The sequence below is a fragment of the Pseudomonas lactis genome (assembly GCF_001439845.1).
Taxonomy (GTDB): domain Bacteria; phylum Pseudomonadota; class Gammaproteobacteria; order Pseudomonadales; family Pseudomonadaceae; genus Aquipseudomonas; species Aquipseudomonas lactis.
The window spans coordinates 345,038-401,228 of the sequence record NZ_JYLO01000006.1; the positions used below are offsets into that span (position 1 = coordinate 345,038).

Consider the following 56,191-nt stretch of genomic DNA (forward strand, 5'->3'; position numbering starts at 1 on the left):
CGATTTCCTGATGCTGCAAGTGATCAATCGTAGCGAGCTGGAGCTGCGCCACTGCCTGAGCCAGGCGCGGGTGCGGCCCGAAGCGGTGTTCCGTGCGCTGGTGTCGCTGCTTGGGGAGCTATCAACCTTCACCACTGACAGCAAACGCGCGCAGTTGGATGTTCATTACCAACACGGTGATCAGGGCGCCAGTTTTCGCGCTCTGATGGCGCAGTTGCGCATGGCGCTGTCGGTGGTGCTGGAGCAACAGGCGATCGAGTTGACATTGCAGCCACGCCAATACGGCGTTCTGGTATGCCCGGTCAACGAGTTGAAACTGCTGGGCACCGCCACCTTCATCCTGGCAGCCACCGCGCAGTGTGAGGCGCATGAACTACGCCAGCGCCTGCCGGCACACCTGAAAGTCGCGCCGGTTGAGCGCATACGCGAGTTGGTCAACCTGCACTTGGCCGGTATCAAGGTCAAACCCTTGCCAGTGGCGCCGCGACAGATTCCGTTCCATGCCGGCAAGACCTATTTCATGCTCGATATGAGCCCCCGTGATATCGCGCAGATGGAGCAGTCGGGCGGTTTCGCTTTCCACGTAGGGGGTGAATTCACCGGGCTTGAACTCGACTTCTGGGCCATCAGGAACTGAATGCCATGGACAGTGAATACACCCAGGATGAAAAAACCGTCCTGCTCGACCGGGAGACTCATGAGCCTGCCCAGGGGCCGTTGACGGATTTCCCGTCGCCGCCGCGCTACGAACAGTTGGAAGACCGCATGATCTACGCGGGCCACAGGCTCGATACCCAGAGCTTTCAGGCAGGGCTCAACCCGCTGGTTGCCGCAGCCTGGGCGGTATTGTTTGAAGTTATAGGGCTCAGGGTCTGCTCCGGCCGTGAAAACCTGGGCACACTCAACGATCGGTTAGCGTTGGCGGTGACTCAGTTCGAAACCCGCGCCTTGCAGGGCGGCGTGGAGAACAGCCAGGTCATGTCGGCACGCTATGTGTTGTGCAGCGTGATCGATGAGGCGGTGGTGACGACCCCGTGGGGGGCGCAAAGCGAATGGTCGAAGATGAGCCTGTTGAGCCGCTTTCATAACGAAACCTTTGGCGGCGAAAAAGTGTTCCAGTTGCTGGAGCGCCTCACGCGCGACCCGGTGAAGCACCTGGCGATGCTGGAGTTGCTGTACCTGTGCCTGTCCCTGGGGTTCGAAGGCAAATACCGGGTGATGGAGCGGGGCGTGTCGCAACTTGAGGCGGTGCGCGATGCGTTGTATCGCCAGATCAGGCATGTACGTGGGGAACCGGCGGCGGTAGCGCTACTGCCTGCCCAGCCAAAGGCCGAACGGCGCAAGCTGGTGCGTGTCATCCCTGCCACTTGGTGGGTCGGCCTCACCTTGGTATGTGTGCTGGCGATGTACACAGGGTTTGCCTGGGTACTGAGCAACGAGCGTACGCACGCGCTGCAACCCCTTCAACTGTCGGCGTCGGATCTGCTCCGCACGCCTTTGTAAACGCTGGGAGCATTGAATGATCGCATTCTTCAAGGGGATGGGCACCGTGCTGGGCAGGATTTGGGTGTGGAGCCTGTTGCTGGTGCTGTCCTGTGCGGCAATGGTGTGGTTTTTGGGGCCGCTGCTGGCGGTGGATGACCACCGTATCTGGGCCGGGGCGACTGCGCGGCTGGTCACCATCAGCAGTGTGTTCTTGCTATGGGGACTGGCGATGGCGTTTGCGGGGCCCGGTTTTGCCGCCTGGCGCCAAAGGCCGGAGCGCGAGACGCGCCAGCAGCCGATGAGGGGGGTGGAGGACGAACGCCGACACCTGCGCAGTCGGTTCAAGAAAGCCGTGCACCTGCTCAAGACGTCCCGCCATTATGGAGAGCGTAACGCACGTTGGCGTCATGAGTTGCCTTGGTACCTGTTGATCGGTGAACCGGGCAGTGGCAAGACGCAGTTGCTGGCGGCAGCGGGCTTACCGCTGGCGCTGGATCACGCGCAAGCGCGGCCGATCGGTAGCAGTGCCCATTGCGACTGGTATTTCGGCGACGAAGGTGTCCTGATCGACACCCCGGGGCGCTACCTTACCCAGCCCGACCGTTCAGTGGACGCCGCAGGTTGGGCTACCTTGCTGCAACTGCTTAGGCGGCGTCGCCGAGTGCGCCCGCTCAGCGGTGTGGTGGTGACGTTATCGGCCGATACGCTGGCGAGCGCCACTGAATACGACCTGGATCATCATGCCCGCCGCGTACATTCGCGCTTGCAGGAGATCCAACAGACGCTGCATGTGGATGTGCCGATTTACCTGGTGTTGACCCACGCCGACCAGTTGCCGGGATTCGCTGAGTACTTCGACTCACCCCTTGGAGAAAGTGCCGACAGTGTGCTTGGGCAGCACCTGCATGCCTGCGCCGAGGGTACTGACACGACGCAGGTTCGTCAGGCGGTCGAGCGATTATTGCAACGCTTGAACAGTGAACTGATTGGGCGATTGCATCAGGAGCGCAATGTCGAGCGACGTGGGCAGATGCTGGAGTTTCCCCAGCAGGCAGCACGAATGGGGGAGCGCGTCAGCCTGTTCGTTGACATGGCGTTTTGCGCTCATCGCTACCAACCCATCAACGGTTTGCGAGGGTTCTTCTTGACCTGCGCCGATGGCAGGCACCCGCGCTTTGTGCAGGGCCTGTTCAGCCAGGTGATCTTCGCCGAGGCCGACCTTGCGGGTTTGCAGGCTCAGGAACAGCAACGTCTGCGTTGGCGCCAGGGCGCGCAGTCGATGGCTGCGGCGCTGGTTATTGGCGGTGTCGGCGGGCTATGGGGGCACAGTTACTCCGTCAACCACCAACGCTTGGCGCAATTGGCGGCGCTGACCTCACACCCGCCGCTCGCCCTTGCGGCCGGCGATGAAAGCACGGCGCTGTTGGCGCTGTTGGACGCGCGACTGGCGGCGACCCAGGTTTTTCCAGAGCCGGCAGATGTACGCCTGGTGGAGCGCACCGGACTGTATCAGGGCGAACTGAGCCGTCCCAGCGTCGATCAAGCCTATGATCACGCGCTGCAAAAGCCATTTCTGGCCTGGACAGCCGCCCAATTGGAAGAACAGGTAATTGCCAGTCTCGGGGACCGGGAGCGGCTGCTCGACGACCTGCGGGCCTACCTGATGCTCAATCTGCGCGAACGCCGTGACACGACCTGGCTGGCAGAACATATTGCGAGCCTTTGGTCGGTGCGATTTGCCGGGGATATGCCAACACAGAAGCGCCTCAATGTGCATCTTGCGAGGTTGCTGGAGCAACCCTTTGTGGTGTCACTCAACCAGGAACGGCTGGCCCAGGCCCGTGAAGCGCTGAGGGGCGAATCGTTGGCCGATGGGGTCTATCGTGTATTGCGCGAACAAGCGCGCGGCCTGGAACCGTTGCGGCTGGCCGAGGGTAAGGTGTTCGCCGCTATCGACCCGCCTGTGCCGGGGTTCTATACCAAACGCTATGTGCAGTACTTCGAGGCGCAGGGCCCGCGCTTGGTCAACGCCATCACCCAGGACAACTGGGTACTCGGGCAGGGCTCCGACCTGGGGCCTCAGGACTTGCGGCGCCTGATGGCTGAATTGCAGCAGCGCTATTTCAGCGAGTATGCCGATGCCTGGAGCGATGCGCTTGGCCGAGTCAGGCTGCAAGAGACCGACAACCTGCGCCAGGATGCCGAGCAACTGATGAACCTGACGTCAGCGCAATCGCCCTTGATTCGTCTGTTGCAACAGGTGCGTGAAAACACGCGCCTGTTGCCAGGCCATGGGCTGCTGGACAAAGTGGCCCAGCAGTCGGTAGACCTGGGCGAGATGGCCAAGTCGCGGTTGACGGCAGGGCAGACGGCTATTGTCGAGGCGCCGCGGCGCGCCTTGCAGCGCCGCTTTGAGCCTTTGCATCAATTGCTGGATGAGCAGCAAAACCCCGGCGTAGAGCTGACTCAGGCGTTGCGCCTGCTGGATGAAGTACACCTGCAACTGACGGCATTGAACCGTGACAGCGCACCCGAGCAGGCGGCTTTCCTGCGCGCCAGGCAGCGCATGGAGGGCCAGCAGGATGCATTGGGCAATCTGCGTGACGCCGCCGCGCGCCTGCCGCTGCCCGTTGCCGGCTGGCTCGAAGGTGTGGCCGATGACCGTTGGCGGCATCTGCTGGAGCAGGCCTATGTGCACGTCAACCAACGTTATCAGAGCGAGGTGCATAGCCTTTACGCCAAGGCGATCGGCCGACGTTACCCATTCAATGCGCACGCCAGCAGTGAGGTCGCCCTTCACGATTTTCAGGAGTTCTTCAAGCCACGCGGGGTAATGGCGCGCTTTTATGAGGGCTACCTGCGGCCTTTTATCAGCGTCGACGGCAGCCGCTACCGACTGCGTGGGCTGGATGGCCAGAGTTTGCCGGTTTCGCGTGCGCTGCTGGAGCAATTGATGAAAACTCAGGTCATCCGCCGCGGTTTTTTTACCGAAGACGCGGGGGAGTTATCTGTGCGATTCACCTTGGCGCCCTACAGCCTGGACCCATCGGTCAGCCGTGCGATCCTGCGGTTTGGCGACCAGCAATTGGAGTATCGCCACGGTCCGATCGTACCCATGGCGTTCCATTGGCCCACCGATGCAGACAATGGGCGCAGCAGCCTCGTTCTGGAGAGAGGCACGGAGCAGCGACCCTTGGGTATCGAAAAGAACACCGGGGCGTGGTCGTTGTTCCGGTTTCTGGATCTGCTGCAGAAAGAGCCCGCCAGTGGCCGAAATATACAGATCCTCAAGGCAGACCTCGCCGGCCTGCGTGCCAATTACCGGCTCACCAGCCAGCGTACACCTGGCCCGTTTGACATGGACTCATGGCGTACCTTTCGCCTGCCGGAGCAGCTGTGAACCCGATGGAGGCCCCGTGGCGCAGCGCCGGGCGCACGCAGCGAGGCCAGGCGCGGTTGCGCAATGAGGATGCGTTCCTGGACAACCCGCGCGCGGGTTGCTGGGCGGTGGCGGACGGCATGGGCGGGTATCGGCACGGGGATGTCGCCAGCCAGTGGGTGGTCAGCCAGTTGGCGTCAGTGTCGGCGGACGGCAACCTTGACCAACGTATTCAGGCGATTCGCCACAGGTTGCAGGACGTCAACCAAGGGGTGAGGCGCGCATGGACAGAGCCTGGCGCAAGCGGTGACGTGACGATGGGCAGCACCGTGGTTGCCCTGTTGCTGGAGAAGGGCCGGGCAGCCTGCCTATGGGCGGGGGACAGTCGTTGCTATCTATGGCGCGACCAGAGCCTTTATCAGTTGTCGAAGGACCACTCGCTGCTGCAGCGCCTTATGGACGAGCGGCAGTTGAGTGCGGCGCAAGCCCAGGCCTACCCGGGTGCCAGGGCCTTGACCCGGGCCGTTGGCGCGCGTTCGCGTTTGCACCTTGAAGTACTGGAACTGCGCACCCGCCCAGGGGACGTGTTTTTGTTGTGCAGTGATGGCTTGTATCAGGGCCTCAGCCACGTTGACCTGGGGCGGGCGTTGAGCATGGGCACGCCTCAACGGGCAGTGGAACGGCTATTTGCAGGGGCGTTGCGCAGGCCGGTACGTGATGACCTGACCGCGGTCGTGGTGCAGCCTTGAACTCGACAGCTTCATCTTCCCGTTTATTGGCTGGGCGTTATCACCTTGAACGTGTCTTGGGCAGCGGTGGTATGGGCAGGGTGTACCGCGCGCGCGACCTGTTGCACGAGCAGTTGGGCGAACCCTGTTCCAAGGTAGCGATCAAGCTACTCGACGAACCCATTTCCCAGTGCCCCGACGCCCATGTGTTGTTGTACCGCGAGTTTGCCTTGGCCCGCAGCCTTCGGCATGAGCGTGTGGTACGGGTGTTTTCGTTTGAGGTCGATACACACAGCCACGTCGCGTTTTTCACCATGGAGTTGCTACAAGGGGTGACGCTGGACCGCCTGCTGCTGGAGTGCCCCTATTGCTTGCCCTGGCGGGAGTTGCGCCCTATCGCCTTGCAGTTACTGGATGCGCTGGTTTACACCCACCAGCAAGATGTTCTGCACGGTGACGTCAAACCCGCCAATGTCATGGTGGGCGAGGAGGGCGTGCGCTTGTTCGATTTTGGCCTGGGCCATGCTCAAGCAGAGGCTGCCGTAGGGTTGCCGAGTGTCAGCCGCAGTCGTTTCAATGCCTGGACACCTGCCTACGCCGCCCCGGAACTGTTGGCCGGCGGTGCGCTGACCGCTGCCGCCGACCTTTACGGCGTGGCATGCATCCTGTACGAACTGGCCCACGGCAGTCGCGTTGGCAAGCGCGCCTTTACAGACCGGCTGCCCCGACCCGCGCAGTTGCCCAGGCATTGCTGGGCAGCGTTACAGGCCGCGTTGGCGATAGACCCGCAGCACCGAAGCATAACGGTCGCCGAGTTGCGTCACGTCATGGGGCGTAACCGAGCACGCTGGTGCATGTAGGGCAAAGGTCAAACGGCCAAGCCGTGCAACTGGCAGTACTGCGCCCAGTCCATGCCCGCCATTTGCGCGACTTCTTTATGCACTTCGCGGCGCTGAGCCTCGAAGGTTTCGGTGGAGTCGGCCGTCAGCTTGAGGGTCAATTCCCAGGCGAACAGCTTTAGCTGTTCAGCGTACGCTTCGAAAGCCTCATGCAGCCGTTCGGCGCGATACTGCGCCAGGGTTTCGCCCCTGGCCTGGGCTACCAGTGGGTTAAGGCTGTCCAGCTCGGCAGCGACCTGCGGTTGTTCGCGCAGGAATCTGTCCAGTGCGAGCTGGTGAGTGTCGTTAGGTGCCGACATAGGTAGACACCTTAATGAGAAGGGTGGGAGCTGCTATCGGACGTGCGTGCGTTGAGGTGATGGCGAGCACGCTTGCGCGACCTGCGCCGCATCCAGTTCTGCAACGGCGCGAGCAAGAAAAACATCAGGTAGGCGACCAGCACCAGGGCCAGGTCTACCCAGGTTTCAGCCACAGGCCCGGTAAACAACTCAATGACGTTCTTGATCACAAACAGCAACACCACGCTGCACAACCACAGCAGGATGGTGACAAATAGAGGACGCATGTTACTTGAGCGCTTGTCTTGCATAGTGAGGTTCTCTCCTTTGGCCTGTTGTCGTTCCAGGCAAGATTCCCTGAGTGCGTACCCATTATCAGACAGGTTGTAACATCGTATAACACGCACAAAACGTGCGGATGATACCGACTCAGACAGCCTTAGGGGATGATTCAAGTCAGAAAGTTCGATAAATCTGTAAGGATTTAGTCTAGCAACCCGGCATTCACTGGCAAAAAAGCCGGGCGGGGACGGGCATAAAGGCTTTCGCTTCGGCTATCAGGGCGTGTAGCGTTAGCGGGTGTTTCCGGCCCTGATCTTCAGCGGCAGTCGGTGACAGGCAGAGGACGGCCCATGGCGCACACCCTGTTCAAACTTTTCCTGACCCAGCGCCTGGCAGTCCTGGCCAGTACGGAGTCGTTGCGAGCGATTCGTGAAGGACTGCTGTGGATCCTGCCGTGCCTGTTGGTGTCCGCAGGTTTCCTGATTCTGTCCGAATGCGCCCAGGCGCTGGGTTTCGATCCGCAGGTGGTGAGTTTCCTGGCGGAGTTGCATAAACAGATCAGTTCGGTGATCCCACTGCTGGTCGCGGCCTCCATCGGTTATATGTTGGCGATTCAACACCGTCTGCCACAGCTGCCGGTCGCGTTTCTGTGCCTGGCCCATGTGGTGGTCGCCACCTTCGTGCTGCGTGAGTACCCACGTGCTTCGGCCACGTTCCTACTCTTTATTGCCATTGCTTCGCCCTTGATCAATGTGCCGGCCATCGCCTGGCTGCACCGCTTTCGCTGGACGCGCCTGGTCAACCAGGACCTGGTCGGCCATAACCTCAAGGGCACCATCAACATGGTGATACCCGGCGCACTCACGGCCTTGTCGTTGGTGGCGGTGTTGTCGTTGCTGCTGTTGATCCCCCATGTGGCGCAAATCCAGGGGCCGCAGGTGCTTGATGCGTTGCAGACGCCTTACGGCAGCGGGTTGTTTGTCACCCTGATGAATTCGCTGCTGTGGTTCTTCGGGATTCACGGCGTGTATGCCATGCAGCCGTTATTCGATGCATTGGACCAGGCGGTGGCGCTCAATGGCGCAGCGTTGGCGGCGGGGGAGCCGGTGCTGTACCTGCTCAACAACGGCTTGCTGGGCAGTTTTGCGTTTATCGGTGGCTCGGGCGCAACCTTATGCCTGTTATTGGCGATCCTGCTGTTTTCCAAGAGCCAGTCCATGCGCTTGCTGGCGGTGGCCAGTTTGCCGCTGTCATTATTCAATGTCAGCGAAGTGCTGTTGTTCGGTTTGCCGATCATCCTCAACCCGCGCCTGTTCATACCATTTCTATTGGTGCCGGCGTTCAACGCGATGGTGGCGTTGATGGTGGTGCAACTGGGCTGGGTCTCACCGGCGGTGGCCAGCGTGCCCTTTACCGCCCCGGTGCTGCTCAACGCGTACCTCAGCACCCATGGCGATGTGGCGGCGGTGGTGTTGCAGGTCGTTCTGCTGACGGCTGGTACGCTGGTGTATGCGCCCTACGTCAGGGCGATTCATCGCCAGTCCAGCGATGGCGGTACGGTGTACCTCAAATCCCTGGACATGACGTTTCGCGGCCTCGAAGAGAAAGGCCGCCTGCTGGAGTTCGACCCGGTGCTGGCAACTCACCAGACCTTGGCCCGCCAGGCCGCTGAGTTGAACCGTATCCAGCAGATCAGTGATTACGAGTTCTACCTTGAGTTTCAACCCCAGGTCTCCACCCGCACCGGTTTGTGCACCGGCTGCGAGGCGCTGATGCGCGCCCGGGACAGCCAGGGCACGGTGCATTCGCCCTGGGAGTTCCTGCAATGGCTGGCGCACGCCAGGCTGATGCCGGACGTGGATGTGTGGGTGGCGTCCCAGGCCGTGCGTCAGTATCAGAAATGGCTGAAGGTGGGTTTTGAACTGCCGATGACCATCAATATTTCCAGCGCCACGCTCAAGGACGCCGCCTATGGCGACCGTCTGGTGGAAATTCTTGCCCAGGCCCGAGGGCAGGTGTCAGTGGAAATTACCGAAGACGCGCTGGTCAGTGATATCCCGGCCACTCGCCAGACCATCCAGAAGCTGCAGGGCATGGGGGCCAAGGTCTATCTGGATGATTTTGGCACTGGGTTTTCTGCGCTGAGTTACTTGCATCAGTTTCCTGTGGATTTCATCAAGATTGACCGCAGTTTTGTGGTGGCCCAGCGTGACCCTAAAGGCGCCCAGGTGCTGACCGGTATGTTGCGCTTCTGCGAGGCCTTGGATTTGGGTGTGGTGGTAGAGGGGGTGGAGACGGCTGAGCAGTTGGCGTTCTTGAGTCATGGGCCTGAGTTGTTTATTCAGGGGTGGTATTTCAGCAAGGCGCTGCCTGGGGATCAGATGCCACGCTTTGTGCGCGAGCGCAGGGCGTTGGTGTGATGGCCGACGCTGACACCCCGCGGTCCAACTGTGGGAGCTGGCTTGCCTGCGATGACGGCCTGACGGGTGACGCCTATCTACCTGCCGCACTGCGATCAAACTGTGGGAGAGGGCTTGCTCGCGAAGGCGGCCTGGCAGGCGACACAGTTGGATTATGTACATATCCATTCCTGCGGTAACGGCCACTTAGGGTTCCGCCCTGACGGCGGCTCACTTTTGAAGAGCCGGAATGCCGGCCCAGACAAAAGTAAGCAAAACGCTCTTGCCCCACCACTCGGCACCTCGCCTAGGCTCGGTGTGCCCGAACACAGTCTTGAATCCGTGGGCCACGAATTCAAGCCTGCGTTCGGCCAGCGTGGTTTAACAGGGCGCCTAAGATCAAGATCAAAAGCAGATCAAGATCAAGAGCGGCTCGCTTCGCATCGTGGTTACCGTTGGTTGCCAAGCCTTTGAAAGAATTTTCCTACAGGTGTTGACCTTGCCACTACGGGAACCTTTAGGCTTTTTTCCGAGTATGCCCAACCACAAAAACAAGATTCAGGGGTTATCAATGGATACTGCTGCCCTGCAACAACGCTCGGATTCCGATCTCTTCACCACCGCCTCGCGGCTGATGACGAATGCCTTGGAACCTGGCGCCAATTACACCCAGGTCACCCGCGCGCTGGAAGCGCTGCTCGCACTGACTCGGCAAGGCCTGGCGGGAGACGCTGGCGCCTACGCGCATTACCAGTCAGCCTTGCTGCAATTGCACATTCCCGGTGACCCACGCACCGAACCGACCCGGCGCTGGATGGCCAGCGAGGTTTACCGCGTCGAAGATGAGTTCGCCGCCGACTTGCCGGGCTTCACCGCGTTGCCGGTGGAGGCGTTCCGTCAGCAGGTCGACGCTGAAATCGCTGCACGCAGCCGGGTCAACCACCCGATGTCGGTGCACCTGTTCCAAGGGACGCCGCCGGTGCAGGATGTGCGCTTCTTCCTGGAGCATCACTGGACCCGTTCCTACAACTTCTACAGCCTGCTGGCCGAACTGGCCTTTCGCTTCGAAGCCATCGAAGACGCCTCGGTGTTTTACCGCAACCTGTACGGTGAAGCAGGGGCTGAGACGCCGCAGCGTTCGCACCCGGCGATGCTCGCCCATCTGATGGAGTATTTCGATATTCCGCTGGCCATCGACTTCCCCGCGCTGCATCCGCTGGAAAAGGCCTACCTGAATAATCGCATTCGCTGTGTGCGCCACACGGATGTCGCCTGGGGCCTTGCACTGCTCTATGCGGTGGAGTCTGTCAGTTGCGTCAACCATCGGCGCATCTACGAGCTGTTGCAGCGCCTCGACGTTCCAGAGCAGCCCAGCGAATTCCACCGCTTGCATGGCACCCAGGATGAGATCGACACCGAGGAAATGTGGGCCCTGATTGCCAAGTTTGCCAGCGAGGAGGGCTTTCAGCGCACGTTCATGCGCGCACTCAAGCGCCACTTCGAAATCAACAAGGCCTACTTCGACAGCCTGTGGCAGCAGATGCAGGCCCAACGCCTGTCTGCCTGAACGACCTGCGATCCGAAAACAAAAATAATGGAGCACATGATGAGCCCACGTAATTTTTCCCTGCCGCAATTGCAAAATATTCACACGGCCGAAGCCCGTCTGTTGGCGGAAGCCTTGAAGCCGGACGCGACGTTCAATCGCATCGAAATTGCCGCCAATATGCTGCGCGCCCTGTGCGAGACCGGCCAACGCGGTGACGCCGCGAATGCGGCGCAGTGCCAGCAATTGCTGTACATCCTGTCGCTGAGCGATGACGTGGCCACCGCCTCGACCCGGCGTTGGCTGGCGAATGCCGTTTACAGCGTGCAAGAGCGTTTCATGCCGTCAGCCGACCTGGCATCGCCCTTGTCCGAGGCCGGTTTCCAGCAGCGCCTGGAAGAGCAGATTGCCGCGCAGTCGCGGGAAAACCATCCGATGTCGCAGTATGTGTTTGAAGGCAAAGCCTCTCGCGAGCAACTGCAGGTGTTTTTGCGCCACCAATGGTTCCGCACATACCGCCTGTACCGGGACGCCGCCGACCTGCTGGTCAACCTGACTGACGTAGACGAGGCGGCCGCCTTGGCGCGTTATCTCTACGGTGAGTTGGGCGAAGAGGATGAGCAGCGTTCCCACCCGAAGCTGCTGGCCAAGTTGCTTGCCGCCGTGGGCCTGAATGCCGATTTCGAGGCGCTCTCGACGATGCCCGAGGAAATCGCCTACCTCAACAACCGCGCCCGCTGTTTCCGCAACCCCGATGTCGGCTGGGGCCTGGCGGTGTTCTACATCACTGAACTGGTGGTGCCGGGCAACCACGGCAAGTTGTACAACGCCCTGCGCAATGCGGGCTTGAGCCAGGACGACGCGGAGTATTACGAAGTGCATATCAGCCTGGTGCCGCCACGGGCCAAGCGTGAATGGGCACTGATCTCACGGCGTATTCCTGACCTCGGGTTCCAGAACGCGTTCCTGACGTCTTTGGCCGAGCACTTCCGGCTGGAGCGGGCTTACTACGATGCAGTCTGGGAACACGTGCAACGCGTGAAGTAGCCCTCCTTAGGACAACGCGAGTAACTCGACATGCCAAGTCATATCACTGAATCCCGTATCCACGGGGGGCGCTTACTCGTCCCCGGAATTTGCCGCGATCTTCTCTGATGCCAATCAGGTGCAGAAGTGGCTTGATGTTGAAACGGCGCTGGCGGCGACCCAGGCGCAGATGGGCCTCATCCCCCACGAGGCCGCCCGGGAGATTGCCCGGGTAGCCAGCGTGGAACTGCTGGACCTCGACGCGTTGGGGCGCGAGGGCCTGGAAACCGGGCACATCCTGGTGCCGACCCTGCGCGCCTTGCAGGGGTTATGTGCCGATGGGCTGGGTGAATACGTGCATTACGGCGTCACCACCCAGGACATCCTCGACACCGGCCTCATCCTGCAAATCCGCGATGCCTGGGGCCTGGTGGTGCAGCGCCTGCGCGGCATCCGTGGGCATTTGCTCACGCTCGCCTTGCGCCACAAGCACACGCCGATGGTCGCCAGGACTCATGGGCAGCACGCACTGCCCACCACGTTTGGCTACAAGGTGGCGGTGTGGGTCGATGAGATCGATCGGCACCTTGAACGCTTTGACGAAGCCTATGCGCGGGTGATGGTCGGTAACCTGACCGGCGCCGTGGGCACCCTGGCCGGGCTTGGCCCGCAGGGTTTGGATGTGCAGCGCCGCACCCTGGAAAGCCTGGGCCTGGCGGCGCCATTGAGCAGTTGGCACAGCGCCCGCGACCGCATTCTGGAGGCGGCGTGGTTGCTGGTGCAGGCGTCGGCAACGTTGGGCCGTGTCGCCAATGAGATCTACCACCTGCAGCGCACCGAGATCGATGAAGTGCGCGAAGGCCGACGGGCAGGGCAGGTGGGGAGCAGCACCATGCCCCACAAGCAAAACCCGTCGACGGTGGACCTGATCAGTGCGCTGTCGCGGCTGGTGCGCGCTCAGATGGTTGCGCTGACCGACGCCGCGTTCCAGTTGCACGAGCGTGACGGTACCACCTGGCGCATCGAATGGGCGGCCTTGCCGGAGCTGTTCATTTACGCCGGTGCCTTGCTCGCCCGTATGGACGGCTTGCTGCTGGCTGGGCTGGAGGTGCGTGAAGCGCGCATGCGTAGCAACCTGGACGTGCTGGGCGGGCTGATCCTGTCGGAGCGGGTGATGCTCGCGCTGGCGCCTCGGTGTGGCAAGCAGACAGCCCATCACCTGGTGCACGACATCGCCCTGCAGGCCCAAGACACAGGCGTCTGCTTTCGCGACGCGCTGCTTGGTGACTCGCGGCTGCAGGGTTGTTTCAGCCCGCAAACGCTCGATGACCTGCTTGACCCGACGACCTACACGGGGCTTGCCGCCGAGATGGTCGATTTGGTGGCAACTAAAGCACTGCCTCGCGCTTGCGGCCATGGCCTTGAAGCGACGCAGGCTACCCCAGGCAATACCAGTCAGTCCCAATACGCGATGGAGGGTATGTGATGGATGCGCAAACATTGGAAGTGACCGCCCGTGCATCTTGCACCGCACGGTCGGACCACCCAGGCTTTGATCATGACGGCGAGCAATGCCGCCACGAACACAGCCACATTCTCGATTCGAAAACCCACGGTTCAGGCTATGCCGGCCCGCAGAGCCGCAAGATTTTCTGCAGTCATTGTCGCCTGCAACGTTGGCTGGACGTGGAAGCGGCGCTGGCGATGGCCCAGGCCGATGTCAACATCATCCCGCGCGAGGCGGCCCTGGAGATCGAAAAGGCCGCGTTGCTGTCGGGCATCAATGTGCGCCAACTGGCCGAGGGCGTGGCAGCCACTGGGCATTCGCTGATGCCATTGCTCAGCGCCCTGCAAAAAAACTGCAGCCCCAGTGCCCGTGAGTACGTGCATTACGGCGCTACCACCCAAGACATCCAGGACACCGCCCAGTCCCTGGAAATGCGCGATGTGCTTGATGCAATGGACCAGGCCCTGGAGACCTTGCTGGGCAAGTTGTCGACCCTGGCCGATGCGCACCGTGACTCGCTGATGGTCGCCAGGACCCACTCGATTCCCGCCTTGCCGACCACCTTCGGGCTGAAGGTCGCCGGCTGGATCGATGAGCTGTTGCGCCACCGTCAGCGCCTGGCCGAGGCGCGCCAGCGGGTGCTGGTGGTGCAGTTGTTCGGCGGGGTCGGCACCATGGCGGCGTTCGGCCCGGATGCCATGCCGATGCTAGAGCGTTTTGCCCAGCGCTTGTCGCTGCAAGTCCCCCTCACGGGCTGGCATGTGTCCCGTGACCGCGTTGCCGAGTTCGTCAGCACCCTGGCCATGGTCACCGCCTCGTTGGCCCGCGTTGCCGATGAAATCCGTACGCTCAATCGCTGGGAAATCGCTGAAGTGGAAGTGGGCTGGAGCGACCAACAGATCGGCAGCAGCACCATGCCGCACAAACGCAACCCCGAAGGTTGCGAGCAGGTGGTGGTGTTGGCGCGGCTGGCCAAGGCCCAGGTCATGCTCGCGCTGGACGCGATGATTCTTGAGCATGAGCGTGATTACCGCGGCACGCGGTTGGAGTGGTGCGCGGTCGCGGACGTTTCCCACTATGCGCTGATGGCGCTCTCGATTCTGACCGAGACCATCGACGGGCTCACCGTGAATGTGCAGAAGATGGAATGCACCGCCCAGGCCTATGGCGATGCCATCTGCACCGAAGCGGTGGTGTTCGAAATGGCGCGCAAGCTGGGCAAGAGCAGCGCTTACCAGATCATCTTCGAAGTGTCCCAGGCCAGCCAGCGCAATCACGTGTCGATCCGCGAGGCAATCGAGGCCGATGCGCGGGTGCTTGCGGTCATGAATGACGGCGCCCTGGCCCGGCTGTTCGAACCCCGGACGCACCTGGGCATGTCCGAACGCATTGTTGACAACGTGCTGGCCAAGCTCGCCGGCCACTGATCATTGATCTCTGAACAGACTTGCAAATTCATCAAGGAGCGACAGATGTCCAACGTTATGGAAGTTGATAAAGCCAAGGTCCAGCAATTTTCGGCGCGCATCATGGAGGATTACGGCAACACGCTGCGCGGCGCCATGCTCTACATTGGCGACCAGCTCGGCTTGTTCAAGGCATTGGCTGACGGCCAGGCGGTGACCCTGGAAGAGTTAGCGCACAAGACCGGCTACAACGCACGTTACTTGCGCGAATGGCTGGGCAGCATGGCCACTGGCAATTACGTGACCTACGACGCGCAAACCCGCCGCTACCAGATGCCGGCTGAATTTGTGCCAGTGCTGGCCGATGAAGACTCGCCGTATTTCGCCGGTGGCATTATCCAGCTGAGCGTGCCGTTCGTGAGCATGGCGCCCAAGGTCATTGAAGCCTTCCGCCACGGCGGGGGTTGCGCCGAAGAGGCGTTCCCGCTGGAAACCTGGAAAGGCATGGAGCGCATGACCATGCCCTGGTACAAGCACTACCTGGTCCAGCACTGGATCCCGTCCCTGGACGGCGTCGAAGAGAAGCTCAAGACCGGCGGCAGTGTGCTGGATTTCGGCTGTGGCGCGGGCTTGGCGGCGATCACCATGGCCAAGGCCTACCCCGAGGCGCGCATTGTCGGCTGCGACTTCCACCTGCCTTCCATCGAGTTGGCGCGGGCCAACGCCGAGGCGGCTGGTGTGGGTGACCGGGTGCAATTCGAGGTGAACGACTCCGATGCCTTGCGCGGTCAGCAATTCGACTTCGTGACCACCTTTGTGGTGATCCACGATGCCACCGACCCTCAACAGATGCTCAAGGATTTGCGCGCCGCCACGGCCGAAGACGGTACCTACCTGATGGTGGAACTCAACCTGTCCGAAGAGCTGCACGAAAACATGAACCTGTTCGGGCGTGTCATGTACCCGCAGAGCACCCTCTATTGCATGACCTGTTCGCTGTCCCATGGCGGCGCCGGGCTGGGGGCGTTCATGGGCGAGAAGCGTGCCCGTCAGATGGCGCAAGCCGCCGGGTTCAGCCGCTTCCGTAAAGTGCCCTCGGAGTGGCCGCCAATGCCGGCGCTGTTCGAACTCAAGCCTTGATATGAGCCATCCGGCCATTGCGTTGCGCATTAAGGCAATTTAATGGCCCCTTTGTAACAAAATCCTCGCCAAAATCACTTTTATTTTCAGGTGGTTAGGTGAGGATGCAAATGCGCTCTGTGGGAATGATGCTGATTGCCTGCTCCCTGGCCGGCGGCGCGACTGTCGCGCAGGCCAGGGAATTGCGCGAAGGTGACAAGTACATGTGCAGTTGGGGCGCAGGCACGGCCGCCAGGGCCCAGGAACTCAAGTTATCCGGCGTTTCGCTGTACGCCGCCCGGCAGAAGATCCAGACCCTCAAGTTCAGCAAATCGTGGATGCGCATGATGGCCATGGGCATCACCGAGCAGACCTATGACAGTCGCTCACGGCTCAAGCCCGAGGCGATTCGTCAAAGCTTTTACCAGGATTGCCTGCGCTACAAGGTGGCGCGCAAGTAATCGTAGCCCCGCACCAGCCGTGGGGCCTTTACAAATCCACGACAAACCCTGTGTGAGTATTTGCATACAATTGCGCACTTCTTCATGGAGGCCGATATGCAAGTGCTGATTCGAACGGCGACACCCGATGACGTCGACACGCTGTGCGCGATTCGCACCGCGGTGGTGCAAAACCACCTGAGCCTTGAACAGATGGCTGACCTGGGGATTACCCCACAGGTATTGAGCGACACGTTGCGCGCAGCCCCTTGCGGCTGGATCGCGGAAGTGGACGGCCAGGCGGCGGGGTTTTCCATGGTCGATCTGGATGAAGGCGAAGTATTCGCGATGTTCGTGCTGCCATCGCACGAGAAGCTTGGCCTGGGTCGCCAACTGATGGCAGTGGCCGAGGCGGCCCTGTTTGCGCGCCACGACACGCTGTACCTGGTGACTGATGGGCGGGATGAAATCCGGGCCAACGGGTTCTATCAGCGCCTGGGCTGGTCCGTCGTGGGCCCGGTCGATGGTGATGACGTTCGTTATGAAAAGAGCAGGGCGCCATAAGGCCATGAATGCCCCAGAGCCTCCATCGTCCAACGGCTTGCGCTACCTCGCGGTGGGTGTGCTGGGCATCGCCGTGCTGCTGGGGTTCTATTTCATTCAACTCAACGCCAAGGTCGACCGCCAGCGCGAAGAGGCGGCTGAACGCCTGACGCTGTGTCGTCATCTGGAGGCCGTGGTGGGCGCCACTGCTTCCAGTCGTGAGGCCCTTCAAGAAACATGCAAGCAGTTAAGTGAACAGTTACTTGAAAGCGCTACGCCCGATTAATAACCATTTTTTATACAGGGGCTTACTGTCGTTACTTGCACCAAAAAGTAGCACGACTACTGCTTTCCACCTTAAAAAACATGTGGTTATTGAATGACTTACGAGGCTTTCAATCCGACGAAAGGATTAAAATAATCTTGTTACATGTTTTTACAATCGCTACTATAGCCGGGCGTTCACCTCCCACGGTTTATGCATTTTTAAATCCCAAGTTTCCATCAGCTACTTGGGATTTTTTTTGCCCGCGATTTAATCTCGGTCTGTCGTTCATGGCGGGTGACGCCCTACAAAGTGAGGGCTGGCTAACACTTTTGCGTTAATTGTCCGGCGGCCGGCAAAACCTTATCTATGCTGCTTGCATCACCTCAATCGGGTAGAACCCAGGGACGGGGGGCTGATCATGATTTCCATCACCGAATTCAACCGCATCATGGCCTCAGGCTTCCTGCCGCTGGCGTGTGAGTGCTGCCTTAACAGCGACGGCTCGCTGCGCATCAGCGTGTTCGAGCCTGCGTCCGGTCGTGTCGACTTGCTGTTGACCCGTGTATCGCCCGAGGGCCTGGACAGCATCCGTGCCATCTCCAACCTGATTGGTGAGTTGCGTACCGAGATAAAGGCCGGGCGCCGTGGGTTTGCTGCGGTGGGTTCTGTCCAGGGCGTCAGAGGCGCCGCAGGAAGGATTTGACGATGTGGCGCGTGGCGTCTGTGGTGTCCAGCTCATCCAGGGCGTTGTAGGCATACCACTGGCAATCGACAATCTCGTTGCACGGCCGTGCCTCGTCGATATTGACTACCGATGCCTCAAACACGTGGTGGACGGTGTCGCGGGCCTTGAGCTCCTGCAGGTACAGCAAGCCGTCCACGTTTAACCCGGTTTCTTCTTCCAGCTCGCGTTCCGCCGCGCCTACCGGGCGCTCGTCTGCTTCCACTTTCCCGCCGGGCAATGCCCATTTTGATCTGGCCTTGCGCACGAAGAGAATATGCCCCTCATGTTCGCAAATGACGGTTGCCCTAATTTTCATCGAATGTGCTCCCGCGCCGAACGAATGTCATAAAAGTGTAATGCAATTGTCATGCTAAGTGGTTATGGCGCGCCAGGGCCGGTATGTGGATACTGCCCGATTGACGAATACGACCGAGGACATTAGATGAAGACCATACGCTGGGGCATGATCGGCTGTGGCAGTGTCACTGAGTTAAAGAGTGGACCGGCTTTCTATAAAGCGCCAGGTTCGGCCTTGGTCGCCGTGATGGGGCGGCGTGCCGAGGCGGTGCGCGATTATGCGGCGCGCCATGGCATTGCCCGCAGCTATACCGACGCCCAGGCCTTGATCAACGACCCCGAGGTGGAGGCGGTCTACATCGCCACTCCACCCGACAGCCATCTTGAATACGCCTTGAGGGTGGCGGCGGCGGGCAAGCATTGCTGCGTCGAAAAGCCGATGTCGCTGAATGCTGAACAGAGCGCGTTGATGCAGCGCACATTTGAGCGCGCCGGGCTGCACCTGTTTGTTTCTTATTACCGGCGTTCATTGCCACGCTTCCAGCAAGTGCGCACCTGGCTGCAGGAAGGCCGTATCGGTGAGCTGCGCCATCTGAGCTGGACTTTGTGCAAACCCGCTGCCGTAACAGACACCGACGCCACCAATTGGCGCACCGACCCGGCCATTGCCGGTGGCGGCTACTTTGCCGACCTGGCCAGCCATGGGTTTGACCTGTTCCAGTACCTGGCTGGCGATATCGTTGAGGTCTCAGGCTTTTCGGCGCGACAGGCCGGACGCTATGCGGCAGAAGATGCAGTGACGGCCTGTTGGACATTCGCCAGCGGTGCGTTGGGCATGGGCTGCTGGAACTTTGTGGCGGACCGTCGCGAAGACCGTGTCGAACTGATCGGCAGTCGCGGCCGTATTCAGTTTTCGGTGTTCGAGGACCAGCCGTTGCGTCTTGAAGGCGAGACCACCGAAGTGTTGGAAGTGCCGTGTCACACCCATATTCAATGGCACCATGTCTTGAACATGAATGCGCATATTCGTGGCGAGGCCGAGCATCCGTCGCTGGCCATCGAAGCGCTGAAGACCGATATCATCCTGGATAAGGTGCTACACCGTTACTCCCAGCATCCCTAGTCGTGGCGATAGCGTAAGGCTTCACTCTTTTAAAGGAATACCGGGATGAAATACTGGATGGTGTTGTGGCTGCTGATCGCCACCGCGACAACGGCGGCGCCACGCAGCCAAGGGCAGTCGGGCGAGTTTGATTTCTATGTGCTGTCGCTATCGTGGTCACCCACGTTTTGCCTGACGCACCCAGGCAATGAGCAATGCTCGGGCAAGGGCTACGGCTTTGTGCTGCACGGTTTGTGGCCGCAATACGCGCGGGGAGGGTGGCCGGCGTCCTGTACGCCGCAGACGCACTTGAGCGAGGCAGAAATGGACAAGGGCGCGGTGCTGTTTCCCACCCGTGCACTGCTCAAGCATGAGTGGGCCAAGCATGGCACCTGCAGTGGGCTGCCGCCGTTGGAGTATCTGGAGAAGACCGATGTGGCGCTTGGTGCGGTGGTGATCCCGCAGCAACTGCAGCCGTTCAACACACCGCCGTCTTTGCAGGCCAAAGAGATCGAGGCGCTGTTTCGCGAGAGCAACCCACGCATGGGCAACCACGGGATGGCGGTGATCTGCAAGGGCCAGGTGCTGTCGGAAGTGCGGGTGTGCCTGACCAAGGATCTGGCGTTTGCAGGTTGCCCGCGCAGTGTGAAAAGCCAATGCCGTGGAGGCGATATTCGTATTCCCACGCAGCGCTGAGCCGCGCAGGCGCCTAGAACTCGCCGGAATACTTCACCGCAGCTGCCGCGCGCGAGGGGACATTCAGGCTGCGCAACAATGACGACACATGGATACGCACGGTAAACGGCGAGATATTCAGGACCTTGGCAATTTCCTTGTTGGTCTTGCCCTGGGCAATCAGGCGCAGCACTTCCTGCTGACGTGGGGTGAGGGTGTGGGTGTCGAGGGGCAGCAGGCCTGAAGGGGCGAACTTGACCAGCACTTCGCCCTCGCGGATCGCCAGCAGGGCCTGGCCGATCTCGTCCGGGGCGATGTTCTTGCCGATAAAACCGTCGGCGCCCAGGGCCATGACCTGTTCGATCAGCGCGGGGTCGTCGACCATCGACACCAGGACCAAGGTGGTGCGTTTGAGTTGCTGGCGCAGTTCGGCCAGTTGGCTGATGCAGGTCAGGCCGGGAAAGCGCAAATCGAGAATCAAGGTATCGACCTCGCCCGCTTCGCACAGCAACGCATTCACCGTGGCCAGGTCGCCGGCCTCCTGCACCACCGCGCCCGGTAGCAGGCGCTGCACGGTGCGCGTCATGCCTTCGCGAAACATGGGGTGGTCGTCGGCGATGATGATTCGGCCAGTCATTGTGTGCTCCTTCCTGGGGCAAGGTTGTATCCAGGCATGCTAATTTACCACCGGGCCTGTAGGAGCGAGCTTGCTCGCGAAGAACTCACAGGCGCTGCGTTCATTCAGGCAACACGCGTTATCGTTAACGTTTTTCGCGAGCAAGCTCGCTCCTACAGATGATAGGTCAGGGATATGACGATGAGTCTTGAGACCAACTCTGAACTCGATCAGGCTAACCTGCGCATTGTGGTGGCCACCATCGCCATTGTGTATATAAGCTTACTGGGTTTCCTACCTGGGCAATCGCTGGACACCTACCTGCCGGTGATCCTCTATATCTTCGTGTTCCTGCTGGCGTCCATCGTGCTTCGCCAGGTGATCGCACGCTGGCCCGGGCATTACCCGGCGCGGCGGATCTTCGGCATGATCCACGATTACACCGGTACTTCGTTCGGCCTGGTGGTGGGTGGTGAAGCGGCGTTGCCGCTGTATGCGGTGATGGTCTGGGTGAACTTGGGCAATGGCATGCGCTACGGTTCGCGCTACCTGGCGATTGCCACGGCGCTGGCGTTGCTGGCGCTGTTGATCGTGTACCAGCTTACGCCGCTGTGGCAGGCGCAGCCGTTCATGGTGCTGATGCTGATGATCACCAGCACGGTGATCCCGGTGTATGCGCATATTCTGCTGGAGCGCACGCGCAAGGCCTCCGAGCAAGCCATCGCCGCCAACCTGGAAAAATCCCGCTTTCTCGCCCAGGCCAGTCATGACCTGCGCCAGCCGATCCACTCCATTGGCCTGTTCACCGCCTGCCTGCGCGAAGCCCGCTTGGGAGATGACGAACAGCGCTTGGTGGACAATATCGACCGTTCGCTGCTTAACGTGTCGCAATTGTTCCGTTCGATTCTCGACCTCTACACCCTCGACAACGGTCGCCTGTTGCCCAAGTACCAAGTGATCCACCTGGGCGACTTTCTCGCCGACCTGGTGCGCCAGAACGCCGAGGCCGCACGCTGGGCGGGGGTGGAGTTGCGCTTGCGCCCCTGCGCTCATTGGGTGTTGGTCGATCCGGGCATGCTGGCGACCATGGTGCAGAACCTGCTCTCCAATTGCTTCAAATACGGCGCGCAGCGACCGGTGCTGATCGGCGTGCGTGTGCGCGATAACGGCTTGGTAGTAGAGGTACACGACCAGGGGAGGGGGATTGCCAGGGAGCATCTTTCAAAAGTCTTCGAAGAGTTTTATCGCGTGCGTCAACTGCGTGACAAGGACGTTGAAGGCGTGGGCCTGGGGCTGTCCATCGTCAAGCGCCTGGGGCAATTGATGGGGTTGCAGGTGAGCCTGCGCTCGCGCGTTGGCCATGGCACTTCTGTCAGCTTGCATGGCTTGGCCCTGGCGGCCGCGCCGCGCCAACCGGCGTTGCGCGACGATGCACGCCAAGCCGGCCTGCTCACCGGCCTTAAGGTGTGCCTGGTGGAAGATGACTACAACGTGCTGCTCGCCACCCAGGCCCTGCTCGAGCGCTGGGGGTGCCAAGTGCAGGCCGAGTCCACGGGGCAGGGTTTGGTCAGCGACTGCGACATCATCGTCGCCGACTATGATCTGGGCAACCACGCCACCGGTATCGAATGCATCGACCAGCTACGCGAGCAACGTGGCTGGGCGGTGCCAGCGCTGATCCTCACCGGGCACGACGTGGAGAAAATCCAGGCCGCGTTGCATGACCGTCAGATCGCTATCCTGTCCAAACCGGTACGCCCTGCGGAACTGCGCGGCACCCTGCGTGAGCTCAGCCAGGAAAAAATTACTGCATGAATGGTGTTAATCCATTGCCTTTGGCACCCTTGGGCATGCAGTAGGCCGCTGGCTTCATCAGGCCGAAGCTGGCAATCGCGAACGCGCCGCCGCTGGCACCACTGGGCACGGAACAGTTGTACTCGCCGGAGGCCGTGTTAGCCACGTAGTAGGTGGTCATGGAGTCGCTGCGCACATTGGAGATACGTTTTACCGGCTCGCCCAGATTGGTTTCCGACAGCTTCTTGAGATGGTCTTCGGTAGGCTTGATATTGCTGCAACCGGCGACGCCGATGATCAGGGCGCCCAGCAGGGCAAGGCGAGTGACAGGGGAGAGGAGTTTCATGGTGCTTCTTCCTTGGGGTTGTTTTGGTTTTTCCAACGCGCAACGAACCCGCGCGCACTGAATGCGCGGTGTGGGTGAGAACGTTGGAAGTGCCGCGGAATATAGCGCCGCCGTGAGGTAGGGTCGATTAGCACAAATGGGCTAATGGCAGTTTGAGGTCATGGAGGGAGCTTGCGATGCTGGAGATAAAGCGCGCCACGCCGGACGACGCCGAGCGTGCGTTTGAGATTCGTCGCGAGGCCATTCTAGGCCAATGTATTGGCGCTTATAGCGCTGAAAAAATGGCGCTCTGGACTCGAGGTCGCGCCAGTGATGGTTACGGCGCGCTGATGGAAAAACAGTTCTACATGGGATGGTTCAATGGCGAACCTGTTGCCACTGGCATGCTGGATCTTGCCAACCATGAACTCGGCGCCTTGTTTGTATTGCCCGTATTCAGCGGGCGAGGGTTTGGCAAGGCGATGCTTGCTCACTTGGAGCACGTGGCGCAGCAGCAGGCGATTGAGCAGGTGGTGCTGGATGCGACACTGAACGCGGTGAGTTTTTATAGCGCGTGCGGGTATGTGGGCGATGAGCAGGCAGTGTATCGCTCTCCGTCCGGGTTGGTGCTGGCGTGTGTACCGATGGTCAAGCAGTTGCGGGTTATGAATCGCGCTTGAATGCAGCGCGCAATTGCTCGATCACAAGCTCTATTCCTGGCCCTTGTATCTGCGGCGGGGTGGGGCTCTCGCCAAATTCGCGCCATACGAACAGGGTCAGTTCAGCACCATCGGTCACGGGCTCGAGGGGGTGGGTGCCGAAAGCGTTCAGCGAGCGATAGCGCTCGTCCCGCCAGAAGGCTTGCTCTACCCAGTCATAAACGGGAATGCAATGAAAGTGCAGTGGGAAGCCGGGCATATGGCCGTAGCGGCTGATATACAACCATTTCGGCTGGAGTTGGGTTTGCATCACCCGCTGGATGTTGGCGAGCAGGCCGCCCAGTTCTGCCAGTGCGGCTTCAGGCATGTCGGGGAGGGCGTCAATCGGCGCCCTGGCGCTCAGCATCAGGTAACCCGGCAGCTTCGAGGTCAGGTGGTGGTTGAGTTGCCAGTGTTCGGTCTGGTGAAGGATGAAGGCTGGGTTGATTGGCATGTGCACGCGTCCCTGTGGGTTGGAGCGCCAGCATAGCGCGCTGAACCCGTGGCGAGGGAGCTTGCTCCCGTAACGGCCCGCCAGCCGCCCCATATCCACCTGACGCACCACGATCCAACTGTGGGAGCTGGCTTGCCTGCGAAGACGGCCTGGCAGTCAACACAGTTGGATTGTGTACATATCCATTCCTGCGGTAACGGCCACCTAGGGTTCCGCCCTGACGGCGGCTCACTTTGCAAGAGCGGCAAAGTAAGCAAAACGCTCTTGCCCCACCACTCGGCACCTCGCCTAGGCTCGGTGTGCCCGAACGCAGGCTTGAATCCGTGGGCCGCCGCCACGCGCCATCCATGGCGCGGGGCGGCTAACCCGGCGTCCTGCCGGGTTACCCACGAATTCAAGCCTGCGTTCGGCCAGCGTGGTTTAACGGGGCGCCTAAGATCAAGATCACAAGCAGATCAAGAGCAAGAGCGGCTCGCTTCGCATCGTGGTGACGTGGGAGAAAAAGCGGCCTACTCAATGCATCTTGCTATGGTCCATGCCATCCAAGCCACGCGCCGTTGCCTTCACTTCGACAGCCTGCTTTTCACCCTTGGTATCTTGCACCGTCAGGGTCAGCGGCACCTCGTCGCCTTCCTTGATCTGGGCGGTCAGGCCCATCAGCATCACGTGGTAGCCGTTCGGGTCGAGCTTGACGGCTTTTCCTGCTGGCAGGGCCACCGCATCCACCGGGCCCATGCGCATCACGTCGTCCTTCATGCTCATCTCATGAATCTGCACGTCCTTGGCCACTGGCGAAGCGACGCTCAGCAGTTTGCTGTCGCTGTCGGCGGTGAGGGTCATGAAGGCACCGCTGGATGGCTGACCCGGTACGGAGGCGCGAACCCAGGCGTCGGTCACTTGTACTTGGGCGCTGGCGTGGGCGGCGAGGCCCAGCAGGGTGAGGCCGAGGGTGAGACGCTTGAGGTGTTGAACGGCAGTCATTAGCAGACCTCCATGACGGTGAGCAGGTCTTCTGCGCACTCTTGAGCGGTAAGGGATGCCTGCAAGCCAAGGCGCAGGTTGCCACGGGTGTCGAACACGAAACTGGTGGCGGTGTGGGAGAGGGTGTAGGTGTCGCCGGCGGGGATCTTTTCATAAAAGATCCCGAACTCCTTGGCGGCCACGGCGATTTCTTCCGGGGTGCCGTAGAGCGCTTCGAAACTGGGGTCGAAGGCCTTGACGTAATTGTTGAGAATCTCGGGAGTGTCGCGCTCGGGGTCCAGGGTGATAAACACCACCTGCATGATCTTGCCATCGCGGCCCATCAGTTTCTTGGCTTGGGCGGCGCGGGCCAGGGCGGTCGGGCAGACCGCCGGGCACTGGGTGAAGCCGAAGAACACCACCGGCATGAGGCCGCGGTACGAGCTCAAGGTGACGGTTTCGCCGTCGGTGTTCTTGAGCTTGAAGGTGCGACCCATGATCTTGTCACTGAGGTCCTTGCCGTACTTGAAGTTCAGCTTGGGGCTGTAGTCACAGCCGCCCAGCAGGCTGCCCAGGCCCAACAGGCCCATGCCGGTCAGCACTTTGCGGCGGGTGAATAACGTACTCATCAACTGTGCATCCTGTGAAACGCCTGCAAGGCAGTAGAGCTGCCCCACCAGGCTTTGAAAAGGAGTAACGAGAAGGGTGCAGAGTCTAACAACCCTGGCCCGTGCGCGTAATCTGCGACGTTCTGCCACAGGGGTGCGGCCCATTTCGTCCTTTTGTGGCTTCGGTGGTAGAGTCGCCGCCATGAAATTGCGCCACTCTGACCGCTCACTGATCGCCTGGGCCCTGTACTTCTGCGTGCTGATGAACCTGTTCGCCTGCGGTTTGGGGCATGGCCAGATGATGGGCCAGCAGCTCAACGGCATCGGCGGGCTGTTCTGTTCGGTGGACGGCGGCCAGTCGCCCATTTCCGACAAAGGGTTGGCGAACCCGTCTTCCAGCAACATCTCGAACTACTTTGCCTGCCCGGTGTGTAACGCGGTTACCGTCGCCCTGGTGTTCCTCATCGGCCTGGCCTGGCTGCTCGGTCTTACGCAAACCCCACGTGTCGCCCATGAGCGGCGCAACAAAGCGCCTCCGCGTTATTCCTGGCCTTCGGCCAACCCTCGCGCTTCTCCCGCATCCTGACGTGTGCCTTGGGCTTCCTGTCACCAGGAGGCATTCTCTCGTCACGATGGTGAGTACGTTTTATGAACCCTCAATTGCCTGCCGGCGCCAGCCGCCTGGTCAGCAAGGCGTCGCGGCGCCTGCGTGCGCAGCCGGCGCTGCCTGACTACCCGAGCAATTCGCGCTGTTTCGTGCACCTGGATGCACGCCTGCTGCCTCACTGGCATACCTTGTTCGACATCTGCCCGGCGCTGCTCAGGCTCGACCCACCGGAGGGCTTGAACCTGTTTCGCGCCTTCATGACCTGGGCCTATCGCAACCAACCGCCGCTGGACTGGACCTACCATCTGAACGTATGCCGCTGGTTACTGAGTTCGGCGTATCGCACGCAGATCGATGAGGAACCGATCGAAGCCTTCATGGCCGCCGCGGCTGCGCGTTGGGTGCTGACGGACGACAGCGCGGCGGCGGGCATCGTCCTGAGCTGGGGGGATTCGACGCTGTTCGATTGCAAAGGCAGCGTTTCGATAGCCGCACAGCAGCAAGCATTGCCGGTACCCGCATGGGATTTCGCCTGGTGCCCCTTGAATGCGCAAGGCGCGTTCGGCGGCTGGCGGCCGGTGCCCTGATGCACCGCGTCCGGTAAGCCTCACGACACCCTCGGAAGCGCCGCACACGGCGCAGCGTGCGCGGCCCGCAGGCTGGCATCGAGCTGATGACTAGGCTCTAGGCTTCTTTGGTTTTTCAGGTCATCAGCTTATGTCTTCTTTGCATCACAACACGCCCACGCTGACGGTGGTCGACCCGCGAGGGTTGACCGTGCGCAGCGTGGCGTACCATCGCAATACCGCGCAGCAATCACCCAGCGCGCAGGTCACGCGGCAGGTGTTCGACGCTCGCGGCCTGTTGCAGCAACAGTGGGACCCCAGGCTGTTTGAGTTGCACGCTGCCGATCCCGACGTGCCGCCCAATCTGTCTCATCGTTATAGCTTGGGCGGGCAAGTGCTGAGCACCGACAGCGTGGATGCGGGCCGTCGGACGCGCTTGCTCGGCAGTGGCGGCCAGGTCGTGCAACAGTGGGACAGTCGAGGCACGCGCCAGCGGTTCGAATACGACCCGTTGCTGCGCCCCGTCGCGGTATTCGAGCGCGCGCAGGAGGCTGCAGCTGAACGCTGTGTCGAGCGCATGAGTTACGCGGGCATGACTTCCACGGAGGCGGCGCGCAATCGCTGTGGGCGCCTGATTCGTCACGATGACTCGGCAGGCACGTTGCTCGTTGAGCGCTACGACGTGCAAGGCAACCTCACCGAGCAAACCCGGCGCCTGTGCAAGTCGCACACCACGCCCGATTGGCCGCTGCCCGTGAGTGAGCGGGATGCGCAGTTGCAAGCCCAGACCTTCATCACCACCTGGCAGCACGATGCGCTGGGGCAACGCCTGGAGCAGGTCGACGCGCGCGGCAATCGCCAGCAATCTCAATACGGTGTCGACGGCCAGTTGACGAAAAGCGAGATCCTGTTCAAAAGCGGAGCGCGCAAGACCCTGGTGGATCAACGCAGCGTCAACGCCTCGGGCCAGGTGTTGAGCGAACGCTTGGGTAATGGCGTGCTCAGCGTTGCCGAGTATTCGGACACTGATGGACGTTTGACACGCTTGAGCGCCCACCTCAAGGATTCGGCAGGCAAGCGACTACAAGACCTCTTCTACAGCTACGACCGGGTCGGCAATGTGTTGCGCATCCGCGATGCGGCGCAGCCGACCCGCTGGGCCAGCAACGCGCAGGTGGAGGCAGTAAGCACATTCGAGTACGACAGCCTGTCGCGCTTGATCAAAGCCACCGGCCGTGAAAACGCGCGCAATACCGGCACATTCGCATTGCCGGGGCGAGTCACGTTCGGCGCCACAGACGACAACCTCTGGGGCAACTACACACGCCATTATGCCTACGACTCGGCTGCTAACCTGACGCAGATGCGCCATGTGCCCAGCATCGGCAGCGGTTATACCCAACGGATGCAGGTGGGCGAACACAGTAATCACAGCGTGATGGCCCGCGAGGGCGCAAAGGCGCCGGGCCTGGGCGATGGCTTTGACCAGGGCGGCAATCTTATGGCTTTGACGCCTGGGCAGGCGTTGACCTGGAATGGGCGCAACCAGTTGGTCCGCGTCGCGCAGGTGCTGCGTGACAATGGCGAACATGACGATGAAGTGTATCTGTACGACGGCGCCGGCCAGCGAGTCATCAAGCGTCGCGTGGCACATGGCAAGACGCAGACTCACACCCATGAAGTGCTTTATCTGCCAGGGCTGGAGCTGCATCGCCACGGGCCGGATGGCGAGTGGTTGAATGTGTTGCTCGCTCAGGGTGGGCGCCATTCGGTCAGAGGGTTACAGTGGGAACGGCAGCGTCCCGAGGCAATGCCGGATGAGCAACTGCGCTTCAGCCTCGACGACCATTTGGGCAGCAGTACCCTGGAGTTGGACGAGAAAGCCGCTCTTTTGAGTCAGGAGAGTTATTACCCGTTCGGCGCAACAGCCTGGTGGGCAGCAAAAAATGCATTGGAAGCGGGCTACAAAACCCGGCGTTATTCGGGCAAGGAGCGCGACGCCAGTGGGTTGTATTACTACGGTTTCAGGTACTACGCACCGTGGTTGTTACGGTGGATCAGCGCAGACCCGGCAGGGGATGTGGATGAGTTGAACCTGTATGCGATGGTGGGGAACAACCCCATGGGTTATGTAGACGACGACGGCTTGCAGCGGCATCCCATCATCGATATTGCCACTCTTATCGTTACGCTGGTGTTGGCAGGGTATGCGGCGCAGATGGACGCACGCCAGCGCGTTCAGTTGGCTGTCCTGGGTTTTGCGCTGGGCATTCTGGGCGTGACGGCGCTTGGCTATCGTCAGTACAGAGAGCAAGTCAGCCTGCGTGCTCGACGCAAAGCGTTTTATCAGCAAGCCTCCCAGGAGTATGCACAGACTCTGGGGGGCGTACATGGCGCCAGTGAAGAGGAAGTCGCTGAGCTGGCGGACTTTTATCTGCAACACCGGCTGTCTACTCCTGACACTGAAAGTCTCGCTTATGGGTTGACCCCAGGCGCACGTGGCGGGCTATATGGCTACATTGGCCCAACCAAGCACAAGGACAGGGCCGACATAGCCTCCCACACGGAAAACAATCCCCATTTTACCTTGGCCAGATTGGGTTTTTTAGGCATGGAGCTTCGCGCCCCGGCACGCAAGGTGGGCGCCAGCCCGCTTCCAGCGGCTGGGCTGACCCACACCGAAGTACAACCGCAAACCAGGGTCACGAGCGTGGGCCGCCGAGGCTCCGCTTCTGAGGAGCCCGCCGCGCAACCGGTAAGCCCAGGACCTTCCTCCGGGCTGGAGCCTGAGCGGCTGGTGATTGACGTTGAGTCTGTTCTCAATGAATTACGCGGCCCTGGCGGTGGGATTCTCAGGAACGTGATCAACCGCCTGGAAGCCCGCACCCTGGACTTTCATACCGGGCATGCCATGGCGGGCGGGCAGAATGTCCGTAGTTTTGACTTGCCGGGCTATCGCGGGCAGCGCGGTCGTGGCGCCTATCGAGTGATGATCCAGCACACCAGTGGGCTCAATTATCGGGCGGTCAGGGTGATGAACCCTCACCGCCGTTAATGCGCGCAACGTCAGTCGCAGGAGCTCGGGCTGTGTAACGGCCCGGCTCTGTTGTCAGGTTGGCGCGCGAGTGTCGTTCTCGTCCTCAGCGATGCTGTACCAGGCCCAGTAAGTCTGACGCCGTGTGTCGCCATTGGCAGTGAGCACGCGCACCGGGCGTCCCAAGGCGTCATAAAAGTGTTGCTCGCTGGGGCGCGCGGTATTGAAGGCCGCATCGTCGATATAGCCGGCACGGTCGGCGAAGTAAGGTCGCCAGGTCCGCGCCAGGCCACCCTGGTTGTCGTACTCCACCCGGCCACTGATCCGCCAACGGTTCGCTGAGTCTGTTTGCTCGGCGCCTGCGCGCAATAGACCGCTGTTTTCGACCTGAAAGGCTGGTCCCGGCGCAGCTTTTTCCTGGGTTTGCCGCACTCGGCCAAAACCGTCGTTGAAGGCCAGGGCGACATGGATCTGCCGTTCCTGCGAGGTTCCTTGCCAGCGGTCGGCATGCAGCACCACGGCATGCACGGGCACTTGCCTGGTCGCCCGAATCAGGCGTTTGAGGGTTTGATGATGGGCCTGCGGGTCGGTCAGGCTGTTGAGCCGCACCCAGGCCGAGGCGCGAATATGCCCGCTGGGCAGCAGGTAAGCGCTGCTGACCCAGGCTGCCTGGAGACTGGCGGACGGGATTTGTCCCATCCAACTGAACACATCGTAGACGCACGCACTCTGGGCGTTGAGCAAGGCTGTCTGCGGATCGGCCAGCGCCTGCGCCGGCCCGTAGTCGAGCGCGCGGGTGAAGGACTGGCGAGTGTCATGGCCGACAGGTTTGCTCTGCTCTTCGCCCTTGAGGCCGGTCGCCAGCAAATGCCCGTGGGCATCGTAGTGTGCATACCGCTGGGTACGCTGCGCATCGGTCACCAGCACCGGCAAGCCCAGACGATAGTCGTACTGTGCCTGGGTCGAGCAGCCGTCGGCCGATTGCACCTTGATAACGTGCAGCCCATAGGCATCGTATTCAGTGTGCGTGAACCCGTGGCTCAGACTCGCCTGATGACGACGAGGCCGGTAGAAGGTGTCGGCTTGGCCATACCGGGTGTAACCCTGGCCGAGCGACCACAGGGTGATGGCCTCGTCACGCCCGGCGGCGGGCGACAGGAACGCGGTCAGGGGCCGATAGTGCTGTTCGGTCAGCGTGGCAGTGATAGCGCTGTCCTGATACACATCCAGGGCCTGTTGATCGAGTTCGGCTGTTTCGACGTAAGCGAGCAGGGCCTGAAAGTTCGCGGTTCCGGGCGGTAAGGGGGCAGTGTGTTCGGCCAGGCAATAATGCTGCCTCCACAGCCCGCCCAGTTGGCGTTGGGCATCCGGCCCCAGCGGGTTGGACGAGCCCTCGGCGACAAAGTGCTCATAGCTGATGGTGCTACCCGATAACGCCTCTTTGCTCAGCACCAGCGCGTTATTGCGTTGCTGGTAGGGCAGCCGCAAGCGCCAGCGCTGCGCGGCATCCAAGTGGATGAACTCGGCGCAGGTTTCGCTCAGGTAATAAGCCTGCTGCGCCGGGTCGTGTGCGTCGCGCCACCACTGCTGCTCGTGGGCCAGCGCCGCTGGCGCAGAGTCGCCGGCAGTCTTGCGGCGGGCATAATCGACCACCACTTGCTGCAAATTACTCGCGTAGCGGTCCCAGCGCAGATTCAGGGTGTGCTGGCAGCAAGGGTCATCCTTTTGGCGCTCGTAACGACAGGTCATCGATTCCACCAGCAACGGCAGCAGAACGGCCGGCTCGCCGGCCTTGGGCGAAGGCTTCACTTGGCGCACCAGATAGCGCTGTTGCTGCACTGAGTATGGCACTGCCTGCTGCGGCACATCGGCGGCGGCATACACCTCTTCGCGCAGTAGGCTACCCGCCAGCGCACGCTGCATGGCGCGCAAGGTCGAGGCACCGGGTGTGGCGATCAGCGTGTCGCGTGTGTGGCCGGCTTCCAGTTGGCTCAGCTGGGACGGGCCGAGCGTGGGGGCCTGCGGGTCAGCCGCGTAAAACGCTTCGCGCGGTGGGGCCAGCGTGTTGAACCAGCGCTTGGTCAACACGCCTGACGGTGCGTGGGTATTAGGTGGCTGAGCGGTTTGCAGCACCAGGCCGAAGCCGATGAACTGGCGCTCGTCACGGTCATAGCTGGCTTCGCGGTAACAAAAGTATTGGGTCGAGTGGTTGCCACTGACCAGGTCCTTTTGCCGTTGCCGTTTGACCACTGGCAGGGGGAACGCAAGGCTACTGTCCTGGGCCATTCCCAGTGTCTGCCAGTGGTGTTTCTCATCGAGCCATTCCTGGGCGCTGCTGCGGTAGCGTAATTGGGTGGCCGCTCCCATGTTGTTCAGGGTGGCTGTTAACAGATACGGTTTGACGCTGACAAAGTCATAGCGCCAATGCTGCGGTCGGATGTGCGGCACACTCAGGATCAGACTGGAACAGCCCAGGCCTTGAAGGTCGGCGAAGCTGACCTGGCACGTAGCGTCATGGCGCATCCCCTCGGGCCAGCGCAGCGTCATCGGTGCCGATGTCAACCCGTTGCCGGCGCGGTTCATGTAGACCTGTAAGTGGTCGGGTGCCAGGTAAATCAGGTCCACGGCGCCTGATCCATCCAGGTCGGCGAGGCGAATGTTGGCGGCATCGAAGGTGGCAGGGTCGAACGCCAGTGGGGCGAATACAAACCCCTTGCCGAAGCGACCACGCCCGAGGTTGGGCCAGCACTTGAGTTCGTTATGGCGAATGCGTACCAGGTGTTGTTGACCGCTGCCGAGCGGGTCGCAAAAAGCGATCAGCTCTGTCGGCGTATGGCTGAGGGTTGGTAGCCCGTCATCGTCGGGCCCATGGCGCACGTCCTGGCCAGGATCAAAGCCTCCGTCCTGGCGCTGCGCATACAGGCGCACGCTGCGGCTGCCGATCAGGGCCAGGTCCAGCCTGCCGCTGCCCATCAGGTCGGCCAGTTGCCCGTGGGGGTGGAAAAACTCCTGGGGCATCGCCGCAAAAGGCACAAACCCCGACCATTGCCGCTGCGAGTCGAGGCTGAAAAAACCGCTCAGCCCCGGTTGCGCCACCACCCATTCCAGATGCCCATCGCCGTTAAGATCCGCCAGCGCCTGGCGCGTGGCCTGGGTGCTATCAGCGAGGGGAATGCGTGGCAACGCCTGCCAGGGCCCATACGCCAGCGCATTGCTGTCAGCTGGGCCGGGGGCCCTCAGCGGCTCGCGGTAGTACCAGCTTTTATCGGTGCGGTGCAGGATGCCCGGCAAGCCGTCGCGGTACAGGTCGACCAGCTGGTAATGCTGCCCGTCGTTGATGCCCGCCATGGCGTCGAACGTTTGGTAGTGCGCGGTTTCCAGTGTCGGCCCGAAGACGCTGTAGGCCAGTTCCAAGGGCGGCCAGGCACTGGCGGTGCCTTGGGCGTCATAGGCCTGGTTGTGCACGGCGAACAGGCAACTGCCGATGGCGTGGCGATCGGTGTACTCCAGCAACATGCGCCGCGTCAGCACCGGCTCGGAGCCCAGGCTCGGCTCGTCGGGGAAGTAATGAAACATCAGCACTTGTTGGCACAGCCGCCGGGTGCCGAGCTCAAAGCCATAGGCATAACTGCTGATCGGGTCGTTGCGGACCGGCCAGGCGTGTTGTTCGGCATAGGTCGGCACTTGGCTCAGGCCAGTGTGGCGTTCGCCATAATCCAGCAGCAGTTCGAAGTGCCATTGCTTGTCAGCGAGGGCGTCCGCGCGCCACAGCGCCAGGTGCTCAAGGGGCTTGAGGTTGCCATAGCACACCCGCGCCAGATAACGCTGGGCGCGATAGTCCCTGGCGGCGCTTGGCGGCTGGTCGTCGCGTTTGTAGTGGTAATAGATCTGCTCACCCAGCGGGTTGAAGCTTTCCTGCAACAGCCATTGGGCTACACGTGGGCTGTTGTTCGGGTCCGCACAGCGCGCGATCTGCGTCTTGCCGAACAGGTGCACGCAGCCGTCCGCACCCTGAACCAGCCAGAATCCGGCCTTGTCGCTGGGGGTGGACCAATGCTCGATACGGTCGAAGTGCGCTTCTATCACCGGAAAATAGCGCACCACCCGGTGGGGTTCATCCAGGGCCAGGCCGTTATAGTGGTCCCAGGTTGTGGCCCGAATTGCGCCGTCGGCATCACGCTCAGGGATCATGTCGATGCCTTGGGGGCTGGTGAAACGGTCGTCATCATCGTAGGCCGGTACGCCTTTGCGGGTATCACGGCTGATGGCGCCTGCCGACACCCCCCAGCCGAGTCCGAAGGGCCCATTGCCCTGGGAACTGCGATAACCCAGGCTCAATGCAGGCGTGAAGCCACGGCCCGGCGAAACCGGCAAGGGCACCTCCAGGCACGCTTCGCCCCGTGTGCCCACCGCGCCCCATTGCGCGCTGGGGCCCTGGATGGCGCCACCGCCCTTGGGCAGCGCAGGAATCTTCGGTTCCAGGAGGTCGGGCGGCTGCACGCTCATCGTTGACCTCCGGTGTTTTTAGCGGTGTAGCGCAGGTGCACGATGATATCGGTGAGGGATTCGAGCAGGGCGTTTTGCCGGGTGTGGTTGGGAAAGGTCAGTTGCCAGGTGGAGATGGCCCCGGTGTATTCGAACGGCAGGTAACGCTCGTCACTGTCGAAGTTCAAGGTGAACAATCCGCTGTCGTTGAGCCCGCTGGACAGGGCGATTTGCTGCTTGGCGCGCAGGTCTTTTTTTACCGCAGCTTCGGTGTGTTTGGCCGCAGGGGTGAGGTGCGTGGTGTTGGTGGTCTGGGTGAGGATGGCCTTGATATCTTCATAAGGCCCCAGCGTGGCAGGCAGGGACACGCTGAGGTGCTTGATGCGCCGCAGATAGTGGCCGGGGTAATCGTCGTCGAACAGCTTGAGGGTCAGTTCAAAGGTCATGGTGCCAGTTTTCACCAGGTCAGCTTTAAGCGTGGCCCAGGGCTTGTCGCGCGTCGCCACAGGGTCTTTGCTGTGCAGATGGCGCAACGACACGGTTTTAGTGATCTCCAGCAAACGCTCGTTGTGGGTGAGGTAGGCGCTGCTCATGCTCAGCAGGTTGTGCTTGAGCGCTTCGCCGGCACTCAAACCTCGGTATTGATGGGTCCAGGGCTGGGTTTGAATGAAGTGCTTGTCCCACTGCGCGCGCTCTTCCTGCCAGCAGGCTTCGGCCGCCAGGCACAGTGACAGCGTCGAGTCATAGGCCTGGTAGTAGAAGGTCGACAACTGGCCGTTGAGCCATTGATACAACTGGGCGTTGGTGAAGCGTTTGCCGAGCTGGTCGTACAGGGTTCGTGCTTGGGTGAAGCTGGCCTGGGCCAGGCCCAGTTGCAAGCGGGTATGGGCTTCCTGCTCGGTGTAAGCCTGCAGTTGGGCGTCGACCTGGGCCAGTTCAAGGCGTGCCTGCTCCAGCGTATGGGCCCACTCGGTGGCGCGCCGGGCGAACAGGTCGGCGCGGTCCAGGTGGGCTGCGTTGGCGCGTTTTTCATTGGCAATGCCTTGGGACGCCGCGTGCAGCGCGTGAAAAGCGCCCTCGTAGCGCACGCCGCCGTTGGAGGTGCCGAAAATGTTCGGTATCAGCATGGCCAGGCCCGCGCCGGCTTGTGCCACGGCGGCGGCGGTGTCCCAGCGCGCACTGTCCTGGTACTCCTGGGTGGCCTGCGCTTCGGCCGGGCTGATGCCACGTTTGAGTTGCTGTTCAAAGAAGGCTACCCGCGCTTGGACAATGCTGCGCCCTGCCAACAGCGCCTCTTTGTTCCTCGCATCGAACTGCACGGCCTGGGCCTGTTGCTCGACGGCCAGCCTGGCCAAGTCCCAGGCTTGCTGTTGCTGGGTTTCCAGGTACTGGGCCTGCTCCTTGCGTTCGAACAATGACAACAAGGTCGTCCCCAATTGGATAAGGTTGTCGACTGCCTGCAACGCGTGCCCCAGCAGTACCTGGAAGCGATAGTGCGCGGCCTGGGCGGTGCGCAGCGACGGACGCAGGCTGACGCCGGCAGATCCTTGCTGGTAGGCAGCGAGCAGCGTTTGCGGCGACAGCGTGGCGGTGTACAGCGGCAGGCTCAAGGGCTTGCCGGTCAGGTCCAGATGATGGCGCAGGTTGTGCAGGCGAGATTCGATTTTGTCCCAACGCAGCAGCAAGTCAGGGCTTAGGGACCGACACAGCCGCGAGGTGTTCGCAGGCGCTGCCTTGCTGTCGAGGGTGGAAGGGTTTTGCAGTTTGTCCAGGGTCGTGGTTGCCCAAGGATCTACCGGGTTGAGTGGCGGTCTTGGCCCGAGCAAACCCTTGGCGCGGATGTACCACAATTTGGCTTCGGCCAGGCTGTCACGGGTCAGTTGCCGGTAGGCCGCATCCCCGCGATTGAGCAGAATGTCGACGTACAACAGATACAGCGCCTGGCGAAAATGTACTGCACTGCTTTTCGCCAATGGATGGGACAAGGAAGAGGCGCGGTGCCCTTGTGGCGTGCTGGCAAGCAGCGCGGGCAGGCGCCAAACGTCAGATGGGTGGACGGGATCGAACACGTAGCGTATCCACGTTTCGGCCTCGGCGTATTGCTGTTCCTGGTTCAGGCGTTGCGCCAACAGCCAGGGCAGGTAGAGAAACAACTCCCAGTAATACACGCCATAGGGGCCCTGGAAGTCCAGTGAGCTGGTGTCTTTTTCGTCCGGCAATGGCGGCTCGCGCCAGGCATCCGGCGCCAAGGCGAACAGCTGCTGCAAACCTGCGCCAGCGGTTTTTGCCAGGAGCCCCGCCACGCAGGTGTTGGTGCGTATGGGCGCTCGTTTGTTTTCAGGCTTATCAAGAGACTCGATGGTGGACCCGTTGAAGTCGATGAACTCTGCCGTGCCATAGGGCGGGGTAGCGAGTCGCCGGATAAACGGAGCCAGTGGAATGATCGGGGTGCTGTTATTGGGCGGCAGGGTGAAGGTCGCGGTTTTCAACGCGTAGCCCAGGATGATGGGGTCGGGGTAGTGCACATCGCTCTCCAGCAGCAATACGCCGTGAATCAGCGTCAATGAGGAAACCGTCGTGCTAGTGAGATCCTCGTGGTAGGGGTGCAAGGTCTTGGGGGAGAGTTCTATCTGCGCTTCAAGTGTGTGCGTCTCGGACAGTTCGGTGAAGGTGTCGCGCAGGGTGCGCCGGGAGGCGTCTGCCAGGCCGACGAGTACCGTGTTATTGCGGTGGGGGCTTTCTGGTAAGGCGCTTTGTCCCTGCTTCGGATACATCAATACGGGTTTGTACAGGCGTTGTTTCTGTTGAACCTGGACCTTGTCTAGCAACAGATCGTAGGCGTAGCTGCTGGACTCCGCCTGGTGGTTGTAGAACGACAGGGTAGCGGTGTAGGTCGCGTCCGGGGTGTTGAAAAAATAGTCGAAGGCTTCCTCGCTGATGCGTTTGTCGCGCAGATTGAATGTCGTGCTTTTCGGGTTTTCTTCATCTTTTCCAATCTGCGGCAGGGTAAAGGTCGCCGGCTGATTCGCTGCATTTTTTATGAATTGGGCATAGCTGACCCCGGTCTCATTGCACTTGAGGGTCAAGTCGATACGCACGTTGGAGAAGGTTGCCAGCTTGGCGCCCTCCAGAAATATTTCAGCGGTGGGGCCTAAAGCCAGCGTCGCGTTTTGCGCAGGCCCGCTGGTGCTGAGTGTGATGGTCAAATTGACCAGTGCATCTGCCTTGCTGAACCTGACAGTGCGGTGCGGCTCGAAGCGTTTTTCCAGGCGGGTGGTGACCTCCAGCACTGACGTCGTGCGGTCGAATCGGATATCGCTCTCAGCCGAAAGACTGCGGATATGCTGCTGATGGTCTTCGTAATTCCAGCCATTGGTGGTGTGATGGGGCGTTTGGTTGTCCAGGGTATCGACTTTGACCTGGACCGTTTCGGGCGCCCTGAATTGAAATCTTGACCTGTTGTGGTGCCCGAACAGGGCCAGGTAGCGCCCGGCCAGTTCCGACTCTTTATGCCAGGAGAACATCCGCCGCGTGCTGCCCAGGGTTTCAAGCCAATGAACGTTGAAGTGTTGATCCAGCCGCACCGCTTGAAAGAAATGCCGATGCAGGCCGTTGTGCGAGGAGGCCGTTTGATGGTTCGGCTGTGCGCTCAGGCCCAGGAACAGTGACGGCGGTTGGCTTTTTGAATCGAGTACGGCGATGGACGCCGTGGCGCTCATCAGGTCTTCCGAGCTCAATTCGTCCAGGCCCTGTGCCAGGCTGTACTCCTGAATGCAGGCCTGCGGCACGCTCCAACTGTCATCCAGTTTTTTATAGGAAAAGTACAAGCGCAACTGTAGATAGGTGGTCTTTATCCGGGTTTCCAGCCGTTGCTGGTATTCCTTCTCCGATTCGACATCGCCTCGTCCAATCGGGGTGATATCTCTCGACGACGATGTGGGGTTGATGCATTGAGCCCACACCACGAAGAGGCGCCCATTGAACACCACCGGACGAATCGTCTGCTCGGGGACGTTGTCGTCAATCGACAGCGGCAGCATTTGCCAACCGGACCAGGCTGCCGGGGTGGCCGCGTCGCCCGAGGCCATCTTCAGCGTGCGCCAGTAATAGGTGTTTTCCGAGCTGGACTTGCCGGTGAAGTAATAAGTACTGCTGGCGAAGCTGTCTTTATCACCGTCTATATAGCCATTGAGGGTCTTGATGTTGGCGAGCGTTTCGAAGCCGCTTAAGTAACCGTGGACGGCGGTGTGCAGCGGTGCAGGCTCGATACGAAATTGATTGAGCTGGTTTTCCAGTTGCCTGAAGTTGTCGCTTTTATCATGACGCAAGGTGGGGCTCAGAAAGCTTGCCGGGTAGTGCTGGAGTTGCTGGTGCGCACGCCACAGCGAATAGGACTGCAACTGGTCCTGCCACTCGGTCTGTTCGTCAACGCTCATGCCCTGTCCGTCGTAGCCAGGCTCCAGGCCCAGGTAAATGCCGTTGATGTACTGCTGCACGCTGGCAATTGCACTGGCGATACGGGTGGTGGGTACCGTATGGCTGACTTGAGGGTCGAGCAGCCAGTAGGCATAGACATCGTCGACGGTCTTGACGGTGTCGGCTACAGCCGTGTCTTCAGGCAATACGCTGTTGAGGTAGAACCCCAGCATCGCATCGCGCAGGTGTTCGTTGAGGTGTTGCGTGAGGGTGTCAGACATGGTCATTCCTTGAACCGGTCGAAATACAACGGGGTTATGGCGCTGCGGCGAACAATGCGGAGCCGACGTGTTGCCAGTCTTCGTTCATCAAGGTGGCATGCAAGTCGGTCGCCTTGAGCAAGGCCCTGGCAGAGAGGCCGGTGAGCCTGACGGCTTCATGGCAACGCAGGAGCCAGTCCAGGTCGGCCAGGGTCTTCACCTGCTTGGCAGGCAGGTATTCAACGAGCAGGTTGATTTCATCGACATCCCACTGCAGCAACGCGGCCAGTTGCGCGGTGCATGCTCCATCGTCAGTCAAGGTGGAGCCTTCATCGGAGGATGAATTGGCGCACTGCAAGTAGGCGAGCACGCTGTCCTGTGCCAGCCCGTAGGTGTTGAGGCAATGGGCAAAGCGTTGCAGCAGGTACAGCGTGTTCAGCGTCAGCTTGAGCAACGAGGCCGGTGTGTGGTCCGGGCTCAGCCAGTGCGGATGGAGCACAAACGCCTGCAGGGCCTCACGGCTCACCGCCAGCCCCAATGACGCTTCGGCATCCGGCAGGCTCAGCAGCACATTTTTGTGCAGCTCCGTAGTGGATTCGGCAGTGGCAGTGCGGGCAATCTGGCGGACCACGAGTTTGCGCCATTGCAGGTGCGCTGCCGGGTCGCCGGCAAGGTGCACCGGGTCACTGAGCAGCGTGTCGATTTTCTCTTTCAACGGCTGCATTTGTCGGTAGAACGCGCCCAGCTTCTTGGCCACTGCTTGTTTGGCGTCGTTGTGCAGAACCGCGTTGTGTTCTGGGTCCAGGCTCAGGGGGTGGGCTTCGATAAGCTGCACCAGCCCATTGGGCAGCTCTTTGGGCGGCGCAGGCTTGAGCAGCGGTTGGCTGTGCAGCAGCCCTTGTACGATGAGGGCATGCCAGGCAATGGGCGCGGCCTTGGTATCGGCCTCGGGCTGGGGCAATGACAGGTCAGCGAGGTCTTCTTGCGCCAGCAGGCCATGTCGGGTCAGCTCGACCATGTCATCGAGTTGCGTGATGTACGCCTGCACTGGGGGCGGCGGGGATTGGGCGTCCAGGAGCAATTGACGGCGAAGCTGATCAACCGTTTGCCCAGTGTCATTGAGCCAGGTGACCAGCCAGTCCATTTGCATCAGCACATCGAGCAGGTCGGCGGGTGCATTCACGCCCGAGCGACGCAGGCTCGGGTTGACCAGTTGGCCGGTGTAATCCTTACCGCCCAGCAGCGCCGCCACATGGTAGCTGTCGAGCACTGACAGCCCGAACAACTGCGCGATCCGGGCTTGGCGATACAGCGCGCTATAAAATGTAAGCCTCGGGCAAGCAGCGGGCAGATGCAGGCGGGCCTGCTTGATCAGCCAGTGCAACGAGGCCGGGGTGTCGCTCAGGTGCAGGCCGGTGCAGAGCTGGTGGCGGAGCGTTGTGGGGATTTCCTCCCTCAAGGCCAGGGTCGGCCTGTCCAGCGTCAATGCCTGGCCAGGCAACGGGCCGGGGTTGAACAGCTGGTCGTACAGCGACAGGCGAGTACCGGGTGCCCACACCGGTATCTCATCCAGCACGGCGGCAAAGGCTTGCAATGACAGGCTGTAGCGGCGTTCCAGATAGCGATAGACGCCCAGTGCGCGCAGGGTATTGTCGTTGGCGGGCCGCGCCGGGTCGCCCTCGTGTTCACGCCGCACCACGCTCGTCGACAGGGCGTCGAGTGCGTCGAAGGGCAATTGCGTCCAGCGTTGCAGGCGGATCATTCGGTGCAGGCGCTGGTAACGTTCCCATGAGGTATTGAGCAGGCGCGCACCACCCTTGTCCTGTGTAGTGATCGACAGGGACGACTGGGTCGCGCCGGCCTCGGTGATCGGCCCGTTCACGTACGCGGCACCGTTGTGCAGGCGCAGCTTGGCCGGCGGCGTTGGCAGGGCGCTTGCCAGAACATTGCTCGACAGCACCGGCACATACTTGCCGCAGGCCAGTAGCGCTTCGGTCTGATCGGCGGTGAGTCCGGTTTTCTGCAACCAGTGGGACAACTCCTCAAGGGGCTGCTCCTGGGTACCATAGTGCTGGGTAAAAAAATCTTCTGCCTGTACGTCTCCCGTTCTTATTAACAAAGGCTCCGTCAATAACACCTGCTGGGCAGGGCTCAGCCCGGACAGCAAACGTTGCGCTTCATAGGCCTCGTGCCTGACCACGCCGTAAGTGTTTTGCGCACGCTGGCTGGTGGGCAGCTTGAGGCTGATGCGGTAACTGAGTTCGCCCAGCTGTGGCTTGCCGCCGGACAAACCGAGCCAGCACTGGCGATGCGCACGTTCGAACGGCAGCACGAAGGGGAACCGTTGCTTGCCAAGCACCTCATCAAGGGAACGGCCGCGGTATTCACGGCGGGTTTGTTTGAGGTGAGCGTCGATCTGGCGCGACAGGGTTTCGTTGATCATCGAGAGTTGAGGAATCACAGCGCTGAGGCTACGTTCGTCCAGGGGCAGTGTCTTGAGTTCGGGGCGACGCTGGTCGAGGGTGACCTTGGGCTGTTTGCCTTTACCGCTTTTTTCCAGCGCTTGGGCAAACAGGTATAACGCCTTCAGGTAGGCGATCGGGGAGTCGATTGCCGCCATGGAAGAGGCCGAACACAGCAGGTGCCAGTCCTCTTTGAACAGGTGGGTATAGGTGGGGGAACGCGCGTCCATTGTGATGAATCTCCTGAAAGCCCGCGGCCACTGCCGAGGGCCATGGCACGCTAGCATGGGGCGCCAGGCCGGCTCGGTCGGCCGGATCGCTGAGTGAGCGAGGAGAAATCATCGGTGTAGATCGATAGCGCGACAGTGCCTGTGGGTCACTGTCGCGCGAACCTTGCGGCGAGGAGGTAGCCGTTACGCGGCCAGCGGTTTTTTCGCCATGGCTTTTTTGTGCGCGGCCTTCATCGCTTCCATCTCGGCCCCCAGCTCTTCGAGCAGCGCTTTACCCAGCAGTTTCTTGGCCTGAGGGAACATCTCGGTTTCTTCTTCTTCGATATGGTGCTCAAGCAACTCCTTGACCACTTTGACGCGACCGGAAAACTCGGTGGACGAGGGGTCGGTTTTTTTCAAGTCCGGCAGTACCAGCGAGTCGACGGTGCGGTGCTCTTCCTTGGCTTCGTGGTACATGATGTCCTGTTCCTTGCCCCCGGCTTTTCTGAACGCGGGGTAGAGGATCTCTTCTTCGAGTTGGGTATGCAGGGTGATCTCCATTTCGAGTTTGGCCAACAACTCGGTACGCTTTTTTACCCCGCGTTCAGTGGATTCGCTTAACTGGGTCAGCAGGGTCTTGACGCGTTCATGGTCGGCTTTGAGCAGGTCGATGGCGTTCATAGGTAACCTCACGGGGGGGATGCAGGCGTGTCGAAGTGCACGCCTCGTGGTGAGGAAGGTTGCATCAGGCGTACCAACTTTTTATTGTTAAAAATTATCTTATAAGTCAGTCGGTTGTATTTTTTCTGTGTGCTTGGAGGTCGTGCAGCTTGCATGGTCGGGCCGGGTTGAGATTGCACAACGCACAACTGGTTGCTGACGCTCCAGCGCAACGGGCGGCCATAAAGTGTGGCCAGGAAAATTCTAATGGAACCCTTGGGGCATCTGCTTGACCTAACGCTTAGACTTCAGGAGGTGAATCATGCAAATTGAATATATCTGGATCGTATTGGCGGTGGTTCTGCTGCTCTTGGAACTCTGGGCGATCAATATCGTTTTGCGCAGCACTGGCGGATGGGAGACCAAGGGGTTGTGGGTGGTGGTGCTGGTGTTCGTGCCGCTGCTGGGGTTGATTGCGTGGGCAATGTTCGGGCCCAAGCGTGAGATGGCACAGCAGCGTAAAAGCTGAAGCGGTGAGTGATAAAAAACAGGCGCCCATCGGGCGCCTGTTTTCATTGCGGTCAACCGATCAGCCGCCGACGGCCTTGGCAATCGCCTCATTGAACGCCGGTAGATCGTCCGGCGTGCGCGAGGTGATCAAGGTCCAGCCATTGGCCTGGCACTCTTTAACCTCGGCATCCACCACGCCGGCAGCGCCGGCGTTTTCAAGGTCGATGCGCACGCTTTTATAGGCAGTCAGGGTTTTGCCCTTGACCACGCCAGCGTCGATCAGGGTCCATGGCCCGTGACAGATTGCCGCGATGGTCTTGCCGGCCTGCACGAACTCATTGATCAAGCGCAACGCGGCGGCATCCTGGCGCAGCGTATCGGCATTGACCGTGCCGCCCGGGATGACCAGCGCATCGAAGTCGGCGCTGACAACATCCGACAGTTGCACGTCGGATTCCACGGTCTGGTCTTTTTCCGTGTCGCCGACAAATGTCTGGGTAGTGCCCCCTTTGCTGGAGGCGTGCGTCACGGTCGCGCCGTAGCCACGCAGCGTCTCCAGCGGCTTGAGCAGTTCGTCGCGCTCGATACCGGTGTTGGAGGTGATGACGAGGATGTGCTTGCCGTTGAGTTGCGAGCTCATGGTCGAGTGTCTCCTGGGGTCATGGATCGATTAATGGGCGTATTTGGTTTGCAGTTCCTTGGCCATTTTCAGGTGGGCTTCAAGGGTGGGCAGGGTCTTGGTGGCAAAGGCTTTCAGCTCGGGATTGTCCGAGGAGGCCGCTTCTTTCTTGAACAGTTCGACGGTTTTTTCATGGGCCGCCACCTGGTTGTTGGCGTAGGCCTTGTCGAAGGATTCATCGCGCATTTCCAGGATGGCTTTTTTCGCCTTGTCGGTGAGCGCAGCGTCATCGGGTACTTCGATATCGAGTTTTTTCGCCAGGGCCATCAGTTCCTGATTGGCTTTGGTGTGGTCGGTGACCATATGCTCGGCGAAGGTTTTTACGTCCGCCGAGCTGCTTTTTTCCAGGGCCAGCTTGCCCGCTTCCACCTCGGTGATACCGCCCTGTGCGGCGTTGTCGACAAAGTCGTTGGAGGTCGCCGCCATTGCGGTGGACATCGAGCCAGCAATCAGCATGAAGGTAAGGCCCATCGGTTTCATCAGTCGAGTTTTCATGGGGTCTCTCCTTGGAAATGGCGGGATGCCGTTACCTGACTGTTGAATCGAGAGGTGGGTAAAAGGTTTAAATTTTTTTGCGCTTTTTTGCCCAGTGGTGAGGCGAGGCAATTGACTTGAACCAATCCGGATTCGCAGGGTTCTGCTGCACAGGGCCGTCATCTCAGCGGCCCGCCATTGCCAGGAGGATTGCACTATGACCGTTCATAAGACTACCGATAAAACCCCCGACCCCATCAGCTCTGAAGACGCGCAAAAAGGTAATGCCGAGGCCACCAAAGGGCAGACGCTTGAACCAGCCAATCCCAAGACCGAAACCATCGACAAAGTCGTGACGCCGACCTCGATCAAGGACATTGAACGGCAAACGGATGCAATCAATGAGAAGCTCAACAACGGGCGTTGAACCTGCTGAGTTGATCGGTGGCGAGGGCGCTTGCTCCCGTGGCGGCCTGAAAGCTGCCACTGCTGCTTTTTTATAAATAAATATAATAATTAGCTTAGATTAAAATGTGATTTTTATTATTTATGACCATCCCCTAGTCTTGCTTGGAGTCCCTTTAGGCCATCCAGGAAGATTTGCCATGAGCAGCGTCACGCCGATTTCCAGTGTCTTGAGCAATGTGCGCCAGCGGGTCACACCGCAAGAGTGGGAGGTGCGGGTCAAGCTGGCCGCAGCCTACCGACTGGCGGCGTTGTACAAGTGGACTGATCATATCTACACGCATTTCTCGGCCCGGGTGCCAGGGCCCGAGGCGCATTTCCTGATCAATGCTTTTGGGCTGTTGTTCGACGAAATCAGCGCCTCCAACCTGGTCAAAGTGGATCTGGACGGCACTATCGTCGATGACCCCACCGGCCTGGGCATCAACTACGCCGGCTATGTGATCCATAGCGCCATCCACGGCGCGCGCCATGACTTGCAAGCGGTGCTACACACCCACACCCGCGACGGTATAGCGGTGTCGGCCCAGAAGCAGGGGTTGTTGCCGATCTCACAGCACTCTATCGCGTTCTCGGGTCGTGTGGCTTACCACGGCTACGAGGGCGTGGCCCTGGACCTGGATGAGCGTGAACGGCTGGTGGCGGATCTGGGCGACAAGAGTGTGATGATCCTGCGTAACCACGGCTTGTTGACGGGCGGCGTCAGCGTCGAGCACGCCTTCCAGCAACTGCAAAGCCTGGAGCGAGCGTGCAACATCCAGATCGCGGCACAGGCGGCGGGGAATGCCGAGTTGATCTTCCCACCGGCAGAGGTGGTGACAAAGGTTGAACAGCAAGCCAAGGTATTCAGCAATGGCGAAGGACCGGGCGTGGCGCGGCATTGGAATGCGCTGGTGCGCCAGCTTGAGCGTACCGATACCGACTACAAGAACTGAGTCGCTTATGGATGGTTCCCACGCTCGCGTGGGAACCATCGTCGTTCTGTACTATCAAGCCACTTGTTGAGCCCGTTCCCGTTCGGCGACCAGCTGACGAGTGAGGGGAATCAATATCTTGCCGTAGTCAATCGCATCATTGAGCGGGTCAAACCCACGAATCAGGAACGTGGTAATCCCCAGGTCGTAATAGTCCAACAGCGCCTCCGCGACTTGTTCCGGCGTGCCCACCAATGCTGTGGAGTTGCCTTGCGCTCCGAGCAACCCGGCAATCGCGGTCCACAAGCGTTTATCCAACCGTGAACCTTGCGCCGCCGCCGCCAGCAAGCGTCGCGAGCCTTCATTTGGCGGTTCGCGGCGTACAAACCCCGCCTTTTCGGCCAATGCCGTGGCTTGCTGCAAGATTTGCTCGGCACGCTGCCACGCCAATTCTTCGGTCGCGGCGAGGATCGGTCGCAACGACAAACTGAAGCGAATCGTACGCCCATGCCTGGCCGCTTCGGCGCGCACCTGGGTCACCACCTCGCGCACCTGCTCATAGGTTTCGCCCCATAGCGCATAGACATCCGCGTGCTTGCCGGCCACCGCAATCGCCGCCGCTGAAGAACCGCCGAAATACAGCGGGATATGTGGCTGTTGTGGCGACTTCACCGTGGAGTGGGCGCCTTCCACCTGATAATAAGTGCCGGTGAAGTCGAACGGCTGCTCACGGGTCCATTCCTGACGCACGATGCTCAAGTACTCATCGGTGCGCGCGTAGCGTTCGTCCTTGCCGATATGGCTACCGTCGGCGCGCAGTTCGCGGTCGTCGCCACCGGTGATGATGTGCACGGCGGTACGACCACCGTTGAACACATCCAGGGTGGCGAACTGGCGTGCAGCCAAGGTGGGTTGGGCAAAACCTGGGCGATGGGCGATCAGAAACTGCAACTGGGTAGTGACGCTGGCGGCATAGGCCGCGATCAGCGTGCTGTCCGGGCTGTTGGAATGGAATGCCACCAGTGCGCGGTCGAACCCCGCCGCTTCGTGGGCGCGCGCCACGGTTTCGACGTAATCCGGTTGCAGGGTAGGGCCGCTGCGCGGGTGGATTTCCGAGGCGTGGTGGCCGCCGATATAGCCAATGAATTCAATGCTCATGGTCAGGTCCTTGTCGAGGTGGGTAAACAAGCCTCCACCGGGCAAGGGGTCGGTTCGTAGGGGGAAAATAGAGGGCACGGGCGCGGCTGTAAAATGCCGATTGGTTCTAACCTAATTATAAATTTAAAGAATAATATTTATTTATTGATATGAGTAAGGCTGTGATTGGCGTCTTTTGCTATCAGGAATGCAGTTTATAGAGTGAAAAAATATAATAACTGTCATTTTCTACAGTTACTCATCTCAACCAATGAAGAAAAAATAGCCTCTCATTTTTTTGCGCGTCCCTTAAGTGAGGTGCTTGATATGCAGGCAGATACGGTGCTGGATTTATTTGCAGATCGTCTCGCCAAGAACGCAACTGCTCTGGCAGTCGTGACTGAGGCAGAATGTCTGACTTATGCGGAGCTGGATTACAAAAGCTCTAAAGTCGCGGCCTTTTTGCAGTCCCGCACTATCGGGCGGGGTGACTACGTGCTGGTGCAGGGCGAGCGCTCCATTGAGTTGATCGTTGCATTCCTGGGCGTCATCAAGCGCGGTGCGGCGTTTGTTCCGATGGACCGCCAACTGCCCTATAACCGTAAAGCCTATATCGCCAGGCAATGCGCGGCCTCAATCATCCTTTCCACTCAACGCCATGATGTCGAGCCCTTGCCGGCAACCGAAGTCATAACCGTCAGCGAGCTGCTGAACTCCAGTCAAGTGTTGAGTTATCAGCCTGTTGGTGTCCGAGGCGATGATGCGATTTATGTGATTTTTACCTCGGGCACTACGGGCGAGCCCAAAGGCGTAGTGATCGAACATCACAGCGTCGCGCAATTGATGATGCAGCACAATCGAGATTTGGGTGTGACGTCTTCCAGTCGTTGCAGTTTCATGGCCGCAGTGGGGTTTGATCTTTGCCAACTTGAGATCTGGTCCGCGCTGACGGCAGGGGCCTGTCTGTATGTTCCGGGTCAGGATGCGCTGCTCAATAGCGATGACTACTTGTCATTCTGTGTCGCGAAACAGATCACCCATGGCTTTGTACCCACGTTGAGAATTTATGACGTGCTGAACGCCAGGCAGCCGCAAGGATTAGCCTTGAGCTGTCTTTACACCTGCGGTGAAAAACTCCATCCCGTGGAAGTCGACCATCTGCCTTATCGTGTTTTTGACTGCTATGGCCCCACCGAAACCACTATTTACGTCACTCGTAATGAGGTTCAGAGCAAACGCTTACAAAGGCCTGCATCGATTGGTTATGCGATAGATCACTGCCGCATTCATATTCTGGATGAACACCTCAACGAGCTCGTAGTTGGCGAGGTGGGGGAACTTTGTATTGCCGGGCCGGGCCTTGCTCGGGGTTATTTGGGTGCGCCTGAGTTGACTGCGCAGCGCTTTATTTATTCACCCACGCTCAAGTGCCGGTTGTACCGCAGCGCAGACCAGGCCCGAGTGTTGGCGGATGGACGGATTCAGTTTCTGGGCCGCATGGATGGGCAAACAAAGATTCGTGGCTACCGTATCGAAACCGGTGAAATAGAGACGCGCCTGCTCAAAGAGCCGAGCATCAACAGCGCGGCGGTGGTGGTGCAAGACACCGGTACACAAGCGCAAAAACGCTTGGTTGCTTTTGTCGTACCGCGCAACAGGCAGGTGCATAGCGGGCGATTGGTTGCAGAGCTGCGACGCAGCCTTGCTATGGATTTGCCTGATTATATGGTGCCCGAGTTATTCCATCGCCTTGACAGGCTACCTGCCAATGCCAATGGCAAGATAGACAGGCCAGCTCTGTTGACTCTATTGCAGGCGATGCCGACCGTAGCGTTGGATATACAACGCTTTACGCCGGGCCCACAAGTTACGTTGGCGAGGGCGTGGTTTGAGGTGTTGGGTCACGCTGATTTTGGCCCCCAAGACAACTTTCTGAAGGTCGGTGGGCACTCCCTGGGCGTGGCAGGATTGGCGGAGAAATTGTCAGTACAGTTCAATATTCACGTGGCGGTGCGCGACATATATGAACATCTGGTATTTGAGGATCTAGCGGCCACATTACACCGACGCACTCAGTCTTTACATGGAGAAAAAGGGGCCGAGCGTGTGCACGCTTTCGAAGCCGATGGGGCGCTCCCGCTGGACATGTGTTTCGCGCCAGGCTTCGAGTCGATGCAATTGAAGAGTCCCGAGCATACCTTACTGACTGGCGCGACCGGGTTTGTCGGTATTCATCTCTTGCACCAACTATTGACCACCTCAATCGCCCATATTCATTGCCCGATGCGTTGTGACAATACGCCGGCTGGGCTGGTGAGGCTGCAGCAAGTCAGCGAGCGTTACCAAGTGCCCATCAGCGAAAGCGATTGGAAGCGCATTCACGTGTACGTGAGTGACTTGGCGGCTGAGCAATTAGGTTTAGGGAAAGAAGTGTTCACCCATTTGGCGCGCTGCGTGGATGTGGTCTATCACTCGGCAAGCGCAGTGAATTTCATCATGCCTTACAGCTATATGAGGCGAGATAACGTAGAGGGTCTCAAGCAAATTCTCCATTTTTGCGGTGCGCAAAAGACAAAGGCATTGATGCTGATGTCGACCATCTCAATCTATAGCTGGGGCCATCGTTTCACCCATAAGAGCCATGTGTACGAACAGGATGATATCGACGAAAACGTACCGGCTATTCGCGATGACCTGGGTTATGTACAGAGTAAGTGGGTGATGGAAAAACTCGCAGATCTGGCCGCGTCCCGAGGTCTGCCGTTAATGACCTTTCGGTTGGGTTATGCCACCTGTCATAGCGTGACTGGCGAGTGTGCTCACTACCAATGGTGGGGGCGCTTTATCCGCACCTGCCTGGCGTATGGCGCGGTACCCGATCTGGAGCGTATGCGGGAAGGCTTGACCACTGTGGATTTCATGGTTGAGGCGGTGGCCCATATTTCCCGCGACCCCCAAGCGCTGGGGTTGAAGTTTAACCTGTGCCAACCAGAATCCACCAATCTGGACCTCAAAGCATTTTGTGAGCGGGTGGGCGAGCATTATGGCCGAACGCTTTCGGTTGTCCTGTATAAAAATTGGCTCGCATTGTGGGAACACAACCCCGAAGCATTACTTTACCCATTGCTTGGAATGTTCAAAGACCCGATGCACGCAGATCAGTCCATCCTTGAGCTTTACCAAGAAAATTATTCCTGGGATCGCAGCAACACCGTGCGGTTTCTTGAGGGTAGTAGTATTCGCGAGGCCCAATTCTCTGGCGAAGTATTGGCGCGTTATCTCGACAAGTTAGATCCAAACAGCTCACGTCAAGGCGATAGTTGACGCGTTGCTGTGCGGCCCGACGGTACTGGCACGGTCCGCCAGGTAACGCGCTGGCGGTTGGCCCATGGCCTTGCGGAACATGGTGATAAACCCGCTGGCATTTTCATAACCCAGGTCCAGCGCCACGCTCTGCACACTTTCGCCGTTGGCCAGGCGCTGCAGTGAAAGGATTACATGCAACTGCCGGCGCCAGCGACCGAAGCTCAGGCCGATCTCTTCCAGCAACAGGCGGGTCATGCTGCGTTCGCTCATGCCGATGCGCACGGCCCATTCGCCCAAGGTGGATTTGTCGCCGGGGTTGGCCAATAGGCTGTTGGCCAGCCGATGCAAGCGCGGGTCTTGGGGCATCGGCAGATGCAGGGCTTCGATGGGGGCCTGGGCCAACTCATCGAGTAATGTCGCCACCAGCCGGCCCTGGGCGCCGTCTTCGTCGTAGAGCTGCGGGAAACTCACCGCCTTGCCGATCAACTCATGCAGCAATGGCGACACCGACAGTGTGCAGCATTGCCAGGGCAGGGCGCGGGCGGCGTCCGGGTTGATCAACAGGCAATACACGTCCGCTTCGCCAGCGCCACGGGCCGCGTGGGTCACCCCGCCGGGAATCCACAACGCGCATTGCGGCGGCACGATCCAGATACCCGCCTCGATCACACAATGCACCACGCCGCGCAAGGTGTAGATCAACTGCCCGTGTTGATGGTGGTGAGGGGTATGTTCCCAGCGCTCGGAGGTACTCGAGGCGCCCACGGCCACTATCGAGCGAGGGATGGCGGCGGCGTCGCGAACCCGGCAGGGGTCGTACAGGTCGAGGCGGTGATGAACCATGGTGGGAACTGCCTTGGCTGGATTGCGAAACATTCTGGCTATTCTGTGCAATGCTGTCCAGCGACCTGTGCTCTATGATGAGAACCAATCTCATCCAAGGAGCTTAGCCATGCGACTCGACAGTTCGACTTTCCCCGTGGTGAAAATCTTTTTCGACGCGCCTAACGACGGCGGGCCGGAAGATGCCTTACTGACCTTCGAACATTTGTTGGCCCGTGAGCAGCCCTTCTTGCTGCTGCACGAAAAAACCGTGGATGAAAACAATCACGAACACGCCCACGAAGAGCGCAAGCGCGCCTCTATCTGGATGAAGAAAAACAAAGCAGCCTTGCGCGCCTACGTCAAAGGCATGATCCAGGTGGAGCCCAGCGCCGCCAAGCGCCTGGCTCTCAAGCCCTTCGCCGTGACGTTCGGCAAGGCCTGGGGCTACCCGCTGCTGGTGGTGGAATCCAAGGACCGCGCCTGGGCGCTGGCCCAGGACGTGCTGGACACAGAAGTGTCGGATGTGGCGCATTTCTAAGCCTGGCCAAAGCTCGACAGCGTCCACAATTGAACTACCTTGATTGACGAGCCTTCCCACTCGGTAATCAAGCATGCGCACTTTATGGACGCGGTATCTGGCGTTGCTGGAAAACGACCTGAGCACGCAGATTTTTGACAACGTCAAGAACCTGTTGGTCTGCGCGCTGTTGTTTGCGGCGGGGACCAACGCGCTGGTGGGGCCGCACGATTTGTTGATCGGTCTGTTTGCTTCCAGCGTCGCGGGGTGGGGCTTGATTGTGCTGTCGACGCTGCTGATGTTGTTGAACGTCAGCGACGGCATTCGCCGGCTGGCCAAGTTGCGTTATCACTTGGCGTTGCAACTGTTATTGATCCTGATCTACGTGGTGGTTGCCGAGCGGGTGGTAGAGATTGTGTGGGTGTTGCGCGCCCACTGAAGTATCCTCCGCGCCTCGTTTACCACTGATTCAAACAAACATGACAGGACAAGCTATGCAGGCGCTGCTCGAGTCGATCCTCGACGAAGTGCGCCCCTTGATCGGCCTCGGCAAAGTTGCCGATTACATTCCCGCGCTGGCCGACGTGCCCGCCCACCAACTCGGCATCGCGGTCTACGGCAACGACGGCGCGGCTTACTGCGCCGGTGATGCCGATACGCTGTTTTCGGTGCAGAGCATTTCCAAGGTCTTCAGCCTGGTGCAGGCCATCGACCATGGTGGCGAAACCATCTGGGAACGCCTGGGCCACGAGCCCTCGGGGCAGCCGTTCAACTCCATGGTGCAGCTGGAATTCGAACGTGGCCGCCCGCGCAACCCCTTTATCAACGCTGGCGCGCTGGTGATCTGCGACATCAACCAGTCACGCTTCGCCGTGCCGATTCTGTCGATGCGCGACTTTGTACGGCGGCTGTCGGGCAACCCGCAAATCCTGGTCAATAGTGTTGTGGCCGAGTCGGAAGCCCAGCATGGTGCGCGCAATGCGGCCATGGCCTACTTGATGAAGTCGTTCGGCAACTTTCATAACGATGTGGACGCGGTGCTGCACAGCTACTTCAACTATTGCGCCTTGCAGATGAGCTGCCTGGACCTGGCCCGAGCGTTCAGCTTTCTGGCCAACGAAGGCGTGAGTGCCCACAGTGGCGAGCAGGTGCTGACGGCGCGCCAGACCAAGCAAGTGAACTCGATCATGGCCACCAGCGGGCTGTATGACGAGGCTGGCAATTTTGCCTACCGCGTGGGCCTGCCGGGCAAGAGCGGGGTCGGCGGCGGGATCGTCGCGGTAGTGCCGGGGCAGTTTACGGTGTGCGTGTGGTCGCCGGAGTTGAACGCGGCGGGCAACTCGCTGGCGGGGATGAAGGCGTTGGAGTTGTTGAGTGAGCGGATTGGGTGGTCGGTGTTTTGAACTCGGTCCCCCTGTGGGAGCTGGCTTGCCTGCGATAGCGGTTTTTCAGTACCGGATGTGCTGGCTGACACAGCGTCATCGCAGGCAAGCCAGCTCCCACAATTTGATCTTTATTGTTCTTTGAACTGTAGGAGCGGCACGATCATCAGGTCAAGTGGCTGGGTGGGAGTCATCCAGTGCCTTGTCCACGAGCAACTGCACACCTTCGAGCATGCGGCAGATGCCCAGCGCTACGTTGCGTTGGGTACCGTCGATTTCAAAGGCGAGGTGGGTGGCGATGTCGGTGATGGAGGATAGATCCTGGGACGCGTTGATCAGCAGGGTTTCGGTGTCCAGGCCGGGGCGCACGATGAAGATTTGTTCTGGGGGGCTATCTTTAATCATGGTGAAACTCCAAGGGATATGGAGCTGCCACGGTTCGCGGTCAAACGAATTAGGGTGGCAGCTATACGCGGGTTGACCGACCGGTCCCAAGGAGCCCGGCATACCCGGAGGTATCCCGCGTACAGCTGCCGCGACACGATACAGCAGGCGTAAAGAAAACGCCTGATTCGATGTGGCACAGATGCAGTTGGGAGTCGGACGGTCAAATCCGGCCGCTGAATTGGCAGCGACGGTCCAGAGGTTAGTCAGCGAAGTTCCGAGCGACAACCTGAAACAGCTGTGGGAAACGTCCGAGACCATACCCCACTGTAGGAGCGAGCTTGCTCGCGAAAAAATTCCAGGCCCTGCGGTCATCCAGGTTGCCCGTGTCATCGTTGACGATCTTCGCGAGCAAGCTGGCTCCCACAGCGGGTTGGCGGCGTGCTTTGTGGAAGCGCGGCACGATCATCAAAGGTGTTGGAGTTGTAGAGTGAGCGGATCGCGTGGTCGGTGTTTTGACATGTACCTTAACTGACAATCGTTGGTTACTTACTGGTATGTACCTGTCATAAATGACAGTTGTGCGCCTGATCGGAAAGGGATAGTTTCATCGTTGGTGACCGTAGTTCGTATTCACGGAACTTAAATAATATCTTTCAGGGAAGATCTATTATGAAAGTGTCACGTAAACGAGCAGGAATATTCATTGTCGTCTTCATGGGAACATTGAGTTTGGCTGCTCAAGCAGCAAGCTACGTGAATCTTGGTCACGTCGGTGGGCCTCAATGTACTGCACTCGCTGTGAACGACACAGGCATGGCAATCGGCAATTGTGTATCTGGCAATACTTCCGCGATAACGCGGCCTTGGTTAGCTAACGTGAGTGGCGCGATAGTGCAACAGCTGTTGCCTGTTCTTGCAAACGGACAATCTTGCACCGCGATGGGAGTCGCTAATAGTGGCACCATTTCCGGCCAATGTTTGGATGCTAATAACGTCAATTTTGCGGTGTCTTGGCAAGTCAGTTCTCCATCGCTAGGTCCAAAGGTACTGCAGCCACTTCCTGCAACATTACTCAATCCCCTCTTAAGGCCTGGCGACGTCACCACAACCCCTACGGCAATGAATGAACGGGGAGGTATTGTCGGGTCGAGCTACAGCGCCGATGGTAAAGGAACCGTAGTGATCTATGCAGCCACCGGTAATGGTGCCGCGCAGAGAGTTTCTGATTGGGGAGACGATTGTGTCGCCAACTCAATAAACTACACATTGATCAACAGCTATCCGAGCATTGCCATGAATTGCCCGAATAGTGCAGGTACACTCAGTGGCACCGTAGCTGTTCGAGGCAGCCTTGGGTATTCGAAAGTTGTATTGCCTTTACCCCCAGGTGCAAACTTTTGTGTGGCTAAGGCCATTAATGACCAGTCACAGGTAGTGGGTACCTGCGTTTTTCCTGACTCCAACGCCAATGTAGCAAAGACAGCTTTTTGGGCGAGTCCGGCCAGCGTGCCTCAGTTGTTGACTTTACCTATAAATGCAAAGAATTGGGCGCTGGACCTCAACAATCAAGGCAATGTGTTGGCCGCTAGGGGGGACAGCAGTGGTTTTTCTCAGTCGCTGTATTGGGAACCCCCTACTGGTACTTTTGGTGTTAGGCCAATCCTTCCTCCAGACGGTGCAGTCACGACGTCAGCGGTTGAACTAGCTGATAATAATTCAGTCGTGCTTAATAGTACTGATGGGAACCAGTATGCAAGGGGCTGTATCTGGACTCCTACGTCCCCAGCACTCTGCCTATCGCCCATTCCTGGCGGTAAAAAGAGCAATATTTTGGCGATTTCGCAAAATGGAAATTATGCCGTGGGTGTGAGCAATGACGTCGACCAAGATGACAATGCCGTGGCAACAGTTCTGCCCTAATATTCATATACACGCAGGTAGATATCATGAAATCGTACAAAATGAAAAATTTGCTGTCTGGCTTGCTGCTCGTTGCTTCTGTTTTGCATGCTAGTCAATCTTATAGCCGTGAATTTTCAGCAGTGGGTGGCGAGTTTGTTCTGGAAAAGAGTGCTCCTTTTGCCATTTTTGTGTACGAAATTTTTAAGAAGAAAGAGACTTACCCTCCAGTAGAGGCAACGTCGGTCAAAGAGTCGAATGCACCTGGTAAATATGACTGTGATGCGTGGGGTAATCGTAGGGTTAATAATTATTTGTGGGAAAAGTGCTGAATTGTATTTTTCAGAAAGCTGGATTTCATTTTTGTATGTCGGTTGAGTTAGCTTTAACTAGGTTGGGCCAGTCATGTAATCTGACTGGCCTTTTTATTTGTGAGTTGGTTTCACGTTGCCGGCGCACTCGATGATTATGTCTTTTGAGATTTTCCTCTATTTCAGCCGGTTGGGTGAGCTTCCAGCCGCCGCGACACGATACCTCAGGCGTGCAAAAAAGGCCTGAAGGGGTGCAGGGCGTAGCAGTTCGTTAACAAGGTCGGACGGTCAAATCCGGCCGCTGAATTGGCAGCGACAGTGCAGAGGTTAGTCAGCGAAATTCCGAGCAACAACCTGAAACAGCTGTGGGAAACGTCCGAGACCTTACCCACTGTAGGAGCGAGCTTGCTCGCGAAAAACTTCCGGGCCCTGCGGTCACCCAGGTTGCCCGCGTCATCGTTGACGATCTTCGCGAGCAAGCTCGCTCCTACAGTGGGTAAGGGTGCGGCACGATCATCAGATCAAGTGGCTGGGTGGGTGTCATCCAATGCCTTGTCTACGAGCAACTGCACACCTTCGAGCATGCGGCAGATGCCCAGCGCTACGTTGCGTTGGGTACCGTCGATTTCAAAGGCTAGATGAGTCGCGATGTCACTGATGGAGGCTAGATCCTGGGAGGCGTTGATTAACAATGTTTCTGTGCCTAGCTCGGGGCGCACGGTGAAGAGCGTATCTGGGGGATTTGGGGTGTCTTTGATCATGGTGAAACTCCGTCGACAAGTGGAGCCGCCAGCGTTCGCGGTCAAGCGAAGAGGGTGGCAGCTGTACGCGGGTTGACCGACCGGTTGTCAACGAACCCGGCATACCCGAAGGTATCCCGCGCACAACTGCCGCGACACAATACCTCAGGCACAAAAAAAACGCCTGAAGAGGTGCAGGGCGTAGCAGTTCGTTAACAAGGTCGGACGGTCAAATCCGGTCGCTGAATTGGCAGCGACGGTCGGTGTTTTTCAAGGTAGTTGTCACTGTTCTTCGTTTTAAGCTGCTTGTTTCATAGTCGTTTCTTTCTCAGGGTTCAGTGTCACTGGCCCAGCGGGCTCGCAGTTTCTGACTGGGCGCACACCCCAG

General features: G+C 59.7%; 48 protein-coding genes and 1 pseudogene (1 of these 49 only partly in view). 31 read left to right on the forward strand and 18 right to left on the reverse strand.

What is annotated here, in order from left to right; translation table 11 throughout:
• The 5 genes in view from tssK to TX24_RS12355 are tightly spaced (at most 16 nt apart) and all read left to right on the forward strand, a layout consistent with a single transcriptional unit that may run on beyond the window.
• Positions 1–637, forward strand: the end of a protein-coding gene (gene tssK / locus TX24_RS12335; protein WP_057710433.1) for a type VI secretion system baseplate subunit TssK. Its footprint begins 692 nt before the window's first position; 637 of the gene's 1,329 nt are visible here — the last part of the coding sequence; its start codon lies off the left edge, out of view; its stop codon occupies positions 635–637.
• A gap of 5 nt (positions 638–642) precedes the next feature.
• Entirely contained in the window at positions 643–1,503 is an 861-nt protein-coding gene (gene icmH / locus TX24_RS12340; RefSeq protein ID WP_003191778.1) for a type IVB secretion system protein IcmH/DotU, read from the forward strand.
• Between the two features lie 16 nt (positions 1,504–1,519).
• A complete protein-coding gene (gene tssM / locus TX24_RS12345; protein WP_057710434.1) occupies positions 1,520–4,885 on the forward strand; it encodes a type VI secretion system membrane subunit TssM in 3,366 nt (1,121 codons plus the stop codon).
• Between the two features lie 5 nt (positions 4,886–4,890).
• Entirely contained in the window at positions 4,891–5,613 is a 723-nt protein-coding gene (locus TX24_RS12350) for a PP2C family protein-serine/threonine phosphatase (protein WP_057710456.1), read from the forward strand.
• Positions 5,610–6,452: a serine/threonine-protein kinase gene (locus tag TX24_RS12355; RefSeq protein WP_082628801.1), complete on the forward strand. Its 843-nt coding sequence runs from the start codon at positions 5,610–5,612 to the stop codon at positions 6,450–6,452. The genes TX24_RS12350 and TX24_RS12355 overlap by 4 nt, the downstream gene beginning before the upstream one ends.
• Before the next feature lie 8 nt (positions 6,453–6,460).
• Here the strand turns inward: TX24_RS12355 and TX24_RS12360 are convergent, their stop codons facing one another.
• A complete protein-coding gene (locus tag TX24_RS12360) occupies positions 6,461–6,790 on the reverse strand; it encodes a DUF6388 family protein (RefSeq protein ID WP_057710435.1) in 330 nt (109 codons plus the stop codon).
• Between the two features lie 11 nt (positions 6,791–6,801).
• Complete coding sequence (locus TX24_RS12365; protein WP_223816885.1) at positions 6,802–7,056, reverse strand: hypothetical protein; 255 nt, start codon at positions 7,054–7,056, stop codon at positions 6,802–6,804.
• A gap of 345 nt (positions 7,057–7,401) precedes the next feature.
• Between TX24_RS12365 and TX24_RS12370 the strand changes: the two genes are divergently transcribed.
• The 10 genes and pseudogenes from TX24_RS12370 to TX24_RS12415 all read left to right on the forward strand — a co-directional run bounded on the left by TX24_RS12370 (position 7,402) and on the right by TX24_RS12415 (position 18,008).
• The gene (locus TX24_RS12370; protein WP_057710436.1) at positions 7,402–9,471 is read left to right on the forward strand and encodes an EAL domain-containing protein; all 2,070 of its coding nucleotides are present in this window, start codon (positions 7,402–7,404) and stop codon (positions 9,469–9,471) included.
• Positions 9,472–10,021: 550 nt separating this feature from the next.
• On the forward strand, positions 10,022–11,017 hold the full coding sequence (locus TX24_RS12375) for an HOASN domain-containing protein (protein WP_032900708.1): 996 nt from the start codon (positions 10,022–10,024) through the stop codon (positions 11,015–11,017).
• A gap of 39 nt (positions 11,018–11,056) precedes the next feature.
• Complete coding sequence (locus tag TX24_RS12380) at positions 11,057–12,043, forward strand: HOASN domain-containing protein (protein ID WP_003191763.1); 987 nt, start codon at positions 11,057–11,059, stop codon at positions 12,041–12,043.
• A gap of 30 nt (positions 12,044–12,073) precedes the next feature.
• Positions 12,074–13,508: pseudogene (gene purB / locus TX24_RS12385) on the forward strand (adenylosuccinate lyase).
• On the forward strand, positions 13,508–14,956 hold the full coding sequence (locus TX24_RS12390; protein ID WP_034126088.1) for a class-II fumarase/aspartase family protein: 1,449 nt from the start codon (positions 13,508–13,510) through the stop codon (positions 14,954–14,956). The pseudogene purB and the gene TX24_RS12390 overlap by 1 nt, the downstream one beginning before the upstream one ends.
• 45 nt (positions 14,957–15,001) lie before the next feature.
• Positions 15,002–16,075, forward strand: a complete 1,074-nt coding sequence (locus TX24_RS12395; protein ID WP_003191758.1) for a class I SAM-dependent methyltransferase — start codon at positions 15,002–15,004, stop codon at positions 16,073–16,075.
• A 110-nt stretch (positions 16,076–16,185) separates the two neighbouring features.
• A complete protein-coding gene (locus TX24_RS12400) occupies positions 16,186–16,515 on the forward strand; it encodes a hypothetical protein (RefSeq protein ID WP_003191756.1) in 330 nt (109 codons plus the stop codon).
• 96 nt (positions 16,516–16,611) lie between these two features.
• Positions 16,612–17,058 carry a GNAT family N-acetyltransferase gene (locus TX24_RS12405; protein WP_057710437.1) on the forward strand — a complete coding sequence of 149 codons (447 nt, stop codon included), beginning with the start codon at positions 16,612–16,614 and terminating at the stop codon, positions 17,056–17,058.
• Positions 17,059–17,062: 4 nt separating this feature from the next.
• A complete protein-coding gene (locus TX24_RS12410; RefSeq protein ID WP_032900704.1) occupies positions 17,063–17,323 on the forward strand; it encodes a hypothetical protein in 261 nt (86 codons plus the stop codon).
• 400 nt (positions 17,324–17,723) lie between these two features.
• On the forward strand, positions 17,724–18,008 hold the full coding sequence (locus tag TX24_RS12415; protein WP_057710438.1) for a DUF1652 domain-containing protein: 285 nt from the start codon (positions 17,724–17,726) through the stop codon (positions 18,006–18,008).
• On the opposite strand, the gene TX24_RS12420 is transcribed toward TX24_RS12415, so the two are convergent.
• A complete protein-coding gene (locus TX24_RS12420) occupies positions 17,983–18,345 on the reverse strand; it encodes an NUDIX hydrolase (RefSeq protein ID WP_003191752.1) in 363 nt (120 codons plus the stop codon). The two genes, TX24_RS12415 and TX24_RS12420, sit on opposite strands and share 26 nt — an antisense overlap.
• Before the next feature lie 126 nt (positions 18,346–18,471).
• Between TX24_RS12420 and TX24_RS12425 the strand changes: the two genes are divergently transcribed.
• Together TX24_RS12425 and TX24_RS12430 are read left to right on the forward strand one after the other, a co-directional pair.
• Positions 18,472–19,449, forward strand: a complete 978-nt coding sequence (locus TX24_RS12425) for a Gfo/Idh/MocA family protein (RefSeq protein WP_057710439.1) — start codon at positions 18,472–18,474, stop codon at positions 19,447–19,449.
• Between the two features lie 45 nt (positions 19,450–19,494).
• Positions 19,495–20,124 carry a ribonuclease T2 family protein gene (locus TX24_RS12430; protein WP_003191750.1) on the forward strand — a complete coding sequence of 210 codons (630 nt, stop codon included), beginning with the start codon at positions 19,495–19,497 and terminating at the stop codon, positions 20,122–20,124.
• A 13-nt stretch (positions 20,125–20,137) separates the two neighbouring features.
• On the opposite strand, the gene TX24_RS12435 is transcribed toward TX24_RS12430, so the two are convergent.
• Positions 20,138–20,740 (reverse strand): LuxR C-terminal-related transcriptional regulator, encoded by a 603-nt coding sequence (locus TX24_RS12435; protein ID WP_003191748.1) that lies wholly within the window; start codon positions 20,738–20,740, stop codon positions 20,138–20,140.
• Between the two features lie 180 nt (positions 20,741–20,920).
• Here TX24_RS12435 and TX24_RS12440 point away from each other — a divergent pair, with 180 nt between their 5' ends.
• Positions 20,921–22,534 carry an ATP-binding response regulator gene (locus tag TX24_RS12440; protein WP_057710440.1) on the forward strand — a complete coding sequence of 538 codons (1,614 nt, stop codon included), beginning with the start codon at positions 20,921–20,923 and terminating at the stop codon, positions 22,532–22,534.
• Here TX24_RS12440 and TX24_RS12445 read toward each other — a convergent pair.
• Positions 22,524–22,859 (reverse strand): hypothetical protein, encoded by a 336-nt coding sequence (locus TX24_RS12445; RefSeq protein ID WP_003191746.1) that lies wholly within the window; start codon positions 22,857–22,859, stop codon positions 22,524–22,526. The two genes, TX24_RS12440 and TX24_RS12445, sit on opposite strands and share 11 nt — an antisense overlap.
• Before the next feature lie 176 nt (positions 22,860–23,035).
• Between TX24_RS12445 and TX24_RS12450 the strand changes: the two genes are divergently transcribed.
• A complete protein-coding gene (locus TX24_RS12450; protein WP_003191745.1) occupies positions 23,036–23,518 on the forward strand; it encodes a GNAT family N-acetyltransferase in 483 nt (160 codons plus the stop codon).
• Here TX24_RS12450 and TX24_RS12455 read toward each other — a convergent pair.
• The 3 genes from TX24_RS12455 to TX24_RS12465 all read right to left on the reverse strand — a co-directional run bounded on the left by TX24_RS12455 (position 23,502) and on the right by TX24_RS12465 (position 25,579).
• Positions 23,502–23,990 (reverse strand): hypothetical protein, encoded by a 489-nt coding sequence (locus tag TX24_RS12455; RefSeq protein WP_003191744.1) that lies wholly within the window; start codon positions 23,988–23,990, stop codon positions 23,502–23,504. The two genes, TX24_RS12450 and TX24_RS12455, sit on opposite strands and share 17 nt — an antisense overlap.
• A 513-nt stretch (positions 23,991–24,503) precedes the next feature.
• On the reverse strand, positions 24,504–24,971 hold the full coding sequence (locus TX24_RS12460; RefSeq protein WP_057710441.1) for a copper chaperone PCu(A)C: 468 nt from the start codon (positions 24,969–24,971) through the stop codon (positions 24,504–24,506).
• Positions 24,971–25,579 (reverse strand): SCO family protein, encoded by a 609-nt coding sequence (locus tag TX24_RS12465; protein WP_003191741.1) that lies wholly within the window; start codon positions 25,577–25,579, stop codon positions 24,971–24,973. The genes TX24_RS12460 and TX24_RS12465 overlap by 1 nt, the downstream gene beginning before the upstream one ends.
• A gap of 181 nt (positions 25,580–25,760) precedes the next feature.
• Between TX24_RS12465 and TX24_RS12470 the strand changes: the two genes are divergently transcribed.
• The 3 genes from TX24_RS12470 to TX24_RS12480 all read left to right on the forward strand — a co-directional run bounded on the left by TX24_RS12470 (position 25,761) and on the right by TX24_RS12480 (position 29,786).
• Entirely contained in the window at positions 25,761–26,144 is a 384-nt protein-coding gene (locus TX24_RS12470) for a DUF2946 domain-containing protein (protein ID WP_003191740.1), read from the forward strand.
• 62 nt (positions 26,145–26,206) lie between these two features.
• Positions 26,207–26,752: a putative natural product biosynthesis protein gene (locus TX24_RS12475; protein WP_003191739.1), complete on the forward strand. Its 546-nt coding sequence runs from the start codon at positions 26,207–26,209 to the stop codon at positions 26,750–26,752.
• A gap of 130 nt (positions 26,753–26,882) precedes the next feature.
• On the forward strand, positions 26,883–29,786 hold the full coding sequence (locus TX24_RS12480; protein ID WP_057710442.1) for an RHS repeat-associated core domain-containing protein: 2,904 nt from the start codon (positions 26,883–26,885) through the stop codon (positions 29,784–29,786).
• Between the two features lie 54 nt (positions 29,787–29,840).
• Here TX24_RS12480 and TX24_RS12485 read toward each other — a convergent pair whose 3' ends face one another.
• The 4 genes from TX24_RS12485 to TX24_RS12500 form a co-directional block, all read right to left on the reverse strand.
• On the reverse strand, positions 29,841–34,271 hold the full coding sequence (locus TX24_RS12485) for a SpvB/TcaC N-terminal domain-containing protein (protein WP_057710443.1): 4,431 nt from the start codon (positions 34,269–34,271) through the stop codon (positions 29,841–29,843).
• Positions 34,268–38,947, reverse strand: coding sequence for a Tc toxin subunit A-related protein (locus TX24_RS12490; protein WP_057710444.1), 4,680 nt, complete (start codon positions 38,945–38,947; stop codon positions 34,268–34,270). The genes TX24_RS12485 and TX24_RS12490 overlap by 4 nt, the downstream gene beginning before the upstream one ends.
• A 34-nt stretch (positions 38,948–38,981) precedes the next feature.
• Positions 38,982–41,618, reverse strand: coding sequence for a Tc toxin subunit A (locus TX24_RS12495; RefSeq protein WP_057710445.1), 2,637 nt, complete (start codon positions 41,616–41,618; stop codon positions 38,982–38,984).
• A 183-nt stretch (positions 41,619–41,801) separates the two neighbouring features.
• The gene (locus TX24_RS12500) at positions 41,802–42,278 is read right to left on the reverse strand and encodes a hemerythrin domain-containing protein (RefSeq protein ID WP_003191732.1); all 477 of its coding nucleotides are present in this window, start codon (positions 42,276–42,278) and stop codon (positions 41,802–41,804) included.
• 301 nt (positions 42,279–42,579) lie between these two features.
• Here TX24_RS12500 and TX24_RS12505 point away from each other — a divergent pair, with 301 nt between their 5' ends.
• Positions 42,580–42,786 carry a PLDc N-terminal domain-containing protein gene (locus TX24_RS12505; RefSeq protein ID WP_003191730.1) on the forward strand — a complete coding sequence of 69 codons (207 nt, stop codon included), beginning with the start codon at positions 42,580–42,582 and terminating at the stop codon, positions 42,784–42,786.
• Positions 42,787–42,846: 60 nt separating this feature from the next.
• Here TX24_RS12505 and TX24_RS12510 read toward each other — a convergent pair whose 3' ends face one another.
• Together TX24_RS12510 and TX24_RS12515 are read right to left on the reverse strand one after the other, a co-directional pair.
• Complete coding sequence (locus TX24_RS12510; RefSeq protein ID WP_003191729.1) at positions 42,847–43,407, reverse strand: type 1 glutamine amidotransferase domain-containing protein; 561 nt, start codon at positions 43,405–43,407, stop codon at positions 42,847–42,849.
• 30 nt (positions 43,408–43,437) lie between these two features.
• Positions 43,438–43,941, reverse strand: coding sequence for a DUF4142 domain-containing protein (locus TX24_RS12515; protein WP_003191727.1), 504 nt, complete (start codon positions 43,939–43,941; stop codon positions 43,438–43,440).
• Positions 43,942–44,137: 196 nt separating this feature from the next.
• On the opposite strand from TX24_RS12515, the gene TX24_RS12520 reads away from it, so the two are divergent.
• Both TX24_RS12520 and TX24_RS12525 read left to right on the forward strand, forming a co-directional pair.
• The gene (locus TX24_RS12520) at positions 44,138–44,347 is read left to right on the forward strand and encodes a hypothetical protein (protein WP_003191725.1); all 210 of its coding nucleotides are present in this window, start codon (positions 44,138–44,140) and stop codon (positions 44,345–44,347) included.
• Between the two features lie 178 nt (positions 44,348–44,525).
• Positions 44,526–45,320: a class II aldolase/adducin family protein gene (locus TX24_RS12525; protein WP_003191724.1), complete on the forward strand. Its 795-nt coding sequence runs from the start codon at positions 44,526–44,528 to the stop codon at positions 45,318–45,320.
• 54 nt (positions 45,321–45,374) lie between these two features.
• On the opposite strand, the gene TX24_RS12530 is transcribed toward TX24_RS12525, so the two are convergent.
• On the reverse strand, positions 45,375–46,457 hold the full coding sequence (locus TX24_RS12530; protein WP_057710446.1) for an LLM class flavin-dependent oxidoreductase: 1,083 nt from the start codon (positions 46,455–46,457) through the stop codon (positions 45,375–45,377).
• A 201-nt stretch (positions 46,458–46,658) separates the two neighbouring features.
• Between TX24_RS12530 and TX24_RS12535 the strand changes: the two genes are divergently transcribed.
• Positions 46,659–49,760 (forward strand): non-ribosomal peptide synthetase, encoded by a 3,102-nt coding sequence (locus tag TX24_RS12535; RefSeq protein WP_157255548.1) that lies wholly within the window; start codon positions 46,659–46,661, stop codon positions 49,758–49,760.
• Here the strand turns inward: TX24_RS12535 and TX24_RS12540 are convergent.
• Entirely contained in the window at positions 49,740–50,585 is an 846-nt protein-coding gene (locus TX24_RS12540; protein WP_057710448.1) for an AraC family transcriptional regulator, read from the reverse strand. The two genes, TX24_RS12535 and TX24_RS12540, sit on opposite strands and share 21 nt — an antisense overlap.
• A gap of 109 nt (positions 50,586–50,694) precedes the next feature.
• Between TX24_RS12540 and TX24_RS12545 the strand changes: the two genes are divergently transcribed.
• The 3 genes from TX24_RS12545 to glsB all read left to right on the forward strand — a co-directional run bounded on the left by TX24_RS12545 (position 50,695) and on the right by glsB (position 52,487).
• Complete coding sequence (locus TX24_RS12545; protein WP_003191721.1) at positions 50,695–51,105, forward strand: hypothetical protein; 411 nt, start codon at positions 50,695–50,697, stop codon at positions 51,103–51,105.
• A 73-nt stretch (positions 51,106–51,178) separates the two neighbouring features.
• A complete protein-coding gene (locus TX24_RS12550; RefSeq protein WP_003191720.1) occupies positions 51,179–51,523 on the forward strand; it encodes a hypothetical protein in 345 nt (114 codons plus the stop codon).
• Positions 51,524–51,578: 55 nt separating this feature from the next.
• Entirely contained in the window at positions 51,579–52,487 is a 909-nt protein-coding gene (glsB, locus tag TX24_RS12555; protein ID WP_003191719.1) for a glutaminase B, read from the forward strand.
• Between the two features lie 150 nt (positions 52,488–52,637).
• Here the strand turns inward: glsB and TX24_RS12560 are convergent, their stop codons facing one another.
• Complete coding sequence (locus tag TX24_RS12560; protein ID WP_057710449.1) at positions 52,638–52,871, reverse strand: DUF6124 family protein; 234 nt, start codon at positions 52,869–52,871, stop codon at positions 52,638–52,640.
• A gap of 651 nt (positions 52,872–53,522) precedes the next feature.
• Between TX24_RS12560 and TX24_RS31850 the strand changes: the two genes are divergently transcribed.
• Positions 53,523–54,773: a hypothetical protein gene (locus TX24_RS31850; RefSeq protein WP_157255549.1), complete on the forward strand. Its 1,251-nt coding sequence runs from the start codon at positions 53,523–53,525 to the stop codon at positions 54,771–54,773.
• Between the two features lie 26 nt (positions 54,774–54,799).
• Positions 54,800–55,084, forward strand: a complete 285-nt coding sequence (locus tag TX24_RS31855; RefSeq protein ID WP_157255550.1) for a hypothetical protein — start codon at positions 54,800–54,802, stop codon at positions 55,082–55,084.
• A 500-nt stretch (positions 55,085–55,584) separates the two neighbouring features.
• On the opposite strand, the gene TX24_RS12575 is transcribed toward TX24_RS31855, so the two are convergent.
• Positions 55,585–55,824: a DUF6124 family protein gene (locus TX24_RS12575; RefSeq protein WP_032900698.1), complete on the reverse strand. Its 240-nt coding sequence runs from the start codon at positions 55,822–55,824 to the stop codon at positions 55,585–55,587.
• Between the last annotated feature and the right edge of the window lie 367 nt (positions 55,825–56,191).

Bases quoted from the DNA above. Each gene is read 5' to 3' on its own strand.
- icmH (WP_003191778.1), top strand. From the start codon at position 643: ATGGACAGTGAATACACCCAGGATGAAAAAACCGTCCTGCTCGACCGG.
- tssM (WP_057710434.1), top strand. From the start codon at position 1,520: ATGATCGCATTCTTCAAGGGGATGGGCACCGTGCTGGGCAGGATTTGG.
- TX24_RS12350 (WP_057710456.1), top strand. From the start codon at position 4,891: ATGGAGGCCCCGTGGCGCAGCGCCGGGCGCACGCAGCGAGGCCAGGCG.
- TX24_RS12360 (WP_057710435.1), bottom strand. From the start codon at position 6,790: ATGTCGGCACCTAACGACACTCACCAGCTCGCACTGGACAGATTCCTG.
- TX24_RS12365 (WP_223816885.1), bottom strand. From the start codon at position 7,056: ATGCGTCCTCTATTTGTCACCATCCTGCTGTGGTTGTGCAGCGTGGTG.
- TX24_RS12370 (WP_057710436.1), top strand. From the start codon at position 7,402: ATGGCGCACACCCTGTTCAAACTTTTCCTGACCCAGCGCCTGGCAGTC.
- TX24_RS12375 (WP_032900708.1), top strand. From the start codon at position 10,022: ATGGATACTGCTGCCCTGCAACAACGCTCGGATTCCGATCTCTTCACC.
- TX24_RS12380 (WP_003191763.1), top strand. From the start codon at position 11,057: ATGAGCCCACGTAATTTTTCCCTGCCGCAATTGCAAAATATTCACACG.
- TX24_RS12390 (WP_034126088.1), top strand. From the start codon at position 13,508: ATGGATGCGCAAACATTGGAAGTGACCGCCCGTGCATCTTGCACCGCA.
- TX24_RS12395 (WP_003191758.1), top strand. From the start codon at position 15,002: ATGTCCAACGTTATGGAAGTTGATAAAGCCAAGGTCCAGCAATTTTCG.
- TX24_RS12400 (WP_003191756.1), top strand. From the start codon at position 16,186: ATGCGCTCTGTGGGAATGATGCTGATTGCCTGCTCCCTGGCCGGCGGC.
- TX24_RS12405 (WP_057710437.1), top strand. From the start codon at position 16,612: ATGCAAGTGCTGATTCGAACGGCGACACCCGATGACGTCGACACGCTG.
- TX24_RS12410 (WP_032900704.1), top strand. From the start codon at position 17,063: ATGAATGCCCCAGAGCCTCCATCGTCCAACGGCTTGCGCTACCTCGCG.
- TX24_RS12415 (WP_057710438.1), top strand. From the start codon at position 17,724: ATGATTTCCATCACCGAATTCAACCGCATCATGGCCTCAGGCTTCCTG.
- TX24_RS12420 (WP_003191752.1), bottom strand. From the start codon at position 18,345: ATGAAAATTAGGGCAACCGTCATTTGCGAACATGAGGGGCATATTCTC.
- TX24_RS12425 (WP_057710439.1), top strand. From the start codon at position 18,472: ATGAAGACCATACGCTGGGGCATGATCGGCTGTGGCAGTGTCACTGAG.
- TX24_RS12430 (WP_003191750.1), top strand. From the start codon at position 19,495: ATGAAATACTGGATGGTGTTGTGGCTGCTGATCGCCACCGCGACAACG.
- TX24_RS12435 (WP_003191748.1), bottom strand. From the start codon at position 20,740: ATGACTGGCCGAATCATCATCGCCGACGACCACCCCATGTTTCGCGAA.
- TX24_RS12440 (WP_057710440.1), top strand. From the start codon at position 20,921: ATGAGTCTTGAGACCAACTCTGAACTCGATCAGGCTAACCTGCGCATT.
- TX24_RS12445 (WP_003191746.1), bottom strand. From the start codon at position 22,859: ATGAAACTCCTCTCCCCTGTCACTCGCCTTGCCCTGCTGGGCGCCCTG.
- TX24_RS12450 (WP_003191745.1), top strand. From the start codon at position 23,036: ATGCTGGAGATAAAGCGCGCCACGCCGGACGACGCCGAGCGTGCGTTT.
- TX24_RS12455 (WP_003191744.1), bottom strand. From the start codon at position 23,990: ATGCCAATCAACCCAGCCTTCATCCTTCACCAGACCGAACACTGGCAA.
- TX24_RS12460 (WP_057710441.1), bottom strand. From the start codon at position 24,971: ATGACTGCCGTTCAACACCTCAAGCGTCTCACCCTCGGCCTCACCCTG.
- TX24_RS12465 (WP_003191741.1), bottom strand. From the start codon at position 25,579: ATGAGTACGTTATTCACCCGCCGCAAAGTGCTGACCGGCATGGGCCTG.
- TX24_RS12470 (WP_003191740.1), top strand. From the start codon at position 25,761: ATGAAATTGCGCCACTCTGACCGCTCACTGATCGCCTGGGCCCTGTAC.
- TX24_RS12475 (WP_003191739.1), top strand. From the start codon at position 26,207: ATGAACCCTCAATTGCCTGCCGGCGCCAGCCGCCTGGTCAGCAAGGCG.
- TX24_RS12480 (WP_057710442.1), top strand. From the start codon at position 26,883: ATGTCTTCTTTGCATCACAACACGCCCACGCTGACGGTGGTCGACCCG.
- TX24_RS12485 (WP_057710443.1), bottom strand. From the start codon at position 34,271: ATGAGCGTGCAGCCGCCCGACCTCCTGGAACCGAAGATTCCTGCGCTG.
- TX24_RS12490 (WP_057710444.1), bottom strand. From the start codon at position 38,947: ATGTCTGACACCCTCACGCAACACCTCAACGAACACCTGCGCGATGCG.
- TX24_RS12495 (WP_057710445.1), bottom strand. From the start codon at position 41,618: ATGGACGCGCGTTCCCCCACCTATACCCACCTGTTCAAAGAGGACTGG.
- TX24_RS12500 (WP_003191732.1), bottom strand. From the start codon at position 42,278: ATGAACGCCATCGACCTGCTCAAAGCCGACCATGAACGCGTCAAGACC.
- TX24_RS12505 (WP_003191730.1), top strand. From the start codon at position 42,580: ATGCAAATTGAATATATCTGGATCGTATTGGCGGTGGTTCTGCTGCTC.
- TX24_RS12510 (WP_003191729.1), bottom strand. From the start codon at position 43,407: ATGAGCTCGCAACTCAACGGCAAGCACATCCTCGTCATCACCTCCAAC.
- TX24_RS12515 (WP_003191727.1), bottom strand. From the start codon at position 43,941: ATGAAAACTCGACTGATGAAACCGATGGGCCTTACCTTCATGCTGATT.
- TX24_RS12520 (WP_003191725.1), top strand. From the start codon at position 44,138: ATGACCGTTCATAAGACTACCGATAAAACCCCCGACCCCATCAGCTCT.
- TX24_RS12525 (WP_003191724.1), top strand. From the start codon at position 44,526: ATGAGCAGCGTCACGCCGATTTCCAGTGTCTTGAGCAATGTGCGCCAG.
- TX24_RS12530 (WP_057710446.1), bottom strand. From the start codon at position 46,457: ATGAGCATTGAATTCATTGGCTATATCGGCGGCCACCACGCCTCGGAA.
- TX24_RS12540 (WP_057710448.1), bottom strand. From the start codon at position 50,585: ATGGTTCATCACCGCCTCGACCTGTACGACCCCTGCCGGGTTCGCGAC.
- TX24_RS12545 (WP_003191721.1), top strand. From the start codon at position 50,695: ATGCGACTCGACAGTTCGACTTTCCCCGTGGTGAAAATCTTTTTCGAC.
- TX24_RS12550 (WP_003191720.1), top strand. From the start codon at position 51,179: ATGCGCACTTTATGGACGCGGTATCTGGCGTTGCTGGAAAACGACCTG.
- glsB (WP_003191719.1), top strand. From the start codon at position 51,579: ATGCAGGCGCTGCTCGAGTCGATCCTCGACGAAGTGCGCCCCTTGATC.
- TX24_RS12560 (WP_057710449.1), bottom strand. From the start codon at position 52,871: ATGATTAAAGATAGCCCCCCAGAACAAATCTTCATCGTGCGCCCCGGC.
- TX24_RS31850 (WP_157255549.1), top strand. From the start codon at position 53,523: ATGAAAGTGTCACGTAAACGAGCAGGAATATTCATTGTCGTCTTCATG.
- TX24_RS31855 (WP_157255550.1), top strand. From the start codon at position 54,800: ATGAAATCGTACAAAATGAAAAATTTGCTGTCTGGCTTGCTGCTCGTT.
- TX24_RS12575 (WP_032900698.1), bottom strand. From the start codon at position 55,824: ATGATCAAAGACACCCCAAATCCCCCAGATACGCTCTTCACCGTGCGC.